General features: G+C 67.3%; 59 protein-coding genes and 1 pseudogene (1 of these 60 cut by a window edge). 25 read left to right on the top strand and 35 right to left on the bottom strand.

Annotated features, from left to right (window positions below):
• From HHL10_RS18555 to HHL10_RS18545, 3 genes are all read right to left on the bottom strand, one after another.
• Positions 1-310 carry the 5' portion of a hypothetical protein gene (locus tag HHL10_RS18555; RefSeq protein WP_169161891.1) on the bottom strand. The gene continues 68 nt to the left of window position 1, outside the view, so 310 of the gene's 378 nt are visible here — the first part of the coding sequence; the start codon lies at positions 308-310; the stop codon falls past the left edge of the window.
• Positions 311-492: 182 nt separating this feature from the next.
• Positions 493-684 (bottom strand): oxidoreductase-like domain-containing protein, encoded by a 192-nt coding sequence (locus tag HHL10_RS18550; protein WP_169161979.1) that lies wholly within the window; start codon positions 682-684, stop codon positions 493-495.
• A complete protein-coding gene (locus tag HHL10_RS18545) occupies positions 681-1,112 on the bottom strand; it encodes a hypothetical protein (protein ID WP_169161890.1) in 432 nt (143 codons plus the stop codon). Before HHL10_RS18545 ends, HHL10_RS18550 begins: the two co-directional genes overlap by 4 nt.
• A 188-nt stretch (positions 1,113-1,300) precedes the next feature.
• Here HHL10_RS18545 and HHL10_RS18540 point away from each other — a divergent pair, with 188 nt between their 5' ends.
• The 11 genes from HHL10_RS18540 to HHL10_RS18490 all read left to right on the top strand — a co-directional run bounded on the left by HHL10_RS18540 (position 1,301) and on the right by HHL10_RS18490 (position 7,464).
• Positions 1,301-1,822 carry a helix-turn-helix domain-containing protein gene (locus HHL10_RS18540; protein ID WP_169161889.1) on the top strand — a complete coding sequence of 174 codons (522 nt, stop codon included), beginning with the start codon at positions 1,301-1,303 and terminating at the stop codon, positions 1,820-1,822.
• 181 nt (positions 1,823-2,003) lie between these two features.
• Entirely contained in the window at positions 2,004-2,360 is a 357-nt protein-coding gene (locus tag HHL10_RS18535) for a hypothetical protein (RefSeq protein ID WP_169161888.1), read from the top strand.
• Position 2,361: 1 nt separating this feature from the next.
• Positions 2,362-2,733 (top strand): hypothetical protein, encoded by a 372-nt coding sequence (locus tag HHL10_RS18530; protein WP_169161887.1) that lies wholly within the window; start codon positions 2,362-2,364, stop codon positions 2,731-2,733.
• A complete protein-coding gene (locus HHL10_RS18525) occupies positions 2,730-2,951 on the top strand; it encodes a hypothetical protein (protein WP_169161886.1) in 222 nt (73 codons plus the stop codon). Before HHL10_RS18530 ends, HHL10_RS18525 begins: the two co-directional genes overlap by 4 nt.
• A complete protein-coding gene (locus HHL10_RS18520; protein ID WP_169161885.1) occupies positions 2,944-3,108 on the top strand; it encodes a hypothetical protein in 165 nt (54 codons plus the stop codon). Before HHL10_RS18525 ends, HHL10_RS18520 begins: the two co-directional genes overlap by 8 nt.
• A 53-nt stretch (positions 3,109-3,161) precedes the next feature.
• Entirely contained in the window at positions 3,162-3,866 is a 705-nt protein-coding gene (locus HHL10_RS18515; protein ID WP_169161884.1) for a hypothetical protein, read from the top strand.
• Positions 3,867-3,882: 16 nt separating this feature from the next.
• Positions 3,883-4,776, top strand: a complete 894-nt coding sequence (locus tag HHL10_RS18510) for a YqaJ viral recombinase family protein (RefSeq protein WP_169161883.1) — start codon at positions 3,883-3,885, stop codon at positions 4,774-4,776.
• A 93-nt stretch (positions 4,777-4,869) separates the two neighbouring features.
• Positions 4,870-6,126 carry a hypothetical protein gene (locus HHL10_RS18505; protein ID WP_169161882.1) on the top strand — a complete coding sequence of 419 codons (1,257 nt, stop codon included), beginning with the start codon at positions 4,870-4,872 and terminating at the stop codon, positions 6,124-6,126.
• A 148-nt stretch (positions 6,127-6,274) separates the two neighbouring features.
• Positions 6,275-6,649, top strand: a complete 375-nt coding sequence (locus tag HHL10_RS18500; RefSeq protein WP_169161881.1) for a hypothetical protein — start codon at positions 6,275-6,277, stop codon at positions 6,647-6,649.
• A complete protein-coding gene (locus HHL10_RS18495; protein WP_169161880.1) occupies positions 6,646-7,017 on the top strand; it encodes a hypothetical protein in 372 nt (123 codons plus the stop codon). The genes HHL10_RS18500 and HHL10_RS18495 overlap by 4 nt, the downstream gene beginning before the upstream one ends.
• A gap of 120 nt (positions 7,018-7,137) precedes the next feature.
• A complete protein-coding gene (locus tag HHL10_RS18490) occupies positions 7,138-7,464 on the top strand; it encodes a hypothetical protein (protein WP_169161879.1) in 327 nt (108 codons plus the stop codon).
• Between the two features lie 329 nt (positions 7,465-7,793).
• On the opposite strand, the gene HHL10_RS18485 is transcribed toward HHL10_RS18490, so the two are convergent.
• Positions 7,794-10,991: a hypothetical protein gene (locus tag HHL10_RS18485; RefSeq protein ID WP_205833111.1), complete on the bottom strand. Its 3,198-nt coding sequence runs from the start codon at positions 10,989-10,991 to the stop codon at positions 7,794-7,796.
• Between the two features lie 1,026 nt (positions 10,992-12,017).
• Here HHL10_RS18485 and HHL10_RS18480 point away from each other — a divergent pair.
• Both HHL10_RS18480 and HHL10_RS18475 read left to right on the top strand, forming a co-directional pair.
• Positions 12,018-12,338 carry a hypothetical protein gene (locus HHL10_RS18480; RefSeq protein WP_169161877.1) on the top strand — a complete coding sequence of 107 codons (321 nt, stop codon included), beginning with the start codon at positions 12,018-12,020 and terminating at the stop codon, positions 12,336-12,338.
• A 65-nt stretch (positions 12,339-12,403) separates the two neighbouring features.
• The gene (locus HHL10_RS18475) at positions 12,404-12,775 is read left to right on the top strand and encodes a type II toxin-antitoxin system YafO family toxin (protein ID WP_169161876.1); all 372 of its coding nucleotides are present in this window, start codon (positions 12,404-12,406) and stop codon (positions 12,773-12,775) included.
• Between the two features lie 312 nt (positions 12,776-13,087).
• On the opposite strand, the gene HHL10_RS18470 is transcribed toward HHL10_RS18475, so the two are convergent.
• The 3 genes from HHL10_RS18470 to HHL10_RS18460 all read right to left on the bottom strand — a co-directional run bounded on the left by HHL10_RS18470 (position 13,088) and on the right by HHL10_RS18460 (position 16,161).
• Entirely contained in the window at positions 13,088-13,342 is a 255-nt protein-coding gene (locus HHL10_RS18470) for a hypothetical protein (protein ID WP_169161875.1), read from the bottom strand.
• A 504-nt stretch (positions 13,343-13,846) separates the two neighbouring features.
• Positions 13,847-14,620 carry a hypothetical protein gene (locus HHL10_RS18465; protein ID WP_169161874.1) on the bottom strand — a complete coding sequence of 258 codons (774 nt, stop codon included), beginning with the start codon at positions 14,618-14,620 and terminating at the stop codon, positions 13,847-13,849.
• A 236-nt stretch (positions 14,621-14,856) separates the two neighbouring features.
• Entirely contained in the window at positions 14,857-16,161 is a 1,305-nt protein-coding gene (locus HHL10_RS18460) for a replication initiation protein (protein ID WP_169161873.1), read from the bottom strand.
• Between the two features lie 1,911 nt (positions 16,162-18,072).
• Between HHL10_RS18460 and HHL10_RS18455 the strand changes: the two genes are divergently transcribed.
• Positions 18,073-18,324, top strand: a complete 252-nt coding sequence (locus HHL10_RS18455) for a hypothetical protein (RefSeq protein WP_169161872.1) — start codon at positions 18,073-18,075, stop codon at positions 18,322-18,324.
• 50 nt (positions 18,325-18,374) lie between these two features.
• On the opposite strand, the gene HHL10_RS18450 is transcribed toward HHL10_RS18455, so the two are convergent.
• Together HHL10_RS18450 and HHL10_RS18445 are read right to left on the bottom strand one after the other, a co-directional pair.
• A complete protein-coding gene (locus HHL10_RS18450; RefSeq protein WP_169161871.1) occupies positions 18,375-18,596 on the bottom strand; it encodes a hypothetical protein in 222 nt (73 codons plus the stop codon).
• A 186-nt stretch (positions 18,597-18,782) separates the two neighbouring features.
• Positions 18,783-19,235, bottom strand: a complete 453-nt coding sequence (locus HHL10_RS18445; RefSeq protein WP_169161870.1) for a hypothetical protein — start codon at positions 19,233-19,235, stop codon at positions 18,783-18,785.
• Positions 19,236-19,325: 90 nt separating this feature from the next.
• On the opposite strand from HHL10_RS18445, the gene HHL10_RS18440 reads away from it, so the two are divergent.
• Positions 19,326-19,994 (top strand): hypothetical protein, encoded by a 669-nt coding sequence (locus HHL10_RS18440; protein ID WP_169161869.1) that lies wholly within the window; start codon positions 19,326-19,328, stop codon positions 19,992-19,994.
• Between the two features lie 119 nt (positions 19,995-20,113).
• Here HHL10_RS18440 and HHL10_RS18435 read toward each other — a convergent pair whose 3' ends face one another.
• Positions 20,114-21,421, bottom strand: a complete 1,308-nt coding sequence (locus HHL10_RS18435) for a diguanylate cyclase domain-containing protein (protein ID WP_169161868.1) — start codon at positions 21,419-21,421, stop codon at positions 20,114-20,116.
• Between the two features lie 106 nt (positions 21,422-21,527).
• Positions 21,528-22,448: a ZIP family metal transporter gene (locus HHL10_RS18430; RefSeq protein WP_169161867.1), complete on the bottom strand. Its 921-nt coding sequence runs from the start codon at positions 22,446-22,448 to the stop codon at positions 21,528-21,530.
• 290 nt (positions 22,449-22,738) lie between these two features.
• Between HHL10_RS18430 and HHL10_RS30615 the strand changes: the two are divergent.
• Positions 22,739-22,852 (top strand): annotated as a pseudogene (locus HHL10_RS30615) (GntR family transcriptional regulator); the annotation flags it as partial.
• Between the two features lie 231 nt (positions 22,853-23,083).
• Here HHL10_RS30615 and HHL10_RS18420 read toward each other — a convergent pair.
• From HHL10_RS18420 to HHL10_RS18395, 6 genes are all read right to left on the bottom strand, one after another.
• Positions 23,084-23,431 (bottom strand): copper-binding protein, encoded by a 348-nt coding sequence (locus tag HHL10_RS18420; protein ID WP_169161866.1) that lies wholly within the window; start codon positions 23,429-23,431, stop codon positions 23,084-23,086.
• Between the two features lie 83 nt (positions 23,432-23,514).
• Positions 23,515-23,982, bottom strand: a complete 468-nt coding sequence (locus HHL10_RS18415) for a copper-binding protein (RefSeq protein ID WP_169161865.1) — start codon at positions 23,980-23,982, stop codon at positions 23,515-23,517.
• 38 nt (positions 23,983-24,020) lie between these two features.
• Entirely contained in the window at positions 24,021-27,218 is a 3,198-nt protein-coding gene (locus HHL10_RS18410; protein WP_169161864.1) for an efflux RND transporter permease subunit, read from the bottom strand.
• Positions 27,215-28,792, bottom strand: a complete 1,578-nt coding sequence (locus HHL10_RS18405; RefSeq protein WP_169161863.1) for an efflux RND transporter periplasmic adaptor subunit — start codon at positions 28,790-28,792, stop codon at positions 27,215-27,217. Before HHL10_RS18405 ends, HHL10_RS18410 begins: the two co-directional genes overlap by 4 nt.
• A gap of 5 nt (positions 28,793-28,797) precedes the next feature.
• On the bottom strand, positions 28,798-30,090 hold the full coding sequence (locus tag HHL10_RS18400; RefSeq protein WP_169161862.1) for a TolC family protein: 1,293 nt from the start codon (positions 30,088-30,090) through the stop codon (positions 28,798-28,800).
• A gap of 83 nt (positions 30,091-30,173) precedes the next feature.
• Positions 30,174-30,587, bottom strand: coding sequence for a hypothetical protein (locus HHL10_RS18395; protein ID WP_169161861.1), 414 nt, complete (start codon positions 30,585-30,587; stop codon positions 30,174-30,176).
• A 155-nt stretch (positions 30,588-30,742) separates the two neighbouring features.
• Between HHL10_RS18395 and HHL10_RS18390 the strand changes: the two genes are divergently transcribed.
• Entirely contained in the window at positions 30,743-31,180 is a 438-nt protein-coding gene (locus HHL10_RS18390; protein WP_169161860.1) for a hypothetical protein, read from the top strand.
• A 33-nt stretch (positions 31,181-31,213) separates the two neighbouring features.
• On the opposite strand, the gene cueR (HHL10_RS18385) is transcribed toward HHL10_RS18390, so the two are convergent.
• A complete protein-coding gene (cueR, locus tag HHL10_RS18385) occupies positions 31,214-31,630 on the bottom strand; it encodes a Cu(I)-responsive transcriptional regulator (protein WP_169161859.1) in 417 nt (138 codons plus the stop codon).
• 238 nt (positions 31,631-31,868) lie between these two features.
• On the opposite strand from cueR (HHL10_RS18385), the gene HHL10_RS18380 reads away from it, so the two are divergent.
• Entirely contained in the window at positions 31,869-32,108 is a 240-nt protein-coding gene (locus HHL10_RS18380; RefSeq protein WP_169161858.1) for a heavy-metal-associated domain-containing protein, read from the top strand.
• 25 nt (positions 32,109-32,133) lie between these two features.
• On the opposite strand, the gene HHL10_RS18375 is transcribed toward HHL10_RS18380, so the two are convergent.
• Entirely contained in the window at positions 32,134-33,396 is a 1,263-nt protein-coding gene (locus tag HHL10_RS18375) for a type II restriction enzyme NmeDI-related protein (protein ID WP_169161857.1), read from the bottom strand.
• Between the two features lie 131 nt (positions 33,397-33,527).
• Between HHL10_RS18375 and HHL10_RS18370 the strand changes: the two genes are divergently transcribed.
• The 6 genes from HHL10_RS18370 to ftsH all read left to right on the top strand — a co-directional run bounded on the left by HHL10_RS18370 (position 33,528) and on the right by ftsH (position 39,747).
• Entirely contained in the window at positions 33,528-34,130 is a 603-nt protein-coding gene (locus HHL10_RS18370) for a hypothetical protein (RefSeq protein WP_169161856.1), read from the top strand.
• A gap of 226 nt (positions 34,131-34,356) precedes the next feature.
• On the top strand, positions 34,357-36,144 hold the full coding sequence (locus HHL10_RS18365; protein ID WP_169161855.1) for a DUF3141 domain-containing protein: 1,788 nt from the start codon (positions 34,357-34,359) through the stop codon (positions 36,142-36,144).
• Positions 36,145-36,166: 22 nt separating this feature from the next.
• Positions 36,167-36,838 (top strand): methyltransferase family protein, encoded by a 672-nt coding sequence (locus tag HHL10_RS18360; protein WP_169161854.1) that lies wholly within the window; start codon positions 36,167-36,169, stop codon positions 36,836-36,838.
• A 53-nt stretch (positions 36,839-36,891) separates the two neighbouring features.
• Positions 36,892-37,122, top strand: coding sequence for a DUF2933 domain-containing protein (locus tag HHL10_RS18355; RefSeq protein ID WP_169161853.1), 231 nt, complete (start codon positions 36,892-36,894; stop codon positions 37,120-37,122).
• A gap of 45 nt (positions 37,123-37,167) precedes the next feature.
• Positions 37,168-37,818: a DUF6629 family protein gene (locus HHL10_RS18350; RefSeq protein ID WP_169161978.1), complete on the top strand. Its 651-nt coding sequence runs from the start codon at positions 37,168-37,170 to the stop codon at positions 37,816-37,818.
• Between the two features lie 60 nt (positions 37,819-37,878).
• Positions 37,879-39,747, top strand: a complete 1,869-nt coding sequence (gene ftsH / locus HHL10_RS18345; protein ID WP_169161852.1) for an ATP-dependent zinc metalloprotease FtsH — start codon at positions 37,879-37,881, stop codon at positions 39,745-39,747.
• Between the two features lie 24 nt (positions 39,748-39,771).
• On the opposite strand, the gene HHL10_RS18340 is transcribed toward ftsH, so the two are convergent.
• From HHL10_RS18340 to HHL10_RS18265, 16 genes are all read right to left on the bottom strand, one after another.
• Entirely contained in the window at positions 39,772-40,266 is a 495-nt protein-coding gene (locus HHL10_RS18340) for an SRPBCC family protein (RefSeq protein ID WP_310734626.1), read from the bottom strand.
• Positions 40,263-42,620 (bottom strand): heavy metal translocating P-type ATPase, encoded by a 2,358-nt coding sequence (locus HHL10_RS18335; protein WP_169161851.1) that lies wholly within the window; start codon positions 42,618-42,620, stop codon positions 40,263-40,265. Before HHL10_RS18335 ends, HHL10_RS18340 begins: the two co-directional genes overlap by 4 nt.
• Before the next feature lie 6 nt (positions 42,621-42,626).
• The gene (locus tag HHL10_RS18330) at positions 42,627-42,905 is read right to left on the bottom strand and encodes a DUF2933 domain-containing protein (protein WP_205833110.1); all 279 of its coding nucleotides are present in this window, start codon (positions 42,903-42,905) and stop codon (positions 42,627-42,629) included.
• 116 nt (positions 42,906-43,021) lie between these two features.
• Positions 43,022-43,525, bottom strand: coding sequence for a hypothetical protein (locus tag HHL10_RS18325; protein WP_169161850.1), 504 nt, complete (start codon positions 43,523-43,525; stop codon positions 43,022-43,024).
• A 135-nt stretch (positions 43,526-43,660) separates the two neighbouring features.
• Positions 43,661-44,119, bottom strand: a complete 459-nt coding sequence (locus HHL10_RS18320) for a hypothetical protein (protein ID WP_169161849.1) — start codon at positions 44,117-44,119, stop codon at positions 43,661-43,663.
• A 109-nt stretch (positions 44,120-44,228) separates the two neighbouring features.
• Positions 44,229-44,900: a DUF305 domain-containing protein gene (locus HHL10_RS18315; RefSeq protein ID WP_169161848.1), complete on the bottom strand. Its 672-nt coding sequence runs from the start codon at positions 44,898-44,900 to the stop codon at positions 44,229-44,231.
• 342 nt (positions 44,901-45,242) lie between these two features.
• Positions 45,243-45,596 (bottom strand): copper-binding protein, encoded by a 354-nt coding sequence (locus HHL10_RS18310; RefSeq protein ID WP_169161847.1) that lies wholly within the window; start codon positions 45,594-45,596, stop codon positions 45,243-45,245.
• Positions 45,597-45,608: 12 nt separating this feature from the next.
• On the bottom strand, positions 45,609-46,064 hold the full coding sequence (locus HHL10_RS18305; RefSeq protein ID WP_169161846.1) for a DUF411 domain-containing protein: 456 nt from the start codon (positions 46,062-46,064) through the stop codon (positions 45,609-45,611).
• A complete protein-coding gene (locus HHL10_RS18300; RefSeq protein ID WP_169161845.1) occupies positions 46,061-46,573 on the bottom strand; it encodes a cupredoxin domain-containing protein in 513 nt (170 codons plus the stop codon). The genes HHL10_RS18305 and HHL10_RS18300 overlap by 4 nt, the downstream gene beginning before the upstream one ends.
• Positions 46,574-46,599: 26 nt before the next feature.
• Positions 46,600-48,003, bottom strand: coding sequence for a multicopper oxidase family protein (locus HHL10_RS18295; protein ID WP_169161844.1), 1,404 nt, complete (start codon positions 48,001-48,003; stop codon positions 46,600-46,602).
• Positions 48,004-48,036: 33 nt separating this feature from the next.
• Positions 48,037-49,503, bottom strand: coding sequence for a TolC family protein (locus HHL10_RS18290; RefSeq protein ID WP_169161843.1), 1,467 nt, complete (start codon positions 49,501-49,503; stop codon positions 48,037-48,039).
• Entirely contained in the window at positions 49,500-49,820 is a 321-nt protein-coding gene (locus HHL10_RS18285; protein WP_169161842.1) for a hypothetical protein, read from the bottom strand. Before HHL10_RS18285 ends, HHL10_RS18290 begins: the two co-directional genes overlap by 4 nt.
• A gap of 135 nt (positions 49,821-49,955) precedes the next feature.
• Positions 49,956-50,327, bottom strand: a complete 372-nt coding sequence (locus HHL10_RS18280; RefSeq protein ID WP_205833109.1) for a hypothetical protein — start codon at positions 50,325-50,327, stop codon at positions 49,956-49,958.
• 70 nt (positions 50,328-50,397) lie between these two features.
• On the bottom strand, positions 50,398-50,946 hold the full coding sequence (gene cueR, locus HHL10_RS18275; RefSeq protein ID WP_169161840.1) for a Cu(I)-responsive transcriptional regulator: 549 nt from the start codon (positions 50,944-50,946) through the stop codon (positions 50,398-50,400).
• A gap of 296 nt (positions 50,947-51,242) precedes the next feature.
• A complete protein-coding gene (locus HHL10_RS18270) occupies positions 51,243-52,721 on the bottom strand; it encodes a M20 family peptidase (protein WP_169161839.1) in 1,479 nt (492 codons plus the stop codon).
• Between the two features lie 234 nt (positions 52,722-52,955).
• Positions 52,956-53,255, bottom strand: coding sequence for a copper-binding protein (locus HHL10_RS18265; protein WP_169161838.1), 300 nt, complete (start codon positions 53,253-53,255; stop codon positions 52,956-52,958).
• A 138-nt stretch (positions 53,256-53,393) separates the two neighbouring features.
• Here HHL10_RS18265 and HHL10_RS18260 point away from each other — a divergent pair, with 138 nt between their 5' ends.
• Positions 53,394-54,629 carry an ISL3 family transposase gene (locus HHL10_RS18260; RefSeq protein WP_169161837.1) on the top strand — a complete coding sequence of 412 codons (1,236 nt, stop codon included), beginning with the start codon at positions 53,394-53,396 and terminating at the stop codon, positions 54,627-54,629.
• Positions 54,630-54,643 lie beyond the last annotated feature (14 nt).

Genomic DNA, 54,643 nt, shown 5'->3' with positions numbered 1-54,643 from the left:
CCTGCTGTTCCAACTCGGTCTGCAGCCGATGCAGGCGCTGCAGCGCGGTTTTCGTGGGCGCCTTAGGCGGTCGGGCTTCCCGCTCCACGGCCAGTGCCTGGGCCTGTGCCTTGGCTGCTTCCATGGCCGCCTGGATTTCGGCCGCCGTGCGCTGGCTGCGCCGCCGGTTCGTGGTCACGCCAGTGCGCCTCATGGCCCGCGTCAGCGTGCTGACGGCGATGCCTGCGGCCGTGGCGGCCTCCTGGACGGATCGGCCGCTGGCCACCAGCACAAGCGCGCGGGCCGTGGCTTCGGTGGGTTGGCGGGGCATCGAGTCCTCCATGCAGCCGGCGTTTGGGAAGGCAGCGCGCTGCAGTGGCGGTGGTGACCAGCGCCAGCCGCCGGCCTTCCCGGGGACCACCCACCTGCCTGTCAACGTTCCGCCGCATGGGCTTTCCCGCCACACAGACGGGAAAGACGCCGGGCGGGCCGAGCGGTGAAACGACGCGCGTTTCAGCCGTTGGCCTGCGGCGCCTCGGGATGACGCGCTCGCCAGGCGCGCAACGCCTGGCGGTATCGCTCCATTTCGAGGTCGTACAGCTCGAAGATGCAGGGCTCGCAGCCATTGCCGCAACAGGCGTCGAGATCCGGCTGCGCAGGCGGCTGCGGCATGGGATCGGCGTCGGGTGCAGTGGTCGGCGTCATGACGATGCGGGCCAAGGGCGCGCCAGCGGGCGACCCGGGGCGGCGACGTTCGGCTCGACGTCAGCCAAGCCACGAGCGGTCTCGATCCCGGTCGGGCTCGGCATGGAACCCAGGCGCTCCAGCGCGTTGCGCAGCGCCGCGGCCAGGGTGTCGCCGCGGGCCTTCTCCTCGTCGAACTGGCGCTGCAGCCGCGCATGCTGCTCCTGGAGTTCGCGCAGCTCGGTGGCCAGATTGCCCGGCCGCGCGTTGACGTCCAGCGCTGCGATGGCGTTGCTCAGCGCGGCGGCACGGCCGCGGTAATTGGCGGCCAATGCGGGCGCGAGGCGCAGACTCGCCGCGCACGACGTGGCCTGTTCCCGGACGCTCGTGGCAGCGGCAATCAGCGTGTCGCGCTGCTCGTCGAACAGCATGACGGTGATGACGTTCATCTGGTCCTCGTGCCTTGCGGGTAGGGGAGCTGGACTTGGGCTGTGCCTGGCCGTGCCCAGGACATTGCCGGTCCAGGTGGAGCAGCACCGGCCATGCCAGCGCCTGGGGCTTTGCCGTACGCATCTTGGCGGCGAAAGACTCTACTGGAGGTAGATGTTTTCTCGCCAGTATGGATACAGTGCGCGGCATGGACGAGAACGACGAAAAGCAGCTGCGCCGAGAATTGGGCAAGCGCTTGCGCGAGGCACGCCAAGGCGCAGCGGCGGGCCATCGGTACACGCAAGGTGAAGTAGCGACCGCGCTGGGAAAGAAGGTCGCTGCAATTTCTGCCTGGGAAACGGGACGTACCTTGCCTGACGCCCTGGCCGTGCGCTGGATGGGCCAGCACTACGGCGTATCAGCAGACGTGCTGCTGGCCTTGAAGCCCGCGCTGCCTGGCGAAGGCCCTGCGCCCGCGCCGGTGCCCGCTGCGGCCGGCGAGCCGTCTCAAGACACGGAAGAAGCTGCCTTCCATTCGCAGCGCGTCGCAATCGCCAAGGTCAATGCCAGCGAGGTCCCAGGCAGCGACTCCATCGAGTTGCCACTGCAGGACTTCGTTCGGGTGCTGGACCGGGCGCTGGGCAGTGGCCTGAGCGGTGAGCGCGAGAAGCACGCTTTCATCGAGGGCGTTCTGGCGGCCTACCAAGTCAAGAGTCCGCCTCAACGCTGATCAATTAAGGGTGCATGTTTGTTCTGACGAGTTCAGTTAATACCGTTCGTTTCTTCAATATTGATACTCACAGTTTAATACATGCGTCAGAGGTGTATATATACACCGAAAATAGGAATTAGAAGGCGATTTAAAGTATAATTACCTCCATGCATCAGGGCAGGTGCTACAGGAGATAGAGATGAGTGGTTTCGATTCTTCTCCCAACACCTTCAGCTTTCATTCGGCATTCGCCGGCATTCCGGTAGTCATCGAATACGAGGTTGAAGTCAACGAGGACCACCGGGGCCGTGACGTTGAAATCATCCCGACCGTCTGCGTCATTAACGACAAGGGCGTAGACCTGTGCGAAGACGCCGGCTATTTCCACCCGGACCAACTGAAGACATGGCTGGTCGAGGCTGAAGCTGATTACAAGAGCCTGGGTGCTGACGACAGCGAGCCCGAGGACTACACCGTTCCCTGGGCCGCCTCAGCTGCTGAGGACTGCTGGATCGCCCAACGCGACCACGCCCACTACAGCCGCGCAGGGGTCTGACGTGGAAGGGCTCTGCATCCAGCGGAGCCCCTGGCCCCCGGCGCGGGGCCATGCGGCGACCGTCAGCCAAACGCCTTCTTCTGGTCGCCTGTATTTCGGTTTTCAGCCCGGCCCCTACTACCTGGGAGCCAGCGGGCGAACTGTGCATCACGACAACCTGCCGAGCCCTGGCGGTTTGGTCGCTGTGGTGCTGGTCCTGGCTGACGCCAACTTGCTCAAGGCAGCGCCGGACCTGTTCACGGTGGCGCAAGCCTTGACTGAGCTTCCTGCCCTGCGTGCCTCATCTGACGCCGAAGCCCTGGCGGCGCGGATCGGGCTGCTCGTGGAAGCCGCGCATGTGGCCGTGGCCCGTGCCTTGGGAGCGATGCAATGAGCAGCGCAGCCCATCAGTCGGCCATCCATCTGTTGACCGCGCATCTTCCGGTCAATCCTGTTCAGCGCATTCGCATCCTGGTCCTTGTTGGTCATCACGAGGCCGAGTGCGTAGCCGAGGAACAGAGCGACCCGGATTGCCCGCCGTGCCAGTTCGGGCACCGCTGCCAGTTGGGCGAAGGCTGTCCGATCCGCGATCTGGAGCACCGCCATGGCTGACCCGTACGCCACCGATGCGGCCCTGGCCGAGCAGGCAACCGCCGACGCCTTCGAGCACACGCGCAATGACCGCGCCCGCTCGATCCCTTGGGACGTGCTGGGCTTCCTCGCCGGGCTGCTGCTGGCGCTGGCATCCGCGCCGTTCGTTCCGTACTGAGCCCCTGGGCCTCGGTCGGCGGCCCTTCCTGCCGGCCTTCTGGAGTACCTGCCATGTCGCAACTCGGTCCCGTCATCGGCAATCGCCTCGCTGACGCTCACAAGGCCGTGCTTAAGCCGCACCTGCGCGAGCGGCTGGTGCTGGCATCCAGCCGCAGCACGGCGCAGGGCACCCTCGCCACCGGCGCGGATGGACGGCTGTCGTTCACGCCGAAAGATGACCCGTTGCGCGGCTGGGATCGGATCGAGGGCGACGGGCGCCCCATGCCGCGCTACGCGTTCCGGCCGGGACAGCGCGTGCGGGTGAGTGCCACGGTGGGCGAGTTGCTGGAGCAGGAGCAGCACTCGTTCGAGCCCGAAGAAGCCGCCACCCTGGCCGGCCGCGAAGGTGTTGTGGTCGAGCACGCGGGCTGCGCCTCGCTCGGGCTGGTGCTGGTGATGCTGGACGGCATGCCCTGGGCGTTCATGCCGGCGTACCTCGCGCGGGTGTGCCCGGCCGAGGGCGACGATGAACTGGCCGCCATGGCAGGGGAGGGCGCCGCTACCGCCTTCAATCCCTACAGCGAGCCGCTGGCGCTGGGCGACACGGTGCAAGGCTTGGACGGACGCGTGGGGCGCGTGACGCTTGTGCAGGCGCGGCGCCTGGGCATGGTGTTCGAACACGGCAGCGCCTGGACGGGCGACGTGGCGTGGCGCACCTCCTTCCGGCTGCTGGCCAAGGCCGGCGCCTGGGGCTGCCCCGACGGCTGCCCGTTCTGAATGCGAGGGCCGCGCCATGCTTTCTGACGCTCAGAAGGCGCTGCGCCGTACCGGCGTGGGCGCTTCGGAATGCGCCGCGGCCCTGGGGCTGAGCCCGTACCAGACCCGGTTCGAGCTCTACCAGGTCAAGCGCGGCGAGGCACCGGAAGGCCCGGACAACCTGGCGATGCGCTTTGGCCTGGCGGCCGAGCCCTTCATCCTCTCCGAGTTCCAGCGCGCGCACCCGGATGACCTGCTGGTGGTGGCGCCCGACACCATGCGGCGCGGGCGCCTCTTTGCGCACCTGGACGCCTGGGTGCCCGGCCGCTTCACCGTGCAGGCCAAGACCGCGCGCACGCGGCAGGGATGGGGCGAATCTGGCTCGCCTGACATACCGCAGCACTACCTCTTGCAGGTCCAGCAGGAACTGCTGCTTTCGGGCGAGGCGGTGTCCTTCGTGCCGGTCCTGTTCGGCGGCGCGGAGTACGACGAATTCATCGTCGAGGCCGACCGTGAGCTGCAGGAGTTGATCGAGGACGGCATTGCCGACTTCTGGGCGCTGGTGGAGCGCGGCGAACCGCCGGAACCGGTGAGCCTGGACGACATGCTCGCGCGCTTCGGCAACGCCAGCCACGCCGATCTGGCAATGGCCGACGCCGACGTGCTGCGCGCGGTGCACGAGTTGCGCGCCATCCGGGCGCAGCGCGAGCAACTGGAGGCGGCCGAAGCCGCGTTGAAGGCCCGGCTCATGGGGGCGCTTGGCGAAGCCGACACGCTGGTGGACACCAGCGGCCACACCCTGGCCACCTGGAAGGCCACCAAGCCGGCGCGGCGCTTCGATGCCACTGCGTTCGAGGCCGCGCACCCGGAGCTTTATCGGGAGTTCCTGCGCCCCGGCGAGCCCTGCCGCCAGTTCCGGCTCAAGGACTGACAAAGGTGAGCCTTTTTGTGAAAGCCCCGAGGCGGGCGCGGTAGACGGCGCCCCCTCGCATCCCGCAACGGCATCCATCACAGGAGCAAGGCCATGAGCGACATTGAAGTGGTCCAGAACCCGTTCGACACCGCCCCGGCTGGCGCGCGTGCCGTCGCCGATGGCGCAGGTGCCCGTGCCGTGCAGACACGCGAGAGCGCCGAGGTCATGGCGCTGGCGATGATGGCCAAGCGGTTTCCGCGCGACGTGCTTCGCGCCACGGACCGCATCCGCAATGCCTTCACCCGGCAGACCCTCGCCGAGAAGGCGCAGTACCAGTACAGCCGCGGCGGCACCGATGTGGTGGGGCCGAGCATCCGCGCGGCCGAAGCGTGCGCACAGCAATGGGGTGCCCTCAGCAGTGGTTGGCGGGAGATCGGCCGCCACGTCGGGCCGGACGGCGTGGGTGTGTCCGAGATCGAAGCGTTCTGTTTGGACCATGAATCCAACAACCGCGAGGTCATCCAGTTCTTCGTGCGCCACTGGCGCGACACCAAGCACGGCGGCTACCGGCTCAAGGACGAGCGCGACATCTACGAGCTTTGTGCCAACCAGGCCGCGCGCCGCAAGCGGGCGTGCATCCTGGCGCAGATCCCCGGCGACGTGATCGAGATGGCGATGGAGCAGGCCAGCGCCACGCTGCGCGCCAAGGCCGACACCAGCCCCGAGGGCATCAAGCGGCTGCTGGACACGTTCGTGGGCGAGTTCGGCGTGACCAAGGAGCAGATCGAGCGCCGCATCCAGCGCCGCATTGATTCGATCCAGCCGGCGCAGGTGGTGGGCTTGAAGCGCATCTACGTCAGCCTGCGCGACGAGATGAGCACGCCCGCCGACTGGTTCGAGCCGGTGGAAGTATCCCTGGCGGCCAATGACGCGCAAGGCGAGGGCGGTGCTGGCGCTGCCGCTCAGGCACCAACCGCCGCCGACAAGGCCAAGGCGATGCTTCGCGAGCGCGCGAGGCCGCCAGCGGCACCGGCGCCGGCACCTGCGGCCGAAGGCGAGGGGCAAGAGGCTGCAGTCACGCCGGCTGCTGCACCTCCTGCGCCGGCCCGAGCGATGGCGCCGCCGCCGCAGGCCCGCCGCGGCTTCGACGCCGACGCCTTCGCCGAGCAAATGCAGCGCGCAGCCGACAAGGGCGACGCCGAAACGCTCGATGCCCTGGGCGAACAGTTGCGCGACGTGCTGGACGATGACCTGCGCGCGACGCTCACCGACATGCACGCGCGGCTGCGCGCAGACCTGGGCCAACCGCCTCGCCAGCAACCGCCTGCGGCTCCCGTGCCGCCGCCGCGCCGCCGCGCTGCTCCCTGACGGCAACAGCCGCCAGGTCGAACAGGTTTTACAGGGCGATCAACAGCGGGGTGGGGCGCTTCTCCTTGCCTCCCTCCGACTTCCCATTCCGCGCAGCACAGGCGCTGCCGCCCCCTCTTCTTCCCTTCGCGTGCCAAGGAGAGTGCCCATGCCCGCCGTTCCTGTTGCCGAGTCCGGGCGCGTGGCCGACCGTGCCCACGCCTGCAGATCTGCGCTGTTCAGGCAGCGCAGGCAGCGTTTCGCAGCCGGGCGTCCAGGCGCGGCGGCGCAGCCGGCAATTGACGACATCCATGCGCTCATGCGTGAGCACGGCGTCACGCTGAGCGAGCTCGGCGCGGCCTGCGCGGTGTCGCGCATTCATGAGCTGGCGCTGTACGGCAGCACGCTCGACGAACTGCGCGAGGTGCGGATCACGCGCTGCCCCAGCCTGGACCACGATCCGCGCTATCAACTGCCGCCCGGGGCTCGCGTGGTGGGGCCTTTCACAGCGGAGTGGAAGCGGCTGCGCAGAGGCAGGCCATGAAGGTCAAGCGCAGGCCCCACGCCCATGCCGAGCGAATCCGAGCGCGGCGGCACGAGCAGCATCATCCGGTGCTGGCCAGCCAACCTTGCGACGCCGGCGGCCTGCGCACCGGTGCCTGCTTCGATCACGAAATGCGCGTGTGGCGCGAAAGCTGCCGTGACGCGCGCGCGGCAACACGCAAGCAGAGGGCGGCCATCCGTGAGACGTGGCGGGCTTGGCCTGGCCCGGTCACGGTGCTGTGCTTTCGCTACATCGTCGATCTGCATACCGGCGCGCTCGACCAGCGCCGTCAGGCCGCTGTGCAGGCCACACTGGGTGTCGCGCGGGCGGACATCGAGGCGGCGCTTCAGGCGAGCGCTCAGCGGTGAAAAGCCGCAATCTCGACCTATTCCCTGAACTGGCGACGCCTCGCGCAAGGCCGCGGGTCGTCTCTATCCAAGCAGCAGGAGGTCCTAAGATCGGCCGCCAATCAATCCAACGGAACATGCATGTCCTCGACCAGCGATGCTGCTACGCCGCCGGAGCGCCCGAAGCGCGGCCGCCCCAAAACGATCTTTACGCCCATCTACCCCGAACTCCAGCAGCCCACGGGGGAGCAGGTGAAGGAGCTGCGGCTGCGCATGGGCTGGACGCTGGATTTCACGGCCACCGTCGTTGGTCTCACCGACGCCCAGGCTGTCAGCGACATCGAGCGCAGTTCGGACCGCCGAGGCACGCCGCGCAAGCTCAGCCCCTGGCGCTGGACATTGATGCTGCTGGCCGCCGGCGAGCACCCGACGTTGATGCTGGTGCCACGCGGCACGGCGTCGAGCTGAACGCCGCCCCACCTGGGAGTCGAGCCACCGTGCCGCCGGCTGCGACTCGGCAATGAGGTCACGGTAGGCGAGGACTTCATCCATCGTGAGCGCGAACAAACGCCTTCCTGCAGACGCCTCTGCGAGTTCGCCGGCACACTTCATCCGTCCTCCACGCGTGGGCTGAAGATCGGCATGGCCGAGATCGCCTAATCGGCTTGCGGCGTTATGTCCAGTAGGGCAGGGCAGTTGATGCCACCACGAGGCAATTCAGTGGCCACCTCTCGAGGACGAGAAGCTTCTGCAGTTGATCGCGCCAGGCCGTTGGCATCCGAAATCAATGCCAACGTTCACGCAGTTGTCGTCCATGCAGCCTCCTGACGCTGCGATGGGTCGGCGCTGGAGGCAGGCAGTGCTTGCTCGCCGCCACGCCAGATCACGTACAGCGATGAGACGTTGCCGCCACCGCCGCGGGCGTAACCGTCGAAGGGCGCGTCTACACGCGCCGGCCGGTCTAACCGGCGACCATGCGCAGACGGCATTGCCTTGTGGCTGAGATAGCGGCCTGCGCGGCCCACGTAGCGCTTCTGGATGTCGCGTTGCACCGCAGGAACGTTGGACAGCAGATCCATGCCGCCATCCCCCGGAAAGGCCACCGCAGCCAGGGCGTTGTCGGCCGCGATCGACAACGCGGTGTCAAAGAAGGCGTCCACAATGGTCGCCACGTCGTGTTGCGACGCATAGCGAGCGACCGGGTTCAGCGCGCGGATGATGAGCGCCGGCCGCTCCGGGTCGATGGCTGGCACGACTTCCAGGAAAAGCATCGCCATGCCGGCCATGCAGCGTTGGGCCGGGTCGAACACCACCAGGTGGCTATGGCGTGGCTCCTTCCACATGTCGACGTTGTAGCGGGTACACAGCGCGACCGCCTGCCGCGCGAAGAACGTGGCTGGGGCCTTCGAAGCGATGGCGCGCAGCACCGTCTCTGCCTGCCCGTCACGGACCTTTGGAAACTTGCCGCGCTCGCGCGCGAGCCATCGACGGGAGGTTGTCTGGACCTTGTGAAGGGTGGCAGCGATCGCCGACTGCAGCCTTGCGGCCATGCCCGCGACATCGTCGGGCACCGGCGCCCCAAGTTGCCGCTCAAGCAAGCGCGCGTCGTTGTCAGAAAGCCGGCCCAACCGCGACGATGCGAGGACGGCAAGCGCGTCGGGCAGCGTGGTGTCGATAAACGTCTGCAGCTGTTCCAACTCCTCGTACGGTACGCTGCCGGCGAGCAGACTTTCCCGTATCTGTTCCCATCGCCGCAGGTTGCCGTCGACCTGCTCGTCGCCATATGCGAGCGAGCACAGCACGGCCAAGTGATGCGCGAGCCCGTCGACGTCCGCGGCGGCCCGGAACTGGCTCGGTCGCAGCCCCTTGCAGGCGTCGAACATGCTGCTGGACCAGTGGGCGCGGATATTCGAGACGAGTGCCGGCAGGCGGGCGATCGCTGACAGGTTCTTGATGTTCAACTGTGCACCATCGCGCAGGCGCCGGTGCACCTTCCGCCAACGCATTGGATAGTGGTCGGCGAGGACAAGGCTCGCTAAGTCGCTCTGCCGGCCTGTCACGCTAGACCACAGCTGCTCCACGTTCCCTGGGGTGGTCTCGTACACCAGGGCAACTGCCTCCGCCTCGATGTCAGCCAATGTCGGGTCCGTTGGACCGCGTCCCGCGAGCAGTTCGTCGAGCAGCGGCGCCACGACAGCCAGGCGGGCTTCCGCCTGTTCCGGGCTCGCTACCTCCAGGAGGCTCGTGAACAGGACACCACCAGTCATTGGCATGATGCGGCCGGCGTCCTCGAGCACCGCGCGCCTCTGAGTCTCGATGACCTGCTGCCGTGCCTCGTCGTACGCCGCGAGTGCCGTCGCATCAAGGCCGAGGGGACGCGGCCCGAGCAATGCTTGGACGCGGCTGTGGGCCGCCTCATGAAGACATGAAATGTTGTGGCTGACGCGCGTGTAGCAGCACCGGTCGAAGGCGTCATCGAGCGAGAAGCGCTCAAAGTCGCCCAATGGGCGCCACAGTTTCATTTCTAGCACGCCGGCAGCGCGGTCGTAGAACCAGTCCAACAAGCTTTTGAGCGTTGCGAGCCGCTTGTCCACAATCAGATAGCGGAGCACCGAGGCACCAAGCGGGGCAACCGCGAGCAGGCGCTCAAGATCAGGCAGGCTGCGGAGGCCCAGCAGGTGAGCCCCGATGGCGCAGGCCTCGACATGCCCGATGCGTCCGGCGCGGTAGACCCAGTCCGCGAGCTCGGCCGCGGTGGCTTGGCCACGCCGGGGCACCGCGACATCGAGGAGTGGGCTCAGCCACTCGGACTGGAAGGCTTGGTAGCAGCGCTCAAAGGCCAGCACCTCGGCCGGCGCCGTCAAGCTGTGCCGCGCCAGCGCGTCGAGGAAGGTGTCAAGACTGCTGCTGTCGCGAGCGTAGCCACGCACGTGCCCGAAGTCCTCGGCTCCAAACGAGAACGGGGGGCCTGCGATTCGCTGCAACGCATGCACCGGCGCCTCGGAGTCGCGAGTGTCGAGCATCAGCACCGACTGGCAGGCGGCCAATCCTTGCGGTGAGGTGCCGCGCTCGATAAGCGCGTTGGCCAGCCTTGCGTTCGGCTCGGCGTGAGCGGCCAGAAAATCGGTGAACCGCGCTAACTCGGCCGCATCGTTCAACTTCAAGATGTCAAGCAGGAACCGCCACCGTGCCGCAGGGGCGGTCCACAGTAACTTGCCGACCGCCTCGGCCAGTGGCCGCACCTCGATCCGGTGTGCCTCCAGCAGCGCCAGGTTTTCCTCAAACTGGCGCGGCTGAAAGTCCGGTGTGCCGCCTTGGCAGGCGTTGACGATGGCCCCAGGTGCCACGCCGAGCTGCACCAGGCGCCGCACAATGGTCCTGGCAGACGCGAAATCCTGTTGGCTATGCCGGTCTATAACACGGAGGTAGGCCGGGCGGCACCGGCACGGCCACGCTGTCAGTTCCTCCGCTGAACAGATGACACCCTCGTCGACCAGCAATTCGACGAGCGGCCCGTCATTTCCTTCGAGCGGCCCCTTTAGGCGGGAAGCAAGCTGCGCCATCGAGCGCTCGCCGACCTTGTAACAGGCCCGCAGCCAACAGAGATCCTTGTGTTCCAGGCTCTGGAGCAGCTCGTGACTGGCAGGCCCTTGGGCATGGCGGAAGATGAAGTCGAGCGCTGGGGTGTACTCCAGTTGCCGGCCACTGGTGAACCAACGCCGCACCAAAGCTGCGAAGACGAGTTGGCGCCCCCGATAAGAGCGCACGCCGCGCAGCTGGTGCTTGGCAATCCAGAGCGCTACGCGCGCTGGGGTGAATATTCCCAGCACCGCGTGGAAAATCCGGACGGCCAGCGGGTAGGACAGGCGCAAATCGCCAGGAATGGCCAGCGCACGGCGGGCGAGGGCGTCGGGGTCTTCCACCAAGCCGTGCCAACTGTCGTAGTAGTGGTAGTACAGATGCTCGCGAAGCGCTTCGATTCGATGCCGGAACACGCTAAACGTATGCTCGGGCTCGGCCGCAGCGTCGTCAGGTCCGTGCCACCCGCTATACCGGTTGCCTGCAGGCAGTTTGGTAGCGACGGTTGTCAACAGCGTTGCCCGGTAGTCCCGATAGGCGCATCTACCCGCTGCCTGCTGTTCCGCTGTCGTCTCGCCTAGATTCAACCGCATCTCGATTGCAGCCTTACCGCGGCTACGATACCGGCAAATGGTGGCACAACAAAATCCTCAACGGACCCATCTGCTAGCTTGTTCAGCGTTGAATGGCATCTCATGCGGTTCGGTGCGGAGATCGGCGTGGCGTCCACGACCGTGCCGGTGCTCAGCAGATCGTTGACTGGGGCAAGGCGACATTGACACGGCGATGGCGTAACGCTCCACGGGAGAGCGGAACCTCACGTTTTCGTCGCTGAGGTCCCAGGGCACGTGCAGCTGCTCCAGCGGCACCGCGCCCAGTTCCTTGCGCGCCGACGTGACGGCAACCAGTGTGCTGCCCCGAGCATTGGCGCCCGGGGGCAGGGGGCGCCAAGGCAGCAGCAATGGGGGCCAGGTACGCTTTGATGAAGCGGCGGATGCGCTGTCCCTTGCTCTCGCCGATGCCCGGGATGCCCGACCACCAGCGCCGCGGCACGCAAGCGGATGCGGTCTACGAGCGGTGCCACGGTGAACAGGTCCGCCCGGTGCAGCCGGTCGGCGATGGCCGGCGCGAACCACGCCGCCAGGAACGAGGACGGGGTCCGGTCCGCGCCCACGATGCCCTCGAGTTCGGCGATGAGCCCCATGCCGCTCCACCAGGCGGCCGCTGCCAGAGCGGCACGGCTGCAAGCCTGCGCCCCGGCACCCTGTCCTGAGCAATCGCTTGTCGAGGCTTAATTTGCCGGACCGCTGGTCCCCAGCAGCCAACTTGTTCGCTCTTCCTGCTATGGGAGATTATGGGGGATTATCTGCACTACAATGCGCTGTAAGCTGCCCGCTGATACCTAAACGGCTCTGGGGTACAGTACTGGCCAGGAAACAACCATGCTCAAACCCTCCCGATTTCAGCTCCTGGCCTCTTCGACGGTCATGGGACCGGCTGCGCGCAAGAGTCGGGTGGACAAGGCCGTGCGTCGGCTCGAAGGCAAGGACGGCAGCCCGGCTGTGGCGGCGAACCGTGCGGGCGCGTTGCCCAAGCGGCTCAAGGTGAAGGTCGTGCAGCGTCGCCGCATGGTCACGGAGCGGGAAGTACCCGTGCTCGGCGAGGCCGAAACGGCTTTCCATCGAGGCATCAGCGAAGCCGGGGAGAGGTTCTCTCTGGCCAACGTTTCGCAGGCCTTCCTCAAGCGCTACGGCTCCAAGTGAGCGCGCCGCCTCGGCCCCAGGTCCTCCTGACAGAGGGCCTTCGGGAATACCTGCGCGAGTCCGGGTTGGACGAGCAGACGCTCGTCCAGCAATTCCGGGACTGGAAAGCGCTGGCCGCCGTTGGCAAGGAGCACTTCGCGTTCGGGCGAGATGCTGCCGGCCTGGGCAACCGGCATCTGAGGCACGTGCACATGGTGCCCCTGTTCACGCCTGCCGCCGAGCAGCGCTGGACTCAGGCCTGGAAGCGGCGCGGGACCCGCACCAGCGACCGCTACCTGTTCTACGCAGATGGCACGCCGGCATTCGGCTACCTGCTCATCACGCTCATCAACGATCCCGGCGCCCACCAGGTCTGGCAGCCCCAATACAGGGATTTCGTCGAGATGATCGAGTGCATTGCCGACAACTTTCACCATCACGGCAAGACGCCTGACTGACCAGTTACCTCTTGTGGGAGCTGTGTGCTGGGTCGGCACGACCGGCCCGCCGGGCAGTCGCGCCGTCGCTGTCACACAGCTGGCAACCCGGGCCCGTCCCAGCGCTCAGCTGCTTGTGGATTTCCACAACGTGCTCGGTGCCTATGGCGGGCAAGATGGGCGGCTTAGCTTGCTGCGAAGCAGCTGCACTTCATTGATGCTTGGTACAGCTCACAGGCCCCGGCTCCGCAAGGACCGGGGCTTTTTTTGTGCTGGACGGCGTGAACAGGAGATTCTTCATCTGACAGCCAAGCGCTGGGTGGTGAGCCGACTTCAGCGGGGCTTCTGTACGAGCCGTTCCTCCACCGCCAAGTGCTGCCGCATGGCATTGAGCACTTCCTCGAAAACCGCCAACGTTTTGTACGCCGCCTCGGTGTCGCGTCCGAGCCCAGCCAGGGCCGTGAGCAGGGCCCGCTGGCGGGTGAGCACGCCCTCGGCTTCGGCGACGTGGCGCCGGGCCATCTCCAAATCGAATGCGCAGCCCGCCGTGAGCGCCGCGGCGTGGTCTGGCTGTTGTGTGTGGCCCAAGGTTATTGCGAATGGCGTCCAAGGTTGTTGCGAACGGCCCAGCAGGGAAAAGCTGGCTCAGCGCCAAAGGAAAACGGTGTTTTTGCCCTCGAAGCGCGGTGTTGGCTCGCTGCCACAGAACACATGCCTGGGCTCACAGTTCTTGCGAACGCGGCTGGCGCGCCCAAGGTTCATGCGAATGTGCCCAGTTCTGCTTGGCGACGAATCGTCCAGGGAAAGCTCCCTGTTTATGGGAACTTCACGCCGTAGGAATTCGTGAAAGGAACCAATGGCTCGTTGACCATTCATCGGTTTCCGTCGAAATTTCAGCCGCATTCGCAGAAACCTTGGACCTATTCGCAATAACCCTGGACCTCAACATGCTGAACTTCATGCGCTGGTACCCGCGCCACCGGAAATCGGGCTTTCCGGCCGCGCCGCAGGCCTCGTAGGGGGCTCGCCCCTGTTTCTGGCCGCTCCCCAACCCCAAAACCAGGCACATCAAGCAAAAAAATCAATCCAAGCTCAGTTAAATTCGTATGTTTTCCCATCGAGGTTTATATATGATTTTATGCCAGCCTCAATTAAATTCATAGGAAGCCAATTTTTCTTTTCCGAAGCTTTAGGCATAAAAGAAACGTAGACATCCACCCCTTCATAAAACCACATATTCAGCAAGAAAAATCCATGCACATCCGGCCTGGTAAATTGGTAATAGAATACCTTCTGATTTTCGCCATAACGCGGCTCGTTAGCCAACTCTAAACTGGTTTTGTGCCTTATGAACGAGTTAAAGGTGCGCCCGTTCTTTTCTTTTCGGTGCAAAAAACCCAAATGAAGCTTCACCGCCCCATCAAATCTATGCCCGAAGTGCTCACGGTACACGCCATAGGCAATCTTTTCAAAACACGAAACCAGTCGCGCATAGTCAGGCGTTCCAACGATCAAATCAATGAACTTATTATCCTCCCGTTCAATTCGCACAAGCTCTTTTTGACGAAACACTTTATCAAGCAGCTTATAAGAAGTCCGCCGCACGGCCCGCTCAACCTTTTGCTTAGCGTGTCGGTAACCTATTGAATTATTACTGACGATCCCCGCGATACTCACCATGAGGAATTCGTCATCAGCGGATTTTTCACAGTTATGCTCGACGCATGACGGAACCTTGATTAGGTTTTTTCTCAGGTCGATGCCATCCATTTCTTTAGCTTCTGGAAATAAACACCTCGGAGGCACATGCTCATCGGTGGTAGCCACCTTATCGCACATATAACAATACTGGATTGCTTTTTTCATGGTTAGCTATTCACTGCTGTTTAAGCAGGCTCCAGAGTGCCTTCATCCTGTTTGTTGAAGGTGAAGCACAGAGGCCGTTACAGAGGAAATGCCCTTCAAGAAGGCAAAGCGGCAAGATTTCTATCATGCAAGCATGCTTCCATGCTGAAAACCCGCCCTATTCGCGGTAGGCGGTTCCAATCCGAAAGGCCTAGTCGTCCCCACATCCGCCGCGCCGCTCTTGTGGTCGAGCCACCTCAACAGGGTCGCGTACCGGGCCGCACGTCCTGCGCTTCATCGCCCCAGAGTTCCCGGGCCAGCCAGTTCAGGAAAGCGACCTGGGTCATTTTGGAGACACGAGCCTTCACGCGCAGGTTGGGCAGGTGCTGCTGGGCGTTGTAGCGCTCGCGCAGGGCTTCCTTTTCCGTGGGTGACTGCTTGTCGTAGTGCGCTCTGGCGAGCTCACGGCGCTTGGTAGCAGCAGCGTCGCTTGCGTCCGGCGCGCCGACGTCGTTGGCCGCCGCGGCGGCAACGGGACCTGCTGCCTGCATGACTTGCAGGGAGCCGATGTCGCCGGCGTAACCCCAGCCAAGTTCCAGCGCACGGCGAAAGTACGCGGCGGGCGACTCCAGCGGGGTTTGCTCGGTGTCGGTCTGGCGCAGTTCGGTGTAGTGGAGCGCGGCGTGCAGACGCGGTACCGGGTAGAGACTGGCCATGCGCTTGGCCTCGATGGCCGGCACGCCCAACCGCACGATGCGCTCGACCAGCCGCTCGGCCTCGAGGGGAACTCTGGTGTCCTGCGACTTGCGCGTCACACGGAACTGGACTTCAGCCATGCGGCGGCCCTCGCGGAACTCGATGAGCTCGATGTCGTGGTCCGAGCAGGCGTTGATCTCTGCGATGGCAGGCACGACTGCACGCTTCTTAAGCACCTTCCAGTCGGCGAAGGATGCCTTCCCAGCGCCGTCGAGCACGGCGTCGCGCAGCTCTTCCCAACGCAACCTCTTGGTCACGCCGATGTTCTCGAAACGCACGCAGAACTCCCACAGCTGCAGCGCCGCCGCGGTGGTGAAGCGGCGCATGACAGCCATGTTGATCAGCGCGTAGACCTCCGGGCGCAGCAGCTCGCGGTAGATGTTGTCGCTGATCTGCCAGCGGATGTAGCCACGGGACAGGGCCACGCCGTGAAACAGCACCTGCGCCTGCCACTCGTCGGTCCGCCGCTCGCCAGGTGCAAACACGTCGAACTCAAAGATGATGCGCATGAGCGCCTTCGCTGACTCTTTGAGGTGCTTTGTGTTGTGCGAGCCTCCGAAGCCCGTTTCCTGGCGCAGCTTCATCAGCGGCATCTGCCACCAGCCGTCACGGCCACGTGGGTTTTCGATCGCGTGCTTCATCCAGGCGTTGGCGATCTTGCGCTGCATCACGGTCAGCGAGTGCCCGCGGGGGACGCTGTGCACCACCTTGACGGTCTTGCGCCACAGGTCGTCGGGCTCTTGGGACTCCGGTGGAAGCAGACTGCCCTGCGGCGATTCGGCGACTTCGCGCGATCTGCGGTTCAAGCGGTAGCTCCAGAAAGCGGGACAACGTTACATCGTAGTGTACCGGTTCGCTATCCGAAGTGGCCGCTGTTACGTTGACGCAGCGGCAGCCGAAGGCCGTGGCGGTGTGGCGTCTTGGGCTGTTCGGTTCCGCCTTGCAAGGCAACGGCCTGTTTTCAACCTTTAAGAACCTTTAATACGTTTTAAACCTTTAGGGTTCGATTTTCTCTTTGCTGACAAGCACTTGGAAGCGTTTGAGGTACAACTTTTGGGCTTTTGGGGGTCAACTTTTGGGCTTTTGGGGGTGTGGATATGGGCTTTTGGGGGTCAACTTTTGGGCTTTTGGGGGTGTGGATATGGGCTTTTGAGGGCCAACTTTTGGGCTGTTGGCGTGGTGATCGGGGATGAGCCTGCAGTGCACGAAACCTTACGCAGCACAACCGTGGACAAGCGAAGCCGGCGCTCCCGCGCAATCACTGCCTGCGGTACCGACCAAGCCAAGGCGCTACCCGATCTACGCACATGGACTTGGACTTACTCCGGTTCCTCGGCCAGCTGCTCGACTTGGCTGCAGCACCAGACAGCAAGTCCTCGTCAAAGCGCCTGGACCGCGCAAGGGGACAGGTTTTGGGCTTTATGAAGCGCGGGCAGCGGCCAGGAGCCCAAGAGCTGTACCTCTTGAGGGCATTCAAGATGGAAAGGGGACAGCTTTTGGGAATCTGCAGGCCTTAGGTACCCGGTGAGCCCAAACGCTGACCCCAATGCACCGCTCGAAGAGCCAAAGGGCCAACTTTTGGGCTTTCGCGGTGCGCTTTAAGGCTCAGCAAATCCCAAAAGGTGTCCCCGTTGCTGCTTGGAAGGCCTGAAGGGGGACAGCTTTTGGGCTTTCTGGAGCCTTAATAGCGATAGAAGATCCCAAAAGTTGTCCCCTCTGAGCCCGGCGGGAGGACATGCAGCGCTGCGCCAGAGGCATGTAGGAGCCATGGCCCCGACCAGCTACGCAGCGCCAGTTGATGGGCGCCCTGGGTCTCGTCGCCGCGCAGCGCGTTGGGCACGCTGCCCGCGTCGCTGTCCAGCTTCAACCCCCTTGGCCAAGAGGCTGTCCTTCACGTTGAAGCCCATCTGCAGCAAAGACGTTAAAGCAACATACTGGATCACTGCCATTCGCCTTTCTTCCCCCCGCCTGTCCCGGCCGCGCTGTTGAAGATGGGGAAGGGGAATCCCGCCTTCCTGCACGGCTGTCCGCCTCCTTGCGGCCCTGGGCCGCTTGAGGGGACGATAGGGGATACCGGTGTCTCCACTGCGCCCGCTGTGGCTGCTTGAAGGGAGAAGGAGAAGACAGGTTCTCCGTCTGGGCTTGTCTTTGCCTGCGCGTTTCCGGTGCTGAGAGGTGGGTGCAGGGGAAGATAGGGCGATCAGAGGAAGGTGCGCGGATGGGATAGGTTGGTGTTTGAGGTTTCAGGTATGTTGTGCAAATAGCGTTCTTCCCTGCTTCCGCGAGGTGGCTGCAATGCCCATGGGCTTACAGCAACAGCCCTTGCCCACTGATGACGGCCGTGGCTCCCGGGTGACCCGGGCAGGCCCGGGGCTTGCCGCGGCACCATGGATGGAACGCTTGACCGAGCTGCGGGCGCAGCGCGATGCATTGGAGCGCGAGATCTTGAGACTGCAGCGGGACGTCCATCGACCGCGGCACCTTCGCTTGGCAGCCGCGGCCGGGAAGCCGTGCCAGATGCAGGCGAGATGACCGCGGCGCTGCTGCTGCGCCTAGGCATCGTCAACGACGCGCTCGCCGCTGTAGCGCAACGCACACCACCAGCACAGAGAGGCAGCCGACGAGGCCCGCCACCCGAGCCGCCATGCGAGGCGGCTAGGATAGATTCCCCAAGCAAGCGCAAGGCCCCAGCGAGCCATACGACGGAAAACAGCTTCATGAACACCCCGAAGCAGCCACCGAAATCGCCCGTCACGGACCTGGACGAGCTCGCACGCACCGACGCTATGATCACCCGGTGCGAGGCCCGCATCACGGCGCAACTGGAGCTGTTGGCCAGCCTGTCCCCATGGGAGCCCAAGTCGCAGACGGTGCGCGACGAGGTCGATGTCGAGGAGGGCGTGCTACAGGGCTTGCGGGACCAGAGGCTGCGGCTGCTGTCAGCGGCCAAAGAGCCACCAGCGCCCTGACCCGCCCAACAGGGCAAACCGCTGGTGCTTGAACCGCAGGCGCAAGCCCTTCACTCCTGATCCGACGCAGGCCCGGGGCCCATGGCCACGAGCTTGTCGTTCACGGCGCCCAGTTGCCGCAGCAGTTCGGTGGAGCGCTCGGCCAGATCGTTCACCTGCGGCGAGCCTTCCCACCACTGCGGCGGCCGCTGCGCCTCGATGGCCTGCTCCAGCGCCAGCAGCCGGCCTTCCAATTCGTCGCGCTTTGCGCGCAGCTCGCTTTGCCCATCCATGGCTGCACGCATGGCAGCGGCAGTGCCCGTCTTACCCGGGCGTTGCTGCTGTATGCCCGCGGGAAATGCACCGGTACCCGCCTGATGCCTGCGCCCGGGCACGGTGAGGGCAGCGCGCGCGTGCAAGGGCGCGCTATCCACGGCGAAATGCCGCGCCTGGCTCCTGCAGCACCCACAACCGCAGGCTCAGCCGCCCATGCGCACCAGCGACAATGGTCCCTGCACCGAACCCGTGGGCCGACCCTCAGCGTCCAGTTCGATGCGCCCGAGAAGGCCGCAGGGGTGACCGGAACGCCACATCGTGATCGCCAGCACCACCGTCGCCGGCGCCAGCGGCTCACCGCCTGCGCACCGCAGTGACCGCCTGAGCGCCACCTCCACAAAGGTCAGCGAGCAGCCGGCCTGGACCTCTTCACGGGCGCGCGCGACGAACTCGGCTTGCCCGGTGACTGACTCATCACCCCAGGCCAAGTCCAGCACCGCGCGCTCGATGTCTCGGTCCAGATCCTCGCTGCGAAAGGCAATCCACCTCAGCCGGTAACCGCGCAGGCGAACACCAGGCGAGCGGAACCGCGCGGAGAAACGGTTGTAGAGGGCCAGCAATTCCTGCGGTGGCCGGGGATCAAAGGCGTCGGACATGCTTTTGAGCTTGCCACGCAACAGCCGGCATCATTGCGCCCATGGGCGTACAACCGGCGGCCCAAACTCGACCCTTCACGACAACAGGCCATGGACCAGGATAAGGCGCGCGACTTTTGGCAAATCGTGGTGGACGGCGGGGCAACGCTGTGTGAGCGGCTGGATGCATCGCCCACCGAGCACGGGCTTCAGGAAGGCCTCCAGCGCATCGGCCGGATCGTGCAGACGCTGCGCGATGCCGCCACCAACATCGACCCGCTGCTGACCGTTGAAGTGGACCAGGTGCCCGCCGCCGACGGCGCCGTGCTGCGCATCGCCGTGAGTTGCAACCACGATCCCGACGGCATCGAGGCGGTGCAGGCGCTCGTGGCCGCGGCGCTGGCGATGCCGCCGCGCATCGAGGTCTGCGCCTTCGCACCGCCAACACCCAGGGAGATGGCACGCGAGCTGGCCTCGCTGGAAATCCTGGGCAAGGAGGTTCCCATCCAGCAGGTGCGCTTCATGGCCGAGCCCAGCACAGCAGCGCCCGGCACTTTCGATGTGGCCTGTTTCGTGCCGACCTCGGCCGTGACCAAGGCGGACCCGGAGGGCGTCCCCGGTGCCATGGTCGCCGACGTCATGCTGAGCATGGGCATCGGCGAGCTGCGCGTGATGACCCGCGTGAGCCGCGTCGGCATTGCGGTGACGGACCAGCCGCCGCCCCAAGCCCTCCACGCCTGGGATCTCGTCGAGATCATCGACAGCGCGCCGGCGCACTGAGTCCCTGGCGCGCGAGTGCCGGGCACCGGCGCATCAAAGCGTTCCAGTCGGCCCGCCTGCTGGCCAATGCCTGCGGCCGCGCGTTGTTCAGCGCCGTAGCCGCCGTATCTCCAGCCGGATCAAGCGCCAACGGCTTCCAATAGCCGGACTCCGGGGCGTGGCTCGGCCTTGCCGGCCTTCTTCACCTCGTACATCTGTTCATCTGCTGCCTGCAGCAGCGCGTCCATGTCCGGGCCGTCCTCGTGCAGCATCGCGATGCCGACGGACGCCCCGATGCGCACTACCGCGGCCCCGAGCGGGATGGGTGCCATCAACCTCGTGCACATCCGCTGCGCGATCGTCATGGCCTCGTGGCGCGAGGCGACGCGGCGCAGAACGACGACGAACTCGTCCCCACCGACGCGCGCGATGGCATCGCCCTCCCGGCACTGCCGCCGCAGGCGTGCCGCGACTTTTCGCAGCACCTGGTCGCCGGCGGCGTGGCTGTAGCGGTCGTTGACCGGCTTGAAGTCGTCGAGGTCGAATACCAGGACAGCGACGTGCTTTCCAGCACCAGCGGGCGTGCTGCACAGCCTGGCCAGTTGCTCCTCCAGTCCCCGGCGGTTGAGCAGCCCGGTCAGGGGGTCGTGCAGCGCATCAGCCTTGAGTCGATGGATCTGTTCGTGGCCCAGGTGCAGCAGTCGGCCCGAGTACCGGATCGCCCAGAGCATGAACGCCACGAACACCAGTCCGCCGCCCGCCAGCAGCTTCTTGAACAGGGCAAGTTGCTCGGCTCGTGCGCGTGCCCTCGTTCGCAGCAGCTCCTTCTGGACCTGCTCCGCCTGGTCCAGCAACATGCGCAGCTGGCGCGTCGGGTCGCTGCTCGCCCGCGCAGCCAGGATCGACTGCAGTGCCGCCGGACCGTCGCGCTCGGCGATGTTGGCCGCGCCGCGGTACTGGCCCAGCACCTCCGAGAGTTCGGCCCTGAGCAGGTGGAGCCGGTCGTTGTGCACGGGGTCGGCTTCCGTGAGGGCCAGGAGCCGGTCAGCCGCATGCATTGCCTCGCTCGCAGAAGAGCGCGCCCGCTGCAGCGAGTCCTTGTTCTGGTCCACCGTGAACTTGCGCAGCCAGACACCAGAGCGCAACGTCTCCAGGCGCACGTGCCCGATCTCGATGACGATCTCCTGCGAATGTTCAACCCAGCGGCCGGCTTTTTCAAAGTCGGCAAGAACGCCGTAAAGCATGGCACCCATGCCAACCACGAGCAGCAGGGCGAGGAACTGGGTCAGGCGCAAGATGCGCGCAATGCGACGAAGCATGGAACAAGGACCGACTTGCAGCGAGAGCACGCTGGTCGGCCACGGGTGGTTTTGCCGCTTTCTATCGACAGGGCGGCTGTCGCCCTTGATGGACCCGTCCAGTGAAAAAGTCACGGAAATTGAGGCCACGCAAGGACTTGTGTCCCGCCCGGTGCTAGACGCGCCTCGTCTTGTGATGCGTCGTTGCTGCACCGGCAGCTCACCATCTCCACCGCCGCGGCGAAGCGGCGTCACCTCACCCCAGCGCCGTATCCAGCACCATCATCAACACGAAGCCAATGATCAGACCCATCGTGGCGTGGCCCTCGTGGCCGGCCCGGTGGGACTCCGGAATGATCTCGTGGCTGATGACGAAGAGCATCGCGCCGGCCGCGAACGCCAGGCCCCAGGGCAGCAGGCTCGCCGACAGCCCGACCACCGCCGCGCCCAGCACGGCGCCCACGGGCTCGATCGCGCCCGACACCGCGCCCAGGAACACCGAAAAGCCGCGCGAATAGCCCACGCCCTGCAGCGCCAGCGCGATCACCAGCCCCTCGGGCACGTCCTGGATGGCGATGCCGGTGGTCAGCGCGCTCGCGCGCACCAGGTCCGTACCGGCGAAGGCCACGCCGATGGCCAGGCCCTCGGGGAGGTTGTGCAGCGACACCGCAAAGACGAACAGCCAGGTGCGCTTGAGGGCGTGTGCGTGCGGGTGGTCTCGCTCGATGCCCTTGATGAAATGCTCGTGCGGCAGCCAGCGGTCCAGCGCCAGCAGCAACAGCGCCCCGAGCACGATGCCCGCGCCGACGATGCCGCCCGCTCCCCAAGGCCCGGCGCCCTGCGCCTGCGCCGCGCGCAGCCCCGGGATGGTCAGCGAGAAGGCGCTGGCCGCCAGCATCACGCCGGCGCCGAAACCCAGCATGGTGTCGCGCGCGCGGGCGGAGCTTTGCTGGGCCAGCAGCACCGGCAAGGTGCCCAGCGCCGTGGCCGCCGCGGCGATGGTGCCGCCCAGCAGCGCCTGCCGCACCGCCAGCGGCCACGCTGCCAGCCACTCCCACAGCATCGCGCCGCCGGCCAGGCAGCCAGCGCCGAACACCAGCAGCCCCAGGCGCTGGCGCGGCTTGAGCCCCAGGCCGGCCGCCCGGGACCACAAGGAGGGTTGCTGCCTCAGCGCCATGGTGCTCAAACGCTGCTACGAGGGCCTGGGTGTGCGCGGCGCGGTGCCGTCACTGCTGATTTCGGTGCCGGTGATGCGCTGCGTGGACCGCTGGGCGAACATCGCGGGGTACTCCTGTGAGAAGGATAGTCACAACTACAGGAGACGGGGCAAGGTATTGAACAATGGCAGCAGCCAGAGCGCACCGGGCACAGGCGCCTGCATCGCACATCAACCGGTCAATGGCCCTGCCTGGATTCGCGACTGCTCAGGGCCGCAAAGCCACTGTGACGCCGCCGCCGTGAACAGCGAGCGGCGGCTGGGCACTGGAGCTGCAGGGCAAGTACCTCTTCGGCGCCCTGGGCGTTGCACTGCTCGGTGCCGGGCGCTACAGCGTCGGCGGGCTGCACGGGCGCTGGAACTGAGCCCGGTTTGCCACAGGCAGTGGACTCGCAGCAAACCCGCCCCGCTTTCCGAAGCGGCCACCACGTCCTTGCCGGGCAGCACGGCGACTCACTTGACAGTGCATACGGTCGAGCAGCGCGAGGAACTCGCCGTCCGAGATGCTGCTGCCTTCCATCCCTGCGCCCACCCTCACCGCGCGAGGGAAGGGACAGGAACAACAGGCAGATCCATGGCGGGAATGTTCGAGAAGACTACTTCACCGACGTGATCACGTAGTCCTTGCCCGACTGCACGAACTCGAACTCCACCGACTGCCCTTCGGCCACCTTGCCCAACAGTGCCTGATCCGTGACCTTGAAGCCCATGTTCATGGGCGGCCAGTTCAGGCTGGGCACTGGGCCGTGCGCCAGGGTCACGACACCGGCCTTGGCATCGACCCTCGTGACCGTGCCCTTGGCCTTGTGGACGGCACCTTTGGCGTCAGAGCCCATCTTGTCCATCGGCATGCCCTTCATGCCATCCATTTGGGACTGGGCGAACACGGCCGTGGGACCGCATGCGAGGGCCAGGGCCATGGCAGCAGCTGCAACTTTCTTCATCGTGGACCTCTGCGTTGCGTTTGCGATAGGGGTAGAGAAACGCCGGTGGCCAACCGGATGAGCCACCGGCTGTGGATACGGCGTTACCGGTCTCGCATCATCTCGTGGCACGACGCCATCGCTTGCATGCCAGCACCGGGCTTCATCGGATGGCCGGGCATGGCGGAGGCGCCAGCGGCGGGCGCGGCTGCCCCGCCGCCGACCTGTACGACAGCCTGCATCGCGGTCACGGTCAGCTTGCCGTCCACCAGCGCGAGGACAAGGGCCACGGTCTGCCCGGCGGCGATACCCGCGCCATTGACGGTAGGGTGCAGCGGAAAGTCCATCGTCATGGCCGGCATGCCCAGACTGGGAATGTCCTGGTGGGTCACGGTCAGCAGCCGATGCTCGACATCGAGATCGAGGAGTTGCCCGACAGCCAGGTGCACAGCCGGTGTTACTGACTGGGCTGGCGACGGTGTAGCAGCCGGTGGCTCGGCAGCTTGCACCGCGACTGCGGCCAAAGCCAGCACCGTGGCACCGAACAGGTTGCGAACCGAGTTCGTTTGCATGATCAACCTCCAAGGTCAATGAGTGAACTGGCCGGCCGTCAATGACCGGTGCGGGGCTGGCCAGGCAGATCCGCAGGCCTGCCTGGGCGCCAGTTGGCGGGCTTGAGGGTGTTGGGTGGCCTGGGCTGGCGCATCAGCAGGTAAGCCGCCGGCACCATGAACAGTGACAGCAGCGGCGCCGTCACCATGCCGCCGAGCATGGGCGCGGCAATGCGGCTCATGACTTCAGAGCCTGTGCCGCTGGCCCAGACGATGGGTACGAGGCCTGCCAGGATCACGGCCACCGTCATGGCCTTGGGCCGCACGCGCAAGACAGCCCCTTCGCGGATGGCTTCGAGCACTACGTCACGGCTGGGAGCCAGGCCCCGTGCCTGCCGCTCGTCGAGCGCGTGCTTGAGGTACAGCAGCATCACCACGCCGAACTCGGCCGCGACGCCAGCCAGCGCGATGAAGCCCACGCCCGCGGCAATCGAGAGGTTGTAGCCCAGCGTCCACAGGAACCACACGCCACCGGTGAGCGCGAAGGGCAGCGTGGCCATGATGAGCAGCGCCTCGTCGAAGCGCTTGAAGGTCAGGTACAGCAGCACGAAGATGATCAAGAGCGTGGCCGGCACCACGACCTTGAGCCGCTCATTGGCCCGCTCCATGAACTCGAACTGACCCGAGTACGCCAGGCTCATGCCCGGCTCCAGCTTCACGTCCTTCGCCACCGCCGCGCGCAAGTCATTGGCGACGGACGCCAGGTCGCGCCCGCGCACGTCCACGTAGACCCAGCCGGAAGGCCGTGCGTTCTCGCTCTTGAGCATCGGCGGCCCGTCGGTCACCTGGATCTTCGCCACCGTGCCCAGCGTGATCTGCTGGCCCATGGGCGTGAGGATGGGCAGGCTCGCCAGCCGCTCAGGCGAGTCGCGCCACTCGCGCGGGTAGCGCAGGTTGATCGGGAACCGCGCCAGCCCCTCCACCGTTTCGGCCAGGTTCTCGCCGCCGATGGCGCCGGCCACCACCGACTGCACGTCGGCGATGTTGAGGTTGAAGCGCGCCGCGGCCGCGCGGTCGATCTGCACGTCGATGTAGCGCCCGCCCGTGAGCCGCTCGGCCAGGGCCGAGGACACGCCGGGCACGCCCTTGGCGACGCGCTCCACCTCCAGTGCGACGCGGTCAATGGTGGCCAGGTCCGCTCCGGTGACCTTCACGCCGATCGGGCTCTTGATGCCGGTGGCGAGCATGTCGAGCCGGTTGCGGATGGGCGGAATCCAGATGTTGGCCAAGCCCGGCACCTTCACCGCGGCATCGAGCTCCTCGATCAGCTGCTCCGGCGTCATGCCGGCGCGCCACTGCTCGCGGGGCTTGAGCTTCACGGTGGTCTCGAACATCTCCAGCGGCGCCGGGTCGGTGGCGGTTTCGGCGCGGCCGGCCTTGCCGAAGACGCGCTCCACCTCGGGCACGGTGCGGATCATGCGGTTGGTGACCTGCAGCAACTCCGTGGCCTTCTGGGCCGAGAGCCCAGGCAGCGCCGAGGGCATGTACAGCAGGTCGCCTTCGTCCAGGCGCGGCAGGAACTCGCCGCCCAGGCGCGAGAGCGGCCACAGCGTGCTGGCAAAGACCACGGCTGCCAACACCAGCGTCGTGCGCGGCCGGTGCAGCACCCACTCCAGCGCCGGGCGGTACACGGCAATCAGCACCCGCGTGATCGGGTTTTTCTGCTCGTCCGGAATGCGCCCGCGAATCCACAGTCCCATGAGGACCGGGATCAGCGTCACCGACAGCCCCGCGGCCGCGGCCATGGCGTAGGTCTTGGTATAGGCCAGCGGCCCGAAGAGCCGTCCCTCCTGGGCCTCCAGCGTGAAAACGGGGATGAAGGACAGCGTGATGATCAGCAGCGAGAAGAAGAGCGCGGGGCCCACCTCCTCGGCGGCGCGGGTGATGACGTCCCAGCGCTCGTTGCCCTTGAGCTCCTGCCCCGGGTGGGCGTGCTGCCAGGCTTCGAGCTTCTTGTGCGCGTTCTCGATCATCACCACCGCCGCGTCCACCATGGCACCGATGGCGATGGCGATGCCGCCCAGCGACATGATGTTGGCGTTGATGCCCTGCCAGCGCATCACGAGGAAGGCCGCCATGATGCCCAGCGGAAGCGCGATGATGGCCACCAGCGCCGAGCGCAGGTGCCACAGGAACACCGCGCATACCAGCGCCACGACGATGAACTCCTCGATCAGCTTGCCCTTGAGGTTGTCGATGGCCCGCTCGATGAGCGCGCCGCGGTCGTAGGTCGTGACGACCTCGACGCCCTGGGGCAGGCTCTTCTGCAGCTCCGCGAGCTTGGCCTTGACCGCGTGGATGGTTTCCTGCGCGTTGCGTCCGGAGCGCAGGACCACGATGCCGCCCGTGACCTCGCCCTCGCCATCGAGCTCGGCGATGCCGCGGCGCATCTCCGGGCCGACCTGCAGCGTGGCCACATCGGCCAGGCGCACCGGCACGCCGCCGCGCGCATCCAGCGGGATGGCGCGGAAGTCGTCGAGCGTCTTGAGGTAGCCGCTGGCGCGCACCATGTACTCGGCCTCGGCCAGCTCCAGCACCGAGCCGCCGCTTTCCTGGTTGCCCGCCGTCAGCGCCTCGCGCACCTGGGCCTGCGTGATGCCGTAGGCCGCGAGCTTCACGGGGTCCAGCACCACCTGGTACTGCTTGACCATGCCGCCCACGGTGGCCACCTCGGCCACGCCGGGCAGGCTCTTGAGCTCGTACTTCAGGAACCAGTCCTGCAGCGCGCGCAGCTGCGACAGGTCATTGCGCCCGCTGCGGTCCACCAGCGCGTACTGGTAGACCCAGCCCACGCCGGTGGCGTCCGGACCCAGGGCCGTCTTGGCCGTAGCCGGCAGCCGCCCCTGCACCTGGTTGAGGTACTCCAGCACCCGCGAGCGGGCCCAGTACAGGTCCGTGCCGTCCTCGAACAGCACGTAGACGAAGCTGTCGCCGAAGAAGGAGTAGCCGCGCACGGTGCGCGCGCCGGGCACCGACAGCATCGTGGTGGCCAGCGGGTACGTCACCTGGTTCTCCACGATCTGCGGCGCCTGCCCGGGCAGCGTGGTGCGGATGATGACCTGCACGTCCGAGAGGTCGGGCAGCGCATCCACCGGCGTGGTGCGCAGGCCCCAGATACCGGCGGCTGCGAGAAAGAGCGTGGCCAGCAGGACCAGGAAGCGGTTGCCGACCGACCAGCGGATGAGCCTGGCGATCATGGCCGGCCTCCCGTGCCATGGCCGGCATGCCCGGGTGCTGCCTGGCGCTCGATGGCGGTCACCACGGAGTCGCCGTCGTCGGAGCGGAACGTGAATCGCACCGGGTCCTTGGGCTTGAGCCCTCGCGCCAGCTCGGGCTTCTCCAGCTTGAAGGGCATGGTCATGGGCGGCCACTTCAGGGCCGGCACGGCCTCGTGCTCCAGCGTGATGGTGTCACCATCGATCTCGACGACCACGCCGCGGGTGTCGTACTGCCTGGCAGTCGCCGCAGCGCCCGGGGATGCTTGGGGCGTCGCCGCTTGCCCAGGCGGCGCTGCCAGCGCCGCTGGCGGTGTGGCTGCGGCGCTGCCAGCCTGCGCCACGATGCCGCGCAGGCTGGCTTCGGAGTCGATGAGGAACTGGCCGGAGGCCACCACCTGCTGCCCGGCCTCGATGCCGCGGCGCACGACGATGCGCTCGCTCACCTCGGGGCCGAGCTCCACCTCCACAGGGCGGTAGCGCCCGGGCTCATCGACCACGTACAGCAGCGCGCGGCGCCCGGTGCGGATCACGGCCTCGGTGGGCACCGTCACGGCCTCGCCCTGCGCGCTGCCCTGGAGTTGCACCTGCGCAAACATGCCCGCGCGCAGGCGCAGGCCCGGGTTGGGCAGCTCGACGCGCACGCGCAGCGTGCGGGTCTCGGCATTGGCCTCGGGCAGGATGGCCGACACCTTGCCGCGCAACGGCTCGCCGGTGTCGGCCGCCAGACGCACCGTGGCCGGTTGCCCGACCGAGACGCTGCCGGCCTGAGCCTCCGGCAGTGCCGCCTCGACCCAGACGGTGGAGAGGCCGTTGATGCGTGCCAGCGTCATGCCGGCCGTAACCGTCATGCCCTGGCGCACCATCAGCTCGGCGATCAGCCCGCCGCCGGGCGTGGTGATGGTCGTCGTCGCCACGGGCCGGCCGCTGCGCTCGACGCGCTCGACAAGGCTGGAGGGCATGCCCAGCAGCGTCAGGCGCTGCCGTGCCGCAGCCGTGAGCGCCGCGTCCCCGGTGGCGCGCACGGCCAGGTATTCCTGCTGGGCCGCGAGCCACTCGGGATGGAGCACGTCGGCCAGCGGCGCGCCGGCGGCGATCACGTCGCCCGGGGCGCGGGCGTAGACCCGCTCGACAAAGCCGTTGGCGCGCGCCTGCACGATGCTCACGTCGCGCTCGTTGAGCTGCACCGTGCCGACGGCATCCACCACCATGCCCAGCGAGCGCTTCTCGGCCGTGGCCACGCGCAAGCCCAGCGCCTGCACCGCCTGCGGCGACACGCTCACGCCGCCCGCAGCCGCCGCCCCGCCGGCTTCGTCGGCGTACTTGGGAACCAGCTGCATGTCCATGAAGGGCGACTTGCCGGGCTTGTCGAACTTCTGGTCCGGCCTCATCGGGTCGTACCAGTACAGGACCTGGCGCTCGGCCGAGGCGGCCGCCGCGGCTTGGTCGGCAGCGCCATGAGACGGCGCACGCCAGGTGGCCAGAGCCCAGCCGGCGGCCACGCCAGCCGCCAGCAGCGCGATGGCGGCAACGATCTTCTTGGGTTGGGTGTTCATGATGGTCACTCGGCGATCAGGGTGTTCAGGCGCACGCGCAGGTCCATGCGCTCGGCGTCCAGGCTCAGCGAGCGCAGCCGCAGCTCCAGCGCCGCGGTGCGGGCGCTGAGCACCGCCCCGAGGTCACCGCGGCCGGCCTGGTAGGCGGCGGTTGCCAACGACACCCGCTCGGTGGCCAGTCGCTGTCCGTCAAGCCGCAGCCGCTGCGCCTGCGCCTCCAGCGCCTGCAACTCGGCCAGCTGCGCGTCCACCTCTTGCGCCTGGCGCCGGGCCATGTCCTCGCGCTCGGCCTCCACGCGCTCCAGCTCCCGGCGCTTGAGCGCGATCTGCGGCTCCTGGCGCTGGCCCTGGCGCAGCGGCAGGTCGAAGCTCACCTGGAAGGACACCATGTCATCAAACCGCGGGCGCCGCGCGTAGGCCACTTCCCAGGCCCAGTCGCCGCGCTTCTCGGACTCCGCCTCGCCGATCTCGGCGCGGGCCATGGCGGCCATCGCCTCGTAGGGCTGCAGCTCGGCGTAGCGGTGCAGCGCCGTGCGCAGGGCCGGCGCATCGACCGGCAGCGCGGGCGGCTCGCCCGAGAGCGGCTCGTCGGCGCGCGGCCCCACCAGGCGCCGCAGCGTGGCGCGGGCCTTGGCCACATCGCGCGCAAGCTCGTCCTGGCGGTCGTCCAGGTCCAGCGCCTCCTGGCGCGCCATGGTCAGCTCGGCCGGCTGGGCGCTGCCCGCGGCGATGCGCGCGGGCAGCGTCTGCTGCAGCAGCCGGTTCTCGCGCCTCACCTCCTCCAGCAAGGCCAGGCGCGCTTGAGCGAAATGCACAGCGACCCAGGCGCGCATCACCTCACGCCTGACCTGGAGTTCCGACACAGCGATCAGGCTGCGCTCGCGCTCGATGCGGGCCTGCGCCAGCTGGGCCCGGGCCTCGCGCTTGGCGCGGTTGGGCATCTCCTGCATGACGCCGATGCGCTGCATCGTCATGGAGTCACGCGTGAGCCGCCAGCGATCCATGCCCGTGACCGGCAGGTTCTCCACGCCGACCGACACGCGCGGGTCCGGCAATGCTGCCGCGGCTGGGTGAGCGGCTTGTGACCCGGCCAAGGTCGCATGCTGGGCCCGCAGGGATGGTGAGACTTGCCGGGCCAGCTCGACCGCCTCGTCAAAGGCCAGGCCGGCAAGGGCAGCCGGAAAGTGAAGGGCGCCCAGCGCCAGGGCGCAGGCCGCGGCCAGGCGGCGCAGCCGGGGCCGTCGATGCACGACGGCAGCGGGCCGCGCCGCGCGCGCGCCCGTCGGGATTAGGAACATGGTGAGCTTTCGCAGTGAAGGAACCGACACGGGGAGGCGTCAGCGCACACCTTGGTGGCGTGGCGCGAGCACGGCCCGCAGGGTCAATTCCGCAGCGAAAGCAGCGAGATATAGAGAGGCGGTGAGCCCCGTGGGGGGCCGTGTGTCGGCGCCCTGGAGCGTGCCCCCACCGAAGGCGGCTCGCTCAGTACCGGAAACACCCACAGCAGCACGGGCAGCGCAGCCAGTGACGCCTGGAGCTCCGGGCTGGCCTGCGGGTTCACGGACTGGGTGCCCTGATCGCAGTGTGCCTTGCACAACTGCGGCTGATCCGGGTCCATCTCCGCATGCATGTCGCCGTCGCACTCGTGCATCAGCTCGTCGGCCGCGGCAGCCGCTGCTTCGGCGCGACCCTCGGTGCGCGGGCAGGCATAGGCAGCCGTCACCAGCTGCACGAGCAGCATGAACGCAGCCAGCCAGGTGGCCAGGCCGCGACGGTGACGGGAGGCGAGACGCATGCTTGCAGTCTAGGCCAGAGGCGGCGCATCCGATTGAGTTGTATCAAGCGGCCCAAGGCTGGGCTGCACGACAGGAACCGCTCTTGCCCCGGGTGCAGCCACGTTTCGTGCACAGTTGCGCTTCGGCGTATTCATCGCCGCCGACGGAGGTGATCATGAACGGTTCCGGCTCTCCTTCGCGCGCAGGAGATTCGGGGTCAGATGCTCCCCAACCGGCAGAGCATGCCTCGTACGTCTTCCTGATCGACGACAGCGGCGGAGTTCATCCGCTGCCGCATGGCCTGTACGTCGCACTGGCCCGCGACGGTGCAGGCAGCATGGTCTTCGCTGGTAGGCGCTTGCGGCTGGCGGACTGGTACGTGCGCTTGAGCAATGGCAGCCCCGCGCGCGTGGTCAACGAGTGGTACGGCTGGGTGAGCTTCGACGGCCAGGGTCGTTTCGATCCCACGCCGGATCTGCCTCAGCGCCCCCCGCTGGAGCCTGGCGCCCCTGCCATGCATTCCTCGGCGCGGCCCACGGTGGAGGAGCGCCGGCAAATGGAAGCGCTGCTGTTCAGCGGCCAGTGGTCACCGCGCGAAGGCGCCCAGCGATAAGCAGTCCGTGCCGGGCGTCGTCTGTCCTGGAGCTCAGTGCTGCAGGTCGTCGAGAATCGGGCAGTCCGGGCGGTGATCGCCATGGCAGCTGGAGGCCAGCTGCTCCAGCGTTTCCTTCATGGCCGTCATCTCGGCGATGCGGCGCTCCAGATCCGCGACGTGCTCCTGTGCGATGCGCTTGACCGCGGCGCTGCTGCGCCGGCGGTTCTGCCAGAGCTTGAGCAGCTCGGAAATCTCCGCCATCGAAAAGCCCAGGTCCCGCGCCCGGCGGATGAAGCGCAGGGTGTGGACCTCGGCTTCACCGTATTGGCGGTAGCCCGAGTCTGTGCGGCGCACCTTGGGAAGCAGACCCAACGACTCGTAGTGCCGCACCATCTTGGCCGACACGCCCGAGCGGGCAGCCGCCTCACCAATGTTCAGGCTCTGGGTGTCAATGGCTGCAGACAGCATGGCAAGGCTCCTCCTTGGACGACGCACAGGTCCGGATGGCGGCGCCTGCTCACGACATCGTGACCGGCTCGATACCACGAACCTGCCCTTGCCAGTATCAACCTTGCCACGAAGGGAAGGTAAAGACGGACCTCCTTATGGCCATGTTGGTGTTGACATCATTTCGTTCGGTGCCTTGACCTTCCCATGGTGGCAAGGTCGAAGCTATGACCGTCAGCAACCCACCAGGAGGACCACCATGATCGAGTTCACCGTTCCCGAAATGAGCTGCGGCCACTGCGTCGGCGCCATCACCCAGGCCCTCAAGGGCGTGGACCCGGACGCCCGGGTCGATGTCGCCCTGGCCGAGAAGAAGGTCCGGGTCCAAAGCGATGCCGGCCGCGAGGTGCTGGCGCGCGCATTGACCAACGCCGGCTACGAGCCGGCCGCAGCCCCCGCCGCGGCAGCCCCTGCGCGTGGCGGCTGCTGCTGCCGATAAAGCGCAGGTAGTCCCCTCGGGGCCGCTACAGCCGCTGCGAGATCTCCAGCAGCGGTTTCATCCCGGAGCCGAAGCGCCGCATCGGCTCCATGTTCTTCTTGAGCTCGCCGTAGGGCAGGTAGCGGATGCCCAGGGACGACACGCGCGAGAACGCCGGGCGCTGCAGCTGCTGGCGCACGTCCTCGCGCCGGTCGTCGGGCGCGACCAGGAACAGCGCGCTGCCCTCGCCGATCTCGGTGCCCAGCGCGAGGTCCAGCATGCGCACGATGCCGGAGTAGATCGAGGTCGAGTGCTCCACCTCGAAAGCCGCGGCGACCTTGGCGTTGCCGGGATCGATCCACACCACGTCGATCAGGCGCACGGCTTCAAGGCCCGCGCCCGCCATGGCCGGGAACTCCGTGAGGCACCCGTCCGCCAGGCGGGAACCGGCGTACTCGCGGCTGCGGTCGTTGGCGGCGATCCAGACCTTGAAACCCAGCGCGTGACCGAGGTCGCGCAGCCAGCCCTGGACCTGCGTGTGCGTGGCGTCGCTCTCGCTGGCCGCCGCCCAGGCTTTTTGCGCGGCAGCGGACTCCTCGCGCACCTTCTGCAGGTCGGCTTCCCACGCCAGCAGCGCCGCCGCATCGTCCTCGCGCGGCGGTGCGGCATAGCGGCCGCTGCCGATGTCGAAGAGCAGCCCAGCGATCGCGCCCAGGTCGTTGGAGAGCTGCGCGCGGTGCGCCTGGTTGAGCCGGATGGCGCCCTCGCGCATCGAGAGGTAGTGGTCCCAGCGGCCGAGCTTGACGTTGCCGCCCGTCACCGCGTTGTAGCCCTTGACCATGGCGGTGTTGAAAGGCATCACCAGCGTGGGATGGATGAAGTACAGCAGGTTGGCCACCGCTGGTCCGAGGCCCTTGATCTGCAGCGCGTCGATGCGCTGGATGGCCTCGATCACGGCCTCGGCCGTGTCGCAGCAGTCGCAGCTGTGCAGCAGCCGCGCGAAGGCTTTCTGGTTCGCGGCGTTCTCGTAGATGTCGGGGATGCGCAGCTTGGGCTTCCACAGGAAAGCATGGTCCGCACCCTTGAAGAGCTGGCGTTGCTCGGCCACCGATCCGACCACGGTTTCCAAGGCTGATCCGCGGTAGGCATTGCCGAAGGTGCCGGCCTCGATCTCGCGCACGACCTGGCCGATGCCGCGCCGGATGGAGCGGAAGTTCTTGAGTCGCTCGTCCCAGAGGAACCAGGTGTTGTAGGTGCTGTGGGGGTCCGCCTTCCAGTGGTCGATCAGGATCGCCAGGGTGTCGTGCATCGGGTCTTCCGGGTCTGAGCTGTCGTACAGGGTCCGGGATGGTAAGTCCCACGAGCTGCGGCGCGCTTCTGGCAGATCAACTTGTTGTCCGTGCACCGAGCTCCGCCCGATGCAGTGTCCCTTGCACACTCTTGACGCTGCAGGCACAGGACGGGGACCTGCAAACGCTCCGCGGCGGCGACCTGATCAGGATTCCCGGCCAGCACTTGTGCCGCGTACGCCGCCCGGCGACCTGCGCTTCATGGGGCCGCGCGGGATTGATTCAGATCAAACGCGCGGGGTGGTGCGTGTCTATGCTGGCCGCAACACGTCTTGAACGCGACAGCCATCCCATGCGTTTCCACCATCGACAGCTACGCCGCTGGGCAGCCCTGGTGCTGTTGGCGTGGCTGTTCGGGGTCGCGATGAGCGTGGCCAACGCCTGCGCGCTGCGCCTGTCTGGCGATGCCAGCGCAGCCTTGGTCGAGCACGCCGAGGCGTCCAGCCACCATCACAATGACGGCCACGACAACGAGAGCCAGGCCAACTGTCTGGATTTCTGCGAAGAGTCCTCCGTGGCGGTTTCCACATGGCAGGCTGTTCCCGACCTGACAAGCCTGGCATGGCTGCCGACGGTATTCATCACCCTGGTGATTCCAGCGCCGCCGTCCTTGAGCGCGCGCTCGGTCTGCGCGCCACCCGACGTCGCGGCGGGTCCTCCCATACCGATCACATTGCGGCGGCTGACGCTATAGCGCGCACGTGAGGGGCGACAGCTCCCGCTGTCCGCGCGCACACGTCCGTGCCGTTGCCGTCGTTGCACTCCATCGCCTTGGCGAAGCGGGCGGCTGCGGTCGCGGGCCTTTCCTTCTCGTCCTTTTCCGAACCCGCGCTTACGGCGGCCGGTCCAGGCGCCTGACTGTCTCACTGCGCGAAGCCGGCCCAAGACATCTCGCGCGGCCAGTTGGAAGGATCTCAACGATGCATGTTTCCTCACCCCACGCCGGCTGGAGCACGCCAGCCCTGTTGCGCTACTGGGCGGATGTGGCCTGGCGCACGGTGGCCACCATGGACACGCTGCGTGAGCGCGCCCGCGTGATGCGCGAGCATGAAGCTGCAGGCATGCCGCCGCTGCTGCACTTCGAGGCCGAGCAAGTCGCCGACGGCCGGGACGGCCATCCGCGTTCCAACTACCAGTTGCTGCGCATCACCCGTTGCGGCTCCGACCATCTGGAGCAGCACGTGCTCCCCGGTGCCGCGCCGGTCCTCGTGGTCGATCCGCGTGCCGGGCATGGCCCGGGCATTGGCGGTTTCCGGCGGGATTCGGAAGTCGGCATGGCCCTGGTCGAAGGACACCCCGTCTACTTCGCCGTCTTCGATCCCGAGCCGGTGGAAGGACAGACCATGGGTGCGGTGGTCGAGACCCTGGCCCGCTTCATCGATCTGGTGGCCAACCGCCATCCCGGCACCGAGCCGATCGTCTACGGCAACTGCCAGGGCGGCTGGGCCGTGGCGATGGCCCTGTCCCACTGCAACCGCCGCGCCGGGCTGGCCGTGCTCAACGGCTCGCCCCTGTCCTACTGGGCCGGTGAGAACGACGTCAACCCGCTGCGGCTCATGGGGGCCTTCACTGGCGGCGCGTGGCTGGCGCACTGGGTGGCGGACGTGGGTGCAGGCCGATTCGACGGCGCCTGGCTGGTGCAGAACTTCGAGCTGCTGCGACCTGAAGGGCTCTGGAGGAAGTACGACACCCTCTTCGCCAACCCCGAGCGCGAGCATGACCGCTTCCTGGAGTTCGAGCGCTGGTGGAACGGCTTCTACTTCCTGGGCCGGGAGGAGATCCTGGTCATCGTGCGCGAGCTCTTCATCGGCAACCGGCTGGAGAACGGCGAAGTCGTCATCGACGGACACTGCCACGCCAACCTCGCGCGCGTGCGCACGCCGCTGGTCGTCTTCAGCTCCCATGGCGACAACATCACGCCGCCACACCAGGCGCTGGGGTGGCTGCAGGCGGTCTACCCCTCGACGCAGGCACTGGTCGATGCCGGGCAGCGCATCGTCTACCTGCTGCACCAGGACGTCGGGCACCTGGGCATCTTCGTCTCGGCGGACGTGGCAAAGCGCGAGCACCGGGCGATCCTGCACCATGCCGCGGCGATCCAGGCACTGCCTCCAGGGCTGTACGAGATGTGCCTGGGCAACAAGGTCCGCGACGGCGCCGTGCCGGCCGCGGAGTTCGTGCCGCGCAGGGTGGAGGAGCTTCCCTTCGAGCCGCCGGGGCCCGGCTTCGAGGCCGTGAGCCGGCTCTCGAACCAGCTCGATGACCTCTACACGGCCCTGGTGTCACCCGTGGTGCGGCTGTGGGCAACGCGGCAAGGCGCGTGGCTGATGGAGCAGTGGCACCCGATGCGCACCAGCCGGCGCTGCTGGTCGGAGGAAGTCGTGCCGGCCTTGGGCGCGCTGCCCGTGGCCAGGCAGGCGCTACAGGCGGCCGGCGCCGAGGACCCCGCGCGGTCGTCCAACCCGTGGTTCCAGGTGGAGCGCCTGGCCAGCGCCGCCACGGAAAACAGCATCACGGCCTGGCGGCTGCTGCGCGACCGCTGGGCGGAAGCGGCGTTCGATCTGCTGCACGCATGCGCTGCGCCGTACCGCGTGCCGGACGCGCACGGCATGGATCGCGACGATGGCGGCTCGCATGGCGCGGTCCACCGCGTGACGGCATCCGAGCGCAGTACCGCGGCCGTTGACGGCTCATCGGCCTGCGCCTGACCGCATCAACAGGAGAAGCCTCATGGACCATTCCGCGCAACCCTCCTACGGCCTGTGGAGCCTGGTGATCGTCAACTCCCTGGTCTTCATCATCTTTGCCTTCAGCTTCGCCAAGCCGCAGAGCTCGCGCGACTGGCGTTCCTTCAGTGCGTTCTCCGCGTTCGTGGTGGCGCTGTTCGCCGAGATGTACGGCTACCCGCTGACCATCTACCTGCTCTCGGGCTGGCTGGGCTCGCGATTCCCCGGCGTGGACTTCCTGTCGCACGATGCCGGGCACCTGCTCGAAGTGATGTTCGGCTGGCGCGCCAACCCGCACTTCGGACCCTTCCACTTCCTGAGCTTCGCATTCATCGGCGGCGGCTTCTGGCTGCTGTCGGCCGCGTGGCGCGTGCTGTGGGCTAACCAGCGCCGCGGCACGCTGGCCGCCACCGGCCCCTATGCCCGTGTGCGCCATCCCCAGTACGTCGGCTTCGTGCTGATCCTGTTCGGCTTCCTGCTGCAGTGGCCCACCATCCTGACGCTGGCGATGTTCCCGGTGCTGGTCTTCATGTACGTGCGGCTGGCCCTGTCCGAGGAGCGGACGTCCGAGCAGGCCTTCGGCAGCGAGTGGACGCGCTACGCGGCCCGCACACCACGCTTCTTTCCGCGCCTGGGCCGCCCGCAGCCCGGCAGCGACCCGCATCGCCGCGCCTGACACCGCCAGGAGCCGTCAATCGCCAAACCTTGGATCGACTGGCAGGTCACCCGATGGACAAGCAACCCGTTTCCGTCCCGCCGCAACCCCGTGCCCGGGCCTGGTCCCGCTGGGTCCTGGCCGCATTCACGGCCATCACGCTGTTTCTGCTCGTCAGCGAGCACCGCGCCCATGTCCTGGGGTGGGGCCTGCACGTGCTGGTAGGCGTCTGCGTGCTGCTGCTGTACCTCAACACGCGCGCTCACGAGCACGATGGCGGCGATGACCACATCGGCAGGCCGTGAGCGCGGCGCCTGCGGGTGGCGGTCGGCACGACAGGCCCGACTGAAATGTGCTTCTCGGCCACCGCCAGCCTGGCAGCCGGTACGTTCTTGCTCGGTTTCGGCGTCATGACGCTGCACATGGCCAAGCGGCGTCACGAGCTGGCCTACGCTGCCATCCCGCTGCTGTTCGCCCTCCAGCAACTCACCGAAGGCGTGGTGTGGCTGACCTTCGGCCCAGGGCTCGAGCCGCTCAACACCGCAGCCGCGCAGCTCTACTCCTTCTTCTCCCATGTTCTGTGGCCGGTGTACGTGCCGGCAGCGGTCTGGCTGCTGGAGGACGAACCGCCACGCCGCAGGGCTCTTGGCGCCACTGCGGCTGCAGGCCTGGCCGTAGGGCTGTACCTCCTGTACACGCTGCTGGCCGACGGCATCGTCGCCCGTCCGACTGGACAGCACATCGAATACGACGCGCGCCACCTCTACATCCCGGTGGTCATGGCGCTGTACCTGTTGGCCACCACCGGCAGCCTGCTGCTGTCGAGTCACCGCGGGGTCCAACTGTTCGGGGTACTCGCCTTTGCCGCCTCGGTGGTGGCCTACCTGTTTTATGCGCGGTGGTTCATTTCGGTGTGGTGTTTTCTGGCCGCCGTGCTGAGCATGGCCGTCGCCCTTCATCTGGCGCAGCGCCGACTGCCCCCGCCTGCGCTCAAGCCATGACGGCACTGGCGTGCCAGGCCATCCTTTCAACTGCAACCCACCTCAACGATTCGACCGCCGATGGACAAGAAACAGACCTTCTCGCTCTGGTACGTGTTCGCAGCCTTGCTGCTCATCAGCCTGCTGCAGGATTTCCTCGGCGCCCGCCACACGCTGACGCTGACCTACAGCGAGTTCAAGCAGGCGCTCGCCGCGGGACAATTGCAGGATCTGGTGATTGCCGACGGCCTGGCCAGCGGCACGCTCAAGGCCGAAGGGCTGGAGCAGGTGTTGCCCAAGGAACGGGTGGACCAGCTCAAGTCCGCCGGTGGCGAACACCGGTTCGCCACCGTGCTCGTTGACGATCCGGGGCTGGTGGCGCAGCTTGACGCGGCCAAGGTCCGCTATGGCAGCGTGCGCGAGAGCAAGTGGCTCGCGATGCTGCTGTCCTGGGTGGCGCCGGCGCTGGTGTTCTTCGGCATCTGGTGGCTGCTGATGAAGCGCATGGGCGGCGCAGGGGGCGCCGGCGGGCTGATGTCCATCGGCAAGAGCAAGGCCAAGGTCTACCTGCAGCAGGAGACCGGCGTCACGTTCAAGGACGTGGCCGGCATCGATGAAGCGCGCGAAGAGCTGATGGAGGTGGTGGAGTTCCTCCAGAACCCCGACCGCTACAAGCGCCTGGGCGGCAAGATTCCCAAGGGCGTGCTCATCGTGGGCGCGCCCGGCACGGGCAAGACGCTGCTGGCCAAGGCGGTGGCGGGCGAAGCCGGCGTGCCCTTCCTGTCGCTGAGCGGCTCGGAGTTCGTGGAGATGTTCGTGGGCGTGGGCGCGGCGCGCGTGCGCGACCTGTTCGAGCAGGCCGCGGCCAAGGCGCCGTGCATCGTGTTCATCGACGAGCTCGACGCCTTGGGCAAGGCGCGCGGCATGGGGCTCACCGGGGGGCATGAGGAGCACGAGCAGACGCTCAACCAGCTGCTGGTGGAGATGGATGGCTTCGACACCAGCAAGCGCGGCGTCATCATCATGGCCGCCACCAACCGGCCCGAGATCCTGGACCCGGCGCTGCTGCGCCCGGGGCGCTTCGACCGGCATGTCTCCATCGACAAGCCCGACATGAAGGGCCGGCGCCAGATCCTGGACGTGCACGTGAAGCCGGTGACGCTCGCGCCCGGGGTGGACCTGGACTCGATCGCCGCGCGCACGCCCGGCTTCGCCGGCGCGGACCTGGCCAACCTGGTCAACGAGGCCACGCTGCGCGCCGCACGCCATGGCAAGGACGCGGTGGACATGCACGACTTCGAGCAGGCGCTGGACCGCATCGTGGCCGGGCTGGAAAAGCGCAACCGCGTCATGAACCCCGAGGAGCGCCGCTTCGTGGCCTACCACGAGGCCGGCCACGCGCTGGTGGCCGAGCACCGGACCACGGCCGACAAGGTGGCCAAGGTGTCGATCATCCCGCGGGGCATCGCTGCGCTGGGCTACACCCAGCAGTCGCCCACCGAGGACCGCTACCTGCTGCGCCGCAGCGAGCTGCTGGACCGGCTGGACGTGCTGCTGGGCGGCCGGGTGGCGGAGGAGCTGGTCTTCAACGACATCTCCACGGGTGCGGCCAACGACCTGCAGCGCGCCACCGACATGGCGCGGCACATGGTCACGCACTACGGCATGAGCGAGGCGCTGGGCTTGGCGACCTGGGAGGCCGCCCCGCGCTCGGCCTTCCTGGCCGTGCCGGGCGGGCCGCAGCAGCGCGAGTGCAGCGAGCGCACGGCCGAGGCCATCGACGCCGAGGTGCGGCGGCTGCTGGAAGAGTCGCGCGAGCGCGTCACCGCCACGCTCAAGGCACGCCGCGAGCAGTTGGAGGCGCTGGCGCAGTTGCTGCTGGAGAAGGAGACGGTGGACCGCGGCATGCTCGACGGCGTGCTTGCCGCTGCAGGCAGACGCGTTGCCTAGAGGCACGGGTTTGACGCCGTGCCGCTACCGGTCTTCAGCGAAGGCCCTTTGCGCGTCCTGCGCCATGCGCCGCGTGCACCAGGCTGCATAGGCACTGGCGAAGAGCCGGCCCAGCCACGGATGGCGCTCCGGCCAGGCGTACTCGATGAAGACGCCCAGCCGGCAGCCTCGCACCAACGGTGTGATGTTGAAGCCCATGCGGTAGCGCCCAATCACCAGCAGCCGCGGCTCGCCCACGGTCAGCCAGGTCTTGCGCCGCGGCGGCGCGTGCTCCTCGACCTGGGAACTCACATCCAGCGCCAGCCCCAGCACACGGCCGTGCAGGCGGTAGACCGAGCCGACGGCCCGCCCGCCGCCGGCATCGGCAGTCAGCGTCATCGTGCCGCCGGCCATCATCGCCGAGCGCTTCTGCATGTGGGCGGACAGCCGGCGCGGGTCGTCGAGGTGCTCGAAGAGCCGCGCGGCATCGGCGTTCACCAGCACCTCCGTGCGGTGCCGGAAACGCAACGGCTGGGTCACGGCTTGCCGCCGCGCAGGCGCAGCGCGTTGCCGATCACCGAGACCGAGCTCAGGCTCATGGCCAGGGCGGCAATCAGGGGCGACAGCAGCCAGCCGGTGAACGGGTACAGCACGCCAGCCGCCAGCGGCACGCCCAACGCGTTGTAGACGAAGGCAAAGCCCAGGTTCTGCTTCATGTTGGCCACGGAGGCCTGTGACAGCACGCGCGCCTGCGCAATGCCGCGCAGGTCGCCCTTGACCAAGGTGACGGCGGCGCTGTTCATCGCCACGTCGGTGCCCGTGCCCATGGCGATACCGACGTCCGCCTTGGCCAGCGCCGGGGCATCGTTGATGCCGTCGCCGGCCATCGCCACCACGCGTCCCTCGCGCTGCAGCCGCTCCACCAGCGCCAGCTTGTCCGCCGGTTTGACCTCGCCGTGCACCTCGTCGATGCCCAGCCGCGCCGCCACGGCCCGGGCCGTCGTGACGCCATCGCCGGTGGCCATCACCACGCGCAGCCCGGCCTCGCGCAGGGTCTGCAACGCCTCGGGCGTGCTGGCCTTGACCGGGTCGGCCACGGACAGCAAGCCGGCAAGCTGGCCATCCACGGCCAGGTGCATGACGCTGGCGCCCTCGGCGCGCAGCGCCTCGGCTTGCGGCACGAGGGCGTCCACGGCCACGCCCAGTTGTTCCATCAGCGCGGTGTTGCCCAGGGCGAGTGAGCGTCCTCCGACATGGCCGCGCACGCCGATGCCACTGCTCGACTCGAAGTCATCCGGCTTGTCCAGGGCCAGGCCCCGCTGCCGTGCGGCGCTCACGATCGCATCGGCCAGCGGGTGCTCGCTGCCCTGGTCCAGGCTCGCGGCCAGGCGCAGCACCTCATCGGCCTCCCAGCCCGGTGCCGGCACGGCGCGGTCGAAGGCGGGCTTGCCCTCGGTGAGCGTGCCGGTCTTGTCCACGATCAGCGTGTCCACCTCGCGCAGCCGCTCGATGGCGGCGGCGTCGCGGAACAGGACCCCTTTCGTGGCGGCCCTGCCGGTGGCCACCATGATCGACATGGGCGTGGCCAGGCCCAGCGCACAAGGGCAGGCGATGATCAGCACCGCCACTGCGTTGATGAGCCCGTACACCCAACTGGGTTGCGGACCGAACAAGCCCCAGACAAGGAAGGTCACCAGCGCGATGGCGACCACCACCATCACGAACCAGCCGGCCACCTGGTCGGCCATGCGCTGCATCGGCGCCTTGGAGCGCTGCGCCTGCGCCACCATCTGCACGATCTGCGACAGCATGGTCTGCGCGCCCACGCGCTCGGAGCGCATCACGAGGGCCCCACTGGTGTTGAGCGTGGCGCCGATGAGCCTGTCGCCGGCGCGCTTGCTCACCGGCACGGGCTCGCCGGTAAGCATGGACTCGTCCACGGCGCTGGCGCCTTCCACCACCACGCCGTCCACCGGCACCTTTTCGCCCGGGCGCACGCGCAGCAGGTCGCCCACGTGCACGTGCGTCAGCGGCACGTCCTCCTCGCCGCCATCGGGCCGGATGCGCCGCGCGGTCTTGGGCGCCAGGCCCAGCAGCGACTTGATGGCGGCCGAGGTCTGCGAGCGCGCCTTGAGCTCCAGCATCTGGCCCAGCAGCGTCAGCGAGATGATCACCGCCGCGGCCTCGAAGTACACCGCCACCCGGCCCATCGAGAAGAAGGACTGCGGGAAGACTTGCGGGGCCAGGGTGGCGACCACGCTGTAGAGGAAAGCCGCTCCTGTGCCGATGCCGATGAGCGTCCACATGTTGGGGCTGCGGTGTGCAATCGACTGCGCGCAGCGCACGAAGAAGGGCCAGCCGCCCCACAACACGATGGGTATCGACAGCAACAGCTCGATGCGGCTTTGCGTGGCCATCTCGAACCAGTTGAAGCGGTGGCCTGCCATGGCCAGCACCGTGACCACGACGGTAAGCGGCAGCGTCCACCAGAAGCGGCGGCTGAAGTCCACGAGCTCCGGGTTCTCGTCCGCTGCATCCAGGTCGGGCAGCAACGGCTCCAGCGTCATGCCGCATTTGGGGCAGTTGCCCGGGTGGTCCTGCCGGATTTCCGGGTGCATCGGACAGGTGTAGATCGTGCCAGCGGGCGGCGGCGCCACATCCTGCGCCGACGCTGGCGCCGGTGCCGCCACGCCGCCGACGTACTTGGCAGGCTCGGCAGCGAACTTGTCCTTGCAGCGGGCGCTGCAGAACCAGTAGGGCCGGCCGGCATGCCGCAGGTGGTGGGGCGACTGCTCGGTGACGGCCATGCCGCACACCGGGTCCTTCAGATCCCCTGGCTGCCCGTGACCGTGACCATGGTCGTGGTGATGGTGCTGGTGTGCGTGCGTGTCCATAGGGCCTCACCAGTCCCGCTTCGACGCAGAGCCGTCTTCGTTTCGCGGCCCCCCGCCGTGGTGGCCGTGGCCGCCGTGCCCACCATGCCCGTGGAACAGGTGCATCAGCGGGCATGCAAGCAGCAGCAGGTACGGCCAGTACCCCGCCACGTGGCCCCAGTGCTCGCGCAGCAGGTAGAAGCCGCCGATGAGCAGCAGCATGACGACGACCGTGGTCCACGGGCTGCGCCGGGTGCCGTTGTCACGCCCTTCGGCCGAGGTGCCGTGGTGATGAGAGGTGTCCATGCGGTGTTCTCCTTGATGGCGTCGGCGCGAGGCCGGCTGCACAGGGACCATAGAGCTTCCCATCATGGGAAGGTCAAGCCCCGGCACACGCCGCGCGTTGCCGGGGGGATACCGTGTCAGGGCTTGCTGGCGGAGGGTGTGACCGGCATGCGGTCCATCATCATCTCCATCATGGACTGCATCATGTCCATGCGCTTTTCCATCATCTGCATGCGCGCGGCCGGGTCGGCAGGCGTCGTGGCGCCGCCCATCATCCCCATGCCGCCCATGCCCGCGCCGGGGCGCATGCTGGACATCATGGCCATGCCCTCCTGCATGAGTTTCATGTGCTCGGGCATCAGCGCCTCCCGCTCCTTGGGCGTACTCGCGCGGGCCATCTTCTCGTGCATCTCGCGCATGGCCTTCATGTGCTGCTCCATGCGGGCCATCTGGCTCGTCGAGTCCACCGGGCCGGCTTGTCCGGTGCCCCCCACCGCCGGTGCCGCCGCCGGGGCAGACGCCGCGGGTGCGGAAGCGCCTTCGGGATGGTGCGCGGCGTGTTCATCGGGCTTGAGCTGGGCGCAAGCACCGAGCGAGAAGGCGGCCAGGACGGCCGTGATGACCAGGGGGCGACGTGCCATGGTGTGGATTCTCCGAGGTGGTAGGGACGAGACATCGGGCGCCTGCGCCGACGCGCTGTCGTGCAGGGCCAGGACGCGCAGCCCGCCGGGCACGGTCCGTGATGGCGTGCTCAGGCGGGCTGGCAGGGACCGGCTCTAGATCGTGAGCCGCAGGAACGCGATGGGTATGGGCGGCGGCGCCGGCAGGGTGCAGGCATCAGGGCGCGGCACGCGTGCCACAGCGAGCGCCGGCAGGATCAGACACGAGCCGGGCGTGGCCGCCGCGGGGCAGGCCAGCGAGAGCACGTCACCCGTGCTGGCCTTGGCGACGGCGCTTTGCTCGCTGTCGCACAGGCTCTTGCATGCCTCTTGTCCTGGCGCCGCCTCAGCGTCGAAGGCGCCGTGACCGTGCGCGATGCCGGTCGCTTCGTGGTGATGATGGTGGACAGCCTCACCTGCCGCATGCTCATGCGCGGCGGCATGTGCCGCCGTGGCAGTCAAAGGGGCTTGCAGTACGCAGGCGTTGGCGGCACCGGCCAGCCACCCGAACAGCATCACCCAGCACATCAGCCGGGCGATGAGGCGATTCAGGGTGGGCCGGAACGTAAGGCGCATGGATGGCGCGGCAGGCGGGGCGCGTTGTCAGAACGCTTTGATCCTACGTAGCACCCGCAATCCCAGATTGAGATACGTCAAGGCACGTCCGGGTGCGACGCAGGAGTGATCAATTGCTGGGCGAGCCTTGCTCGCTGTCGTTACCGGTGTGCTGCCCCCTGAGGCCGCGCAGCGGCTGGTAGTCACAAATCTCAAAGTGGTGGCACAGCATGTCGCGCATCTCCTCGATGCCGTTGAGCTGGTTGTGCTGAATGCCCGAGCAGTAACGGTGCAGCGCCTTGTGCTTGATGTCCGCGGCCACCAGGCAGGCTGTTGCCATCGTAACAGCCATGTAGTGGTGACGCGCCATCGTCTCAAGAAACGCGTGGTCGAACTCGGCCCCGGCCGACGTGGACTCCAGCAGCTGGATCTGGCGCCGCCCCATGTCGTCGAGCTGCGGCTCGTGCGTCTGGCCGTACCAGTTCTTGAGGAACATCTGGGCATGGGCGATCTCCTCGCGCTGCATGCGGTTCTCCGTGCGCGCCATGGAGCGGATGCTGCCCGACCGGGCCTTGGCGGGCGTGGCGGCGGTCCCGGGCGTCGGCGAGGTGCCCTCGGCGTAGCGGCCCAGCTCGGCGTTGCGCGTCGTGTCCGTGCCGGCGGCGAGCTCCGACATGCGCAGCGCCGAGTAATGGTGGTCGATGATCGACTTCAGGAAATCGATCTCGAACCCGGCGGCCAGGCCGCGGCCGGGAGAGCCCTCCTGGGCGTGAAGGGGCTGCACCGGCAGCGATACTGCCAAGGCCGCCGCGGTCAAACAGTGGCGCGCAGTGGAGCTGCGCGTCGGGGCATGAGGCTTCATGGAAGGACCTTTCGCTGCAAGGGGGAGGCGTCGCCATCAGTGCCGGCGACGGGCACTTGCCGGATCACCAGCCGCCCGCAGCAATGCACGTTCCCTGCTCAAGACGCTGATTGCATCCGCAACCTTCCCTGCCAGCTCAAATCGAGCCTGGCACGGCATACCGGCGTGGCGCCTTTACCAACGAACATCCGAAGAGATCGCCGCTTCTTCTGTCCTCCAATGCATGTCGCGCGGCCCGGACGGGGGGCCGGGCCACTGGCGCAGTCGTCCGGCCACCCCGCCTTACTGGCCGGGCTGCAACTGCGTCACCACGAAAGCGCCGCCCTCCCTCTGGGCCTGGAAGCGCACCTTGTCGCCCACCTTCACCGTGTCAAGGAGCGCGGCGTCCTTGACCTGGAACACCATGGTCATGGGCGGCATGTCGAGGTTCTTGATGTCGCCGTGCTTGAGGGTGATCTTGGCGCCCGCCTTGTCGATGCGGCGCACCTCGCCCTCGGTCATGTCAGCGGCGGCTGGCGCGGCAGCCGAGGCACCGGCCGGGTGGTGTGCCGCGTGGTCGGCCTCGGAGGTCTGGGCCGCCACGGGCAGGATGCCGGCGCAGGCCAGCAGCGCGGCGAGAAGCAGATTCTTGTTCATGATGTTTTTCTTTCAGCGATAAGTCTGGTAGGTGGCGGCCGTGCCGTCCTTGCGCAGCAGCACCACGTCGTAGGGGTCCTTCTGGCCGCCGTAGTCCGGGCCGTCCATGCCGGGCGACCCCACGGGCATGCCGGGCACGGCCAGGCCGATGGCCACGGGGCGCTCCTTGAGCAGGCGCTGGATCTCGCGCGCAGGGACGTGGCCCTCGATGGCGTAGCCGCCCACGAGGGCCGTGTGGCAGGAGCCGTACTTCACGTCGACGCCCAAGCGGCTGCGCATCGCGGTGTTGCCGCTGTCGTGCACCTTCGTGCGAAAGCCGTTGGCTTCCAGGTGCGTGATCCAGTCCTTGCAGCAGCCGCAGGTCGGGCTCTTCCAGACCTCCACCAGCGGCGCGCCGGCGGCGTGCGCCAGTGAAGCAACGGGCAGCGCGGCCAGCGCCAGCAGGAGTCGGCGTCGTTGCGTTTTCATCGTGATGTCACCTCGATGGTGCCCACCATGCCGGACTGGTAGTGGCCGGCGATCAGGCAGGCAAACTGGAACGTGCCCGGGCGGTTGAAGGTCCAGACCATGTCGGAGCGCTTGCCCGGCGCGACGTGCGCCATGTAGGGCTCGTCGTGCTCCATGTCGGGGAACTTGACCATCAGCGCGGCGTGCTCGGCGTTGGCCTGCTCGGTGCCGATGACAAACTCGTGCATCAACTGGCCGCGGTTGCGGATGACGAAGCGCACGGTCTCGCCCTGGCGCACCTTGATGGCGCTGGGTGCAAAGCGCATGTCGTCACCCATGGCGACCTCGATGGTGCGGCGGGCGTCGCGCGCCTCACCGGCGATGCCCCAGTCCTTCTGTTCCTTGTGCACGGGACCGGCGCTCTTGGCGTGGTCCTGGTCGCCGTGCGCCTGCGCCGGGCTCCAGGCCAGGCCAGCCCACAAGGCCAGCGCCAGGGCGGCGCCTGAAAGGGTTCGGTGGTATGTCTTCATGGGTACTGCTTCGTGGATTTCTGTCATCAGTGGCCGCTGTGGCCGGCGGGCTTGCGCACCTGGACCTCGGTCGGTGCCGCGGCCTTGTCAGCCCGGGGCATCGCGCTGCGGCCGGCGTCGCTGGAGCGCGCGGGCTCGGCCAGTGCGCCGGTCCACTCGTAGGCCACGGTGCCTGCCGGGTGCTTGAACCAGCCCGGGTCCGAGTAGTCGCCGGCTTGCAGGTCGCGGCGCACCTTGATGACGCTGAACATGCCGCCCATCTCGACGCCGCCAAACGGCCCCTCGCCGGTCATCATTGGCACCGTGTTGTCGGGCAGCGGCATGGTCATCTCGGCCATGTCCGACATGCCGCGCTCGCCCATGACCATGTACTCGGGGATGAGCTTGTTGACCTGGCGTGCAATGCCGCTGTGGTCCACGCCGATCATCGTGGGCACGTTGTGCCCCATGGCGTTCATGGTGTGGTGGCTCTTGTGGCAGTGGAACGCCCAGTCGCCTTCCTCGTCGGCGATGAACTCCAGCTGGCGCATCTGGCCCACGCCGATGTCGGTGGTCACCTCCTGCCAGCGCGTGCTGCGCGGCGTGGGGCCGCCGTCGGTGCCGGTGATGGCGAACTCGTGCCCGTGGATGTGCATCGGGTGGTTCGTCATCGTGAGGTTGCCAATGCGGATGCGCACCCGGTCGTTCTTGCGCACGTTGAGCGAGTCGATGCCGGGGAAGACGCGGCTGTTCCACGTCCACAGGTTGAAGTCCAGCATCGTCATGATCCGCGGCGTGTAGCTGCCCGGATCGATGTCGTAGGCCGAGAGCAGGAAGCAGAAGTCCCGGTCCGCCTCGTCGATGAGCGGGTGCTTCGTCCTGGGATGCGTGACCCAGAAGCCCATCATCCCCATGGCCATCTGCGTCATCTCGTCGGCGTGCGGGTGGTACATGAAGGTGCCGGGGCGCCGCGCCACGAACTCGTAGACGAAGGTCTTGCCCGGCGGGATGCCGGGCTGCGTCAGGCCCGTGACGCCATCCATGCCATTGGGCAGGCGCTGGCCGTGCCAGTGGACGCTGGTGTGCTCGGGCAGCTTGTTGGTCACGAAGATGCGCACCCGGTCGCCCTCGACCACCTCGATGGTGGGTCCAGGCGACTGGCCGTTGTAGCCCCACAGGTGCGCCTTGAAGCCCGGTGCCATCTCGCGCACCACCGGCTCGGCCACCAGGTGAAATTCCTTGACGCCGCCCTTCATGCGCCAGGGCAAGGTCCAGCCGTTGAGCGTGACCACGGGGTTGTAGGGGCGGCCGGTGCCCGGCACCAGCGGCGGCATGGTGTCAGGCTTGGTCTGGATCACAGGCTCAGGCAAGGCGGCCATGGCCACCTTGCTCACCGAGGCGGCGGCCACGGCCGCCGATCCGGCGAGGAAGCGACGTCGATTCGTCGTCATGGAGAACTCCAGAAATGTCGTTGGCTTGGGCCGTCAGTGGCCGCCTTCGCTGCCGCCGCCGGTCGCGGCCGGCGCGGCTTGCAAGGAAATGCCCGCGGCAACCGGGCGCCCGATGAGCGCCGCCTGCAGCGCCGCGTCGGCGAGCCAGAAGTCGCGTTGGGTGTTGAGGGCCTGGGCCACGGCGGCGACCTGGTCTCGCGCGTCGGCCAGCAGCTCGAAGACGCCGATGAGCATCCCGTTGTAGCGAAGCAGGTTCTCGTCGGAGATGGTCTTGCGCAGGGGCACGATCTCGTCGCGCCAGTGGCGCGCCAGGTCGTAGGCGGTGCGGTACGCGCCGTAGTTCTCGCGCACCTGCGAGGCAGCGTCCACGGCCAGCTGTGCCGTGCGGTTGACTGCGGCCATGTAGCGGGCCTGGGCGGCACCTCGCGTTGCGTCGCCGACGTTGAAGATGGGCAGCGGCAGCGCGAGCTCGATGCCGCGCTGGTGCGGCTCGCCGGTCTCGCTGTTGCGCATGACACCCAGCTCCACATGGTCGAGCACGCTGGTGACCGTGGTGAGCCCCTGCTCCCGGGCGGAGGTTTCCAGTTCCGCGCGCGCTTGGCGCACGTCCAGGCGCTGGTCGAGCGCGGCCTTCATCACGCCTTGCTCGTCGCGCGGCGCGGCGGGCAGGTCGGGCAGCCGCTCGGGCAGCTTCAGCGCCTGGGCCTGGGCCTCATTGAGCCCCAGGGCGCGCACGAGCGCCTCGCGACTGGCCTGCGCCTCCTGCCGCGCGCGCGCCAGCTGGGCCACCGCCTCGGCGCTGAAGACCTGCTCACGGGCACGCTGCAGGCGGTTGAAGTTGCCGGCGGACTGCATGCGGCGCGCGAGCTCGGCGCCCGCGTCCGCGGTTTCCTTGACCTGCTCGAAGTAGACTTGGGCCTGGGCAGCCGCCACGGCGCGCACCCACGCCTGGCGCGCCTGCGTGGCCGCCTGGACCACGTCGCCGGCCATGCGCAGGCGGATCTGCTGCTGTTGCGCGGTGGCGATGCGCGAGCGTGCCGGCAGCAGCAACACGTCCAGCAGCGAGAAGCTCAGGGCACGGCCGAGCTCCAGCTCCCGATGGTCGCCACTGCCGCGCACGGCGCGCTCGAAGGCGAAGACCGGATTGGGCAGCCGCGCCGACTGCGTCACATTCAGCGACGAGGCGGCGGCCTCGGAGAGCAGCGTCTGCAACGCCGGGCTGTAAGCCAGCGCAATGCGCACCGCGTCGTCGCCGGAGAGCGGCTGCTGCAGCAGGCGGTCCACCTCGGCACGGGCCTGCTGCCGCGCTTCCTCGGAGTCGAGCCACTTGAGCTGCGTGCCCAGCTGCTGGCTGGCGACCTCCTGGGCCGCGCCCAGGTTCTGCTGCACGGCCGTGCTGGCGCAGCCGCCGAGCGCGAGCAGCGCCAGCACGGCAGCGGCCAGGCGCTTGCGCGGCCAGGCGCGCACGACGTTGTTGTTCTGTGTGGACCGCGTCGTCATGGCTTGGCCGGGGCGTGGTGGTTCGAATGGGCGCCGCCCGTGGCAGCGGCTGCGGGTGCGCTGGCGCCGGCAGCAGCAGCTCGGGCGTCGCCGGACTGCGCCTCGCGCGCATAGGTTTTCCAGCCGCCGATGCGGCCGACGGTGTCGTTGGTTTCGCGCCAGGAGCGCACCGGCTCGTCAGCGAAGGGGCGGTAGCCCTCGAAGGCGGAGCGGTAGACGGATTGCGGCGCCGCGGGCGTGGCGCTGCCCTGTGCCGCGGCAAGCACCGGGGCGACGATGAGCACCGCCAGTGCGACGGTGCGGGTGATCGATTTCATGGAACTGCTCGCTACAGCGAGGCCCGGTACCGGCTGCGGCAAGGCGGCCGGCAGGGCGAGTGACGTAATCGACGGCGGGCCATGAGCGACGCACCTCCTTGAGGAGGCCGCGCTCTCACCCGCGCCGGGGGCGCGTCAGGCGAGCAGGGATCGGGGGGGACGGTCCGGGCCGTCGGTCAGGAAAGCCGCGGGACTGGGAAGGAAGGCGGGTGGAGGCCCGGCGGCACCGATGGCCGCTTCGAAGCGCAGCGTGTCGGCAGGCAACGCCGCCGTGACACAGCAGGCCGCGCAGGCGCTGCACGTGTGCTGAGCGTTCTTGTGGAGGTCCTGGGTGGCGGAGCTGGCCTCGTCGTGCGAGAAGGCCGGCGCATCGTCGTGGTGATGCGAGGCGTGGTCGTGTGCCACATGGGCCATCACCACCGCCATGCGCTCATGCCCGGGACCGCACACGCGCAGCGTGGCCGCGACGCTGCCCTGCAGGGGCAGCGCGACGGCCAGCAGCCACATCATCGCGATCCGGAAAACACGCCACATATCGAGAGTCTAGATGATCCGTGTCAGGAGCAGCTTGGCCGCTTCAGTGTCCAACATGCCCAGCGTGCGCCTGGTGCGTCCACGCGACGAGGAGGTCACTGCTCGATGCTGCTGCGGCTGCATGCACCTTGGGCCCGGGTTGCCTGGTGCGGTCTTTGTTGTGCGCTGGATTGCCTTTGACTTGCTGCACGGGCGGTGGCGGGTTGTGGGACGCAAGGCCCTCGATGATCGTGCAGTCCGGGAGATCATCACCCCGACAGGATGCAGCCAGGCGCTCCAGATCCTGCTTCATGGCGGCCATCTCGCGCATCTTCTGCTCCAGGTCGGCGATATGCTTCAGCGCGAGATCCTTCACCTGCCTGCTGGAGCGCCGGGAATTGCTCCAAAGACCGAGCAGCTCCGAGATCTGCTGCATCGAGAAGCCGAGCCGGCGTGACTGCCGGATGAAGCGCAACACCGAGACGTCGTGCTCCGCGTACTGCCGGTAGCCCGATTCGGTTCGCCTGGCAGCCGGCAGCAGGCCGATCTGCTCGTAGTGCCGGATCATCTTCGCGGACACGCCAGCAGCTTCAGCGGCCTCGCCGATGTTCATGGAGCGTGTCATGGTTTTCTCCGGGGACGGTTGATCAGGTGGGCCGGAGTCTCAACCTTGCCACAGTGTCAAGGTCAAGTATCCATGCCCACAAGATGGCGGGCTGCGGCTTGCGCCGGTCTTGCCCTAGTCCGGGTGCGGTCCCCGGCCAGCGCTGCCAACTCTTCGACGGCGCGCATGCGAACCAACCGGGGTACTGCGGCGAGGGACAGCTGTCGCCACGGGCCGGCAACCATCGGGCCCCGAGCAGTCACGCGGTTACCGCGTCCGCGCTTATCCAGCGCTGCGCTACGGATTCAGGGCTGAGTGGACTGCCCGGCCGACGAGATCAGGCGGTGATAGAAGGCGATCATTTGCGAGTAGCTCTCTATCGAGAGCCGCTCATTGGTGCCGTGGAAACGGGAAAGGTCCCGCTCGGTGGCGCGCACCGGGGAAAACCGGTAGACGTGGTCAGCCAGCGGCAGCATGTGTCGGGAATCGGTGGCCGCCACCATCAGGCCCGGCACGACCACCGTGCCGGGGAAGATCTCACGGATGGTCCGGCTCATGAGGCGATACGAGGCGGCGCTGGTACTGGAGACGGACGATGCCTCTGACGCCGCTCCCGTGCGGCGCACTTCAACCGCCGGGTTGGCAATCACGTCCCGTGCATGCTGAATCACTTGCTCCTGGCTGTCGCCGGGCAGCAGGCGGAAGTTGACATAGGCCTCGGCGTGCGCCGGAACGACGTTTACCTTGTTGCCGGAGCGCACCACGGTCAGCGCGGTCGTGGTGCGGGTGAAGGCGTTCGAGCTCCGGCTCCTCTCCAGCTCCTTCTTCACCAGCGGACCGAACAGCCACAGGTTCGACAGCAGGACCCGGTTGACGCCTTGCATCTCCGGCGCCAGCGTGTCGAACATCTCTGCCGCGACCCCGCTGATGGCGGCGGGCATCTGGTTTTGCTCCAACCGGGCGAGGGCGACGCTGAGCATGCCGATGGCGGTGTCCCTCGGCGGCATGGAGGCATGCCCCGGCTCGTCGTGCGCCGAGACAGCCAGAGTCAGGATGCCCTTCTCAGCCACGCCGATGAGGGCTACCGGCTTGTCGAGTCCCTTGATGATGCCGTCGGTGATCAGCGTGCCCTCGTCCATCACGAAGTCGAGCCGCACCGACCGGGAGGCCAGCAGCTCGGCAATTCTCTTGGCCCCGCGCTCGCCGCCGACCTCCTCATCATGCCCAGCGACGAGATAGATCGTCTGCTTCGGTTGGAAACCCTGCCCCAGCAGCGATTCGATGGCTTCCAGCATGGAGAGCAAGTTGCCCTTGTCGTCCCACGACCCACGCCCCCAGATGAAGCCGTCCTTGATGGTGCCGGCGAAAGGATCGACCTCCCAGTCCTTCTCGGTTCCGTCAGCTATCGGCACCACGTCCTGGTGCGCCATCAGCATGATGGCCTTGGCTCCCGGGTCAGTACCCTGCCATGTGTAGAGAAGGCTGTAGCCGCCCACGATCTCGCGTTTGAGCGTCCGGTGCGTCAATGGGAAAGCAGCTCGCAAGTACGCATGGAGCTTGGTGAACTCGGCAGCGGAGCTCTCCCGGGCATCGTCGTGGGAGATCGTGCGCAGACGCACCGCACCGGCCAGCCGCTGTGCGGCGGCCACGCCGTCGACCCTGGCATGCGTGACGGGGTGGACATCGAGCTGCCTCGTGCCCTTGCGATAGGTGTTTGCAAGCACGACAAGCACCAGCAGCGCCAGCGCGGACAGCACGGCAAGCAGCAGTCTTCTTGCGGTCATGGCGATTCCTTTTTCAAGAAGTCCGCAGCCTCCCCGGGTCGTGCCCCAAGGTGCAGCAAGTGGTTGCCACAAGCTGTGCAGGCCGGCCTCAAGCTCCCCGGCGTCCTGCCCGGCGAGCCGCCATTGCGTGGTGGTTCAAGGCAGAAGGGTCCTTGACGCAGGCCCGCCGGGCCCCCGCGGTGGGCCCGGCTGCGAGGGAATCAGGCCGCTATCGATGGGCGGCCCCGCGCAGCACTACGGGGCCACGGCGATGTCAGTCACCATCAGCTTCCCGCCCTCGTTGGCCGCCTTGAACGTCACCCTGTCGCCAGCCTTGACCTTCTCGAGCATGGCCTTGTCCTTGGCGATGAAGACCATCGTCATCGGCGGCATGTCCAGGCTCTTGATCTCGCCATGCTTGAGCGTGAGCTTGGCCGCGTCCTTGTCAACCTTGCGCACTTCGCCGTCGGCCATGTCGGGCGAGGGGGCGGCCTGGACCACAGCGGGAATGCTGAACGCCAGCGCGACCGTGAGGGTAGAGAAGATGCGCTTCATGATGTGTCTCCATCGAGGCGAGGTTGAAAAATCGGCCTCTCTTGAATTCTGAGTGGGTTGACTTGCCGGCTTTGGGGCTGGCAGCCATGGCCGATGCGGCATGCTGACGCCTTGACCATAACGATCAGAACGTTTGAGATGCACGACCGGTTGTTCGAAGCTGCTCTGGGAATCACTGCACCGTGGTCCGTCACGGGTGTGCAGTTCGATGAGGCGGCCAAGGTGTTGACGGTGGCCATCGACTTCGCCGTGGGCTCTCGCTTCGCTGTCGAGGGCGTACTTGGCGAGCATCCGGTCCACGACACCGTCACCAAGACCTATCGGCACTTGAACTTCTTCCAGCACGAGTGCCTGCTGCAGGTGCGCACGCCGCGGGTGAAGCTGCCTGACGGCTCGGTGCAGTTGGTCAAGCCGCCGTTTGCCGGCCGCCTGTCGGGCTTCACACTTCTGTTCGAAGCCTTGGTGCTGATGCTCGCGCCTGAGATGCCGTTTGCCGCCGTGGCGCGCATCGTGGGCATCTCGCCGCACCGGGTAATGGCAATTTGTCGGCGATACGTCGCGCTGGCGCTGGCTGAAGCCGACTTCCGCGAAGTCACCGCGCTGGCCATCGACGAGACCTCTCGTGCTCGCGGCCACGACTACATCACACTGGCGGCCGATGCCGTCAAGCGCCGCGTGCTCAGCGTGACCGCCGGGCGCGATGCCAAGGCCATTGCCACGATCGCTGCCGAGCTCGCTGAGCACGGCTGCCCGCCCGAGCAGATCGAATCGGTGAGCATCGACATGTCGCCCGCGTTCATCAAGGGCGTGGGCGAGCAGTTGCCCAACGCGCGCATCACGTTCGACAAATTCCACGTCGTCTGGCACGCCAACGCCGCGGTGGACAAGATGCGGCGCATCGAGCAGCGCAGCGACAAGTCTCTCAAGGGCATGCGCTGGTCGCTGCTCAAGGACCGCGACAGCCTCAAGCCCGAGGCCGTCGCTGAGCTCGACGCCCTGATCGCCCGGATGGCGAGCATGCGCACCGCGCGAGCCTGGGTCTACAAGGAGCAGCTGCGCGAGATCCTGGAGCGCAAACAGATCAATGTCGTGCGCGCCATGCTGCTGCATTGGTGCCGCTGCGTGATGCGCTCCAAGGTCGAGCCCATGAAGGCCGTGGCTACCCTCGTGCGCCGCCACTTGGAAGGCATCGTGGCCTGGGCGCAGACCCGCCAGACCAACGGCTTCCTGGAGGCCCTCAACGGCCTGTTCCAGGCCGCCAAGCGCCGCGCCCGGGGCTTCACCCGCATGGCCACCATCAAGACCGTGATCTTCCTGATCGCCGGCAAGCTGGACTTCAGCGCGGTCAACCCTCATGCCCGGCAACCCACTTGAAATTCATCAGAGCC

It is taken from the genome of Azohydromonas caseinilytica (assembly GCF_012927045.1).
Classification (GTDB): Bacteria; Pseudomonadota; Gammaproteobacteria; order Burkholderiales; family Burkholderiaceae_C; genus Azohydromonas; species Azohydromonas caseinilytica.
This window is presented reverse-complemented; position numbering and strand designations above follow the sequence as displayed.

Excerpts from the sequence above, each read along its gene's own strand:
- HHL10_RS18550 (WP_169161979.1), bottom strand. The coding sequence starts at position 684 with ATGACGCCGACCACTGCACCCGACGCCGATCCCATGCCGCAGCCGCCT.
- HHL10_RS18545 (WP_169161890.1), bottom strand. The coding sequence starts at position 1,112 with ATGAACGTCATCACCGTCATGCTGTTCGACGAGCAGCGCGACACGCTG.
- HHL10_RS18540 (WP_169161889.1), top strand. The coding sequence starts at position 1,301 with ATGGACGAGAACGACGAAAAGCAGCTGCGCCGAGAATTGGGCAAGCGC.
- HHL10_RS18535 (WP_169161888.1), top strand. The coding sequence starts at position 2,004 with ATGAGTGGTTTCGATTCTTCTCCCAACACCTTCAGCTTTCATTCGGCA.
- HHL10_RS18525 (WP_169161886.1), top strand. The coding sequence starts at position 2,730 with ATGAGCAGCGCAGCCCATCAGTCGGCCATCCATCTGTTGACCGCGCAT.
- HHL10_RS18520 (WP_169161885.1), top strand. The coding sequence starts at position 2,944 with ATGGCTGACCCGTACGCCACCGATGCGGCCCTGGCCGAGCAGGCAACC.
- HHL10_RS18515 (WP_169161884.1), top strand. The coding sequence starts at position 3,162 with ATGTCGCAACTCGGTCCCGTCATCGGCAATCGCCTCGCTGACGCTCAC.
- HHL10_RS18510 (WP_169161883.1), top strand. The coding sequence starts at position 3,883 with ATGCTTTCTGACGCTCAGAAGGCGCTGCGCCGTACCGGCGTGGGCGCT.
- HHL10_RS18505 (WP_169161882.1), top strand. The coding sequence starts at position 4,870 with ATGAGCGACATTGAAGTGGTCCAGAACCCGTTCGACACCGCCCCGGCT.
- HHL10_RS18500 (WP_169161881.1), top strand. The coding sequence starts at position 6,275 with ATGCCCGCCGTTCCTGTTGCCGAGTCCGGGCGCGTGGCCGACCGTGCC.
- HHL10_RS18495 (WP_169161880.1), top strand. The coding sequence starts at position 6,646 with ATGAAGGTCAAGCGCAGGCCCCACGCCCATGCCGAGCGAATCCGAGCG.
- HHL10_RS18490 (WP_169161879.1), top strand. The coding sequence starts at position 7,138 with ATGTCCTCGACCAGCGATGCTGCTACGCCGCCGGAGCGCCCGAAGCGC.
- HHL10_RS18480 (WP_169161877.1), top strand. The coding sequence starts at position 12,018 with ATGCTCAAACCCTCCCGATTTCAGCTCCTGGCCTCTTCGACGGTCATG.
- HHL10_RS18465 (WP_169161874.1), bottom strand. The coding sequence starts at position 14,620 with ATGAAAAAAGCAATCCAGTATTGTTATATGTGCGATAAGGTGGCTACC.
- HHL10_RS18455 (WP_169161872.1), top strand. The coding sequence starts at position 18,073 with ATGAACACCCCGAAGCAGCCACCGAAATCGCCCGTCACGGACCTGGAC.
- HHL10_RS18450 (WP_169161871.1), bottom strand. The coding sequence starts at position 18,596 with ATGGATGGGCAAAGCGAGCTGCGCGCAAAGCGCGACGAATTGGAAGGC.
- HHL10_RS18445 (WP_169161870.1), bottom strand. The coding sequence starts at position 19,235 with ATGTCCGACGCCTTTGATCCCCGGCCACCGCAGGAATTGCTGGCCCTC.
- HHL10_RS18440 (WP_169161869.1), top strand. The coding sequence starts at position 19,326 with ATGGACCAGGATAAGGCGCGCGACTTTTGGCAAATCGTGGTGGACGGC.
- HHL10_RS18430 (WP_169161867.1), bottom strand. The coding sequence starts at position 22,448 with ATGGCGCTGAGGCAGCAACCCTCCTTGTGGTCCCGGGCGGCCGGCCTG.
- HHL10_RS18420 (WP_169161866.1), bottom strand. The coding sequence starts at position 23,431 with ATGAAGAAAGTTGCAGCTGCTGCCATGGCCCTGGCCCTCGCATGCGGT.
- HHL10_RS18415 (WP_169161865.1), bottom strand. The coding sequence starts at position 23,982 with ATGCAAACGAACTCGGTTCGCAACCTGTTCGGTGCCACGGTGCTGGCT.
- HHL10_RS18410 (WP_169161864.1), bottom strand. The coding sequence starts at position 27,218 with ATGATCGCCAGGCTCATCCGCTGGTCGGTCGGCAACCGCTTCCTGGTC.
- HHL10_RS18405 (WP_169161863.1), bottom strand. The coding sequence starts at position 28,792 with ATGAACACCCAACCCAAGAAGATCGTTGCCGCCATCGCGCTGCTGGCG.
- HHL10_RS18400 (WP_169161862.1), bottom strand. The coding sequence starts at position 30,090 with ATGTTCCTAATCCCGACGGGCGCGCGCGCGGCGCGGCCCGCTGCCGTC.
- HHL10_RS18395 (WP_169161861.1), bottom strand. The coding sequence starts at position 30,587 with ATGCGTCTCGCCTCCCGTCACCGTCGCGGCCTGGCCACCTGGCTGGCT.
- HHL10_RS18390 (WP_169161860.1), top strand. The coding sequence starts at position 30,743 with ATGAACGGTTCCGGCTCTCCTTCGCGCGCAGGAGATTCGGGGTCAGAT.
- cueR (WP_169161859.1), bottom strand. The coding sequence starts at position 31,630 with ATGCTGTCTGCAGCCATTGACACCCAGAGCCTGAACATTGGTGAGGCG.
- HHL10_RS18380 (WP_169161858.1), top strand. The coding sequence starts at position 31,869 with ATGATCGAGTTCACCGTTCCCGAAATGAGCTGCGGCCACTGCGTCGGC.
- HHL10_RS18375 (WP_169161857.1), bottom strand. The coding sequence starts at position 33,396 with ATGCACGACACCCTGGCGATCCTGATCGACCACTGGAAGGCGGACCCC.
- HHL10_RS18365 (WP_169161855.1), top strand. The coding sequence starts at position 34,357 with ATGCATGTTTCCTCACCCCACGCCGGCTGGAGCACGCCAGCCCTGTTG.
- HHL10_RS18360 (WP_169161854.1), top strand. The coding sequence starts at position 36,167 with ATGGACCATTCCGCGCAACCCTCCTACGGCCTGTGGAGCCTGGTGATC.
- HHL10_RS18355 (WP_169161853.1), top strand. The coding sequence starts at position 36,892 with ATGGACAAGCAACCCGTTTCCGTCCCGCCGCAACCCCGTGCCCGGGCC.
- HHL10_RS18350 (WP_169161978.1), top strand. The coding sequence starts at position 37,168 with ATGTGCTTCTCGGCCACCGCCAGCCTGGCAGCCGGTACGTTCTTGCTC.
- ftsH (WP_169161852.1), top strand. The coding sequence starts at position 37,879 with ATGGACAAGAAACAGACCTTCTCGCTCTGGTACGTGTTCGCAGCCTTG.
- HHL10_RS18335 (WP_169161851.1), bottom strand. The coding sequence starts at position 42,620 with ATGGACACGCACGCACACCAGCACCATCACCACGACCATGGTCACGGT.
- HHL10_RS18330 (WP_205833110.1), bottom strand. The coding sequence starts at position 42,905 with ATGGACACCTCTCATCACCACGGCACCTCGGCCGAAGGGCGTGACAAC.
- HHL10_RS18325 (WP_169161850.1), bottom strand. The coding sequence starts at position 43,525 with ATGGCACGTCGCCCCCTGGTCATCACGGCCGTCCTGGCCGCCTTCTCG.
- HHL10_RS18320 (WP_169161849.1), bottom strand. The coding sequence starts at position 44,119 with ATGCGCCTTACGTTCCGGCCCACCCTGAATCGCCTCATCGCCCGGCTG.
- HHL10_RS18310 (WP_169161847.1), bottom strand. The coding sequence starts at position 45,596 with ATGAACAAGAATCTGCTTCTCGCCGCGCTGCTGGCCTGCGCCGGCATC.
- HHL10_RS18305 (WP_169161846.1), bottom strand. The coding sequence starts at position 46,064 with ATGAAAACGCAACGACGCCGACTCCTGCTGGCGCTGGCCGCGCTGCCC.
- HHL10_RS18300 (WP_169161845.1), bottom strand. The coding sequence starts at position 46,573 with ATGAAGACATACCACCGAACCCTTTCAGGCGCCGCCCTGGCGCTGGCC.
- HHL10_RS18295 (WP_169161844.1), bottom strand. The coding sequence starts at position 48,003 with ATGACGACGAATCGACGTCGCTTCCTCGCCGGATCGGCGGCCGTGGCC.
- HHL10_RS18290 (WP_169161843.1), bottom strand. The coding sequence starts at position 49,503 with ATGACGACGCGGTCCACACAGAACAACAACGTCGTGCGCGCCTGGCCG.
- HHL10_RS18285 (WP_169161842.1), bottom strand. The coding sequence starts at position 49,820 with ATGAAATCGATCACCCGCACCGTCGCACTGGCGGTGCTCATCGTCGCC.
- HHL10_RS18280 (WP_205833109.1), bottom strand. The coding sequence starts at position 50,327 with ATGTGGCTGCTGGCCGTCGCGCTGCCCCTGCAGGGCAGCGTCGCGGCC.
- cueR (WP_169161840.1), bottom strand. The coding sequence starts at position 50,946 with ATGAACATCGGCGAGGCCGCTGAAGCTGCTGGCGTGTCCGCGAAGATG.
- HHL10_RS18270 (WP_169161839.1), bottom strand. The coding sequence starts at position 52,721 with ATGACCGCAAGAAGACTGCTGCTTGCCGTGCTGTCCGCGCTGGCGCTG.
- HHL10_RS18265 (WP_169161838.1), bottom strand. The coding sequence starts at position 53,255 with ATGAAGCGCATCTTCTCTACCCTCACGGTCGCGCTGGCGTTCAGCATT.
- HHL10_RS18260 (WP_169161837.1), top strand. The coding sequence starts at position 53,394 with ATGCACGACCGGTTGTTCGAAGCTGCTCTGGGAATCACTGCACCGTGG.